This window comes from Williamsia sp. 1135, assembly GCF_002095395.1.
GTDB lineage: Bacteria > Actinomycetota > Actinomycetes > Mycobacteriales > Mycobacteriaceae > Williamsia.
Window position 1 is genome coordinate 1 of record NZ_MJEI01000073.1, and the last position, 56,459, is coordinate 56,459.

Consider the following 56,459-nt stretch of genomic DNA (forward strand, 5'->3'; position numbering starts at 1 on the left):
GGGCGCGATCAACTGCCTGGCCACCCGCGGATTCCCGACCACCGGTGACTCGGGCTTCCCGGGTGAGCAGAACATCAACGACTCGCTCGCGACGTTTATCGCCGAAGGCGGCACCGTCTACTGCTGCCGATTCGGACTCGCCCTGCACGGCGGCCGCGAAGAAGACCTCATCGAAGGCGTCATCCCCGCCCACCCGCTCGATGTGCAGGACGCGCTCATCCACTACGCCCGCAAGGGCGCCATCATCAACTCCACCTACATGGTCTGAGGATCACGACATGACAACTCTGGCAGCGGTTTCAGCCAACTTCACCCGAGATCTCGATCAGAACTACGCACTCATCGAAACACTTGTAGACGAAGCCGGGGAGCGCGGCGTCGACTTCCTGGCACTGCCTGAAGCCGCCATCGGCGGGTACCTCTCGTCGCTCGGCAACCACGGGGACACCGTCAAGACCACCAACCGCTCACTACCGCCGGCGATCTCGGTCGACGGCCCCGAACTCAAACGGGTGCAGAGCATCGTCGGTGACATGGTCACCGCCATCGGTTTTTGCGAACTTGCCGAGGACGGCGAGACCCGTTACAACGCAGCAGCATTGCTCGACGGCAACCAGATCTACGGAACATACCGGAAGGTGCACCAACCGCTCGGCGAGCACATGTCGTATTCAGCCGGGTCGGCCTACCCGGTCTTCGAGACGCCGGTGGGCCGCATCGGTCTGCAGATCTGCTACGACAAGGCGTTTCCCGAGGCTGCACGCCTGATGGCACTCGATGGCGCCGAGATCATCGCGAGCCTGTCGGCGTGGCCCGCCGCCCGCACCGCGACCGCCGAGAACCTGCAGGAAGACCGCTGGACGTACCGGTTCAACCAGTTCGACATCGCACGGGCTCTCGACAACCAGGTGTTCTGGGTGGCCGCCAACCAGTCCGGCACCTTCGGGTCGCTGAAATACGTTGGTAACGCCAAGGTTGTCGATCCCGGTGGCAACATCCTGGCCACCACATTGCTCGGCAGCGGTATGGCCGTCGCCGAGGTCGACATCGCCGCAAAGTTCTCCGAGATGCGCGGCGGCATGTTCCATCTGCGTGATCGGCGCCCCGACGTCTACGGGAAGGTGACCGAACTCGACGAGGCCGGCACTGCGACCTGGCGGGGGTTGGCCCATGCCTGAGCGCACACACGTCCCCGTCGCGATCATCGGGGGAGGGCAGGCCGGTCTCTCGGTCAGCTGGTACCTCGGTCGTCAGGACATCGAGCACCTCGTCATCGAAGCCAAGACGGCCGTCCACGCCTGGACCGATACCCGCTGGGACAACTTCACACTCGTCACCCCGAACTGGCACTGCCGTCTTCCCGGATACAGCTACGCCGGTGACGATCCCGACGGCTTCATGAAGCGAGACGAAGTGGTCGCCTGGCTCGAGGGCTGGCTCGACACCTTCGAACCGCCATTGCGGGAGCACACCCGCGTGACCAGGCTGCGCCAAGGCGCCGGTGGCGGCTTCGAGTTGACCCTGCAGTCGGGCGGCAATGAAGAGATTCTCACCGCCGACGACGTGGTGATCGCGACCGGCGGGTACCCGCTGCCTGTGATCCCGGTCTTTGCGCGCACCCTCGATCCGGCTGCGACACAGATACATTCCGAGGAATACAAGAACGCCGACCAACTGCCGGACGGCGCCGTCATGGTGGTCGGCACCGGGCAATCCGGTGCACAGATCGCCGAAGACCTCCACCTCGCGGGCCGCACGGTCCACCTGGCGATGGGCAAGGCCCCTCGGGTCGGTCGCTTCTACCGTGGCCGCGACTGCATGACCTGGCTCGCCGATATGGGGCTCTACGACGTCGGGGTACAGGAGTACCCCGGCGGACAGGCCGCGCGGGAGAAGACCAACCACTATGTGACCGGCCGTGATGGTGGCCGCGACATCGATCTGCGCGAGTTCGCGACGCAGGGCATGCACCTCTACGGTCTGCTCGAGGACGGCCGCGACAGCCGGCTCGAGTTCGCCCCGACGCTGCGTGAGTCGCTCGACTCGGCGGATGCGACGTACAACTCGATCTGCGGTGACATCGATCGTCACATCGAGCGCGAGGGTATCGACGCGCCGCCGGCCACTCGCTATAGGCCGGTGTGGGAGCCGTCCGAGGAGCCGACCTCGCTGGACCTGGCGGCAGCCGGGGTCACCAGCATCGTCTGGGCAATCGGATATCGCCCCGACTACCGGTGGATCGAGGCAAGTGTCTTCGACGGCGGTGGGCGCCCCATGCAGACCAGGGGAGTCACCTCGGTGCCGGGCCTGGCGTTCATCGGGTTGCCGTGGATGTACACCTGGGGGTCGGGTCGGTTCCACGGAATCGACCGTGACGCAGCCCATATCGCTGCATCGATCATCGATCGGGTGGCTCCGGGTTCGGCCGGCCGCGAGGCCACCGATGGTGCCACGCTCGCGACCACTCCCTGACCGTGGCCGAGTATTCGTTCTCTCGGCTGATCACCGCGCGGGCCCGGGCCGACCCGGATGCCGTGGTCGTCGTCGCCGACGATGAGGTGTTGACCGCGGCCGATCTCGACCGGCAGAGCAACCGCCTCGCGAGGAGCTATCTCGAACTGGGGGTCCGCCGGGACGACCTGGTGGCGGTGGCTCTGCCCAATTCTGCGGAGTTCGTCATCGTGTGCGCTGCGATCTGGAAGGCGGGCGCCACTCCGATGCCGACATCGCCCACGCTGGACGACTCCGAGCGCGGCAAGATCGAAGAGCTCGCCCGTCCGGCACTGAGTGTCGGTGTACGACCGGTTCATCCGCAGATCTACTGGGTCGAGACAGGTTTCGCCCCGGACCCCGGATTGTCGGACGCCGAACTCCCCGACAGTTGGGCGTCCTGCTGGAAGGCGCCGACGTCGTCGGGCAGTACGGGTGTTCCCGCGGTGATCCGGGCGGCCGCGCCCGCGCTGCTCGACCCCGAACGGCCGGTGGCAGCGTTCCTGCCGCCGGAGGCGGTGCAGCTGGTGAGTGGGCCGATCTGGCACTCCGCATCGTTCACCTACGCATTTCGTGGGTTGCTCACCGGACACCGGCTGATCATCCTGCCGGGATTCGACGAACGACGGGTTCTGGCCTCGATAGCGAGCCACCGGGTGAGCTGGACGCTGCTCTCACCCACGATGATTCATCGGCTACTCCGCGTTCCGGCGCCCGAACGTCTGGCCGCGGATGTCAGTTCGCTCGAGACGGTCCTGCACCTGGGATCGCCGTGTCCGCCCGCGGACAAGCGAGGTCTGATCGACTGGCTCGGCCCGCACCGCGTGGTCGAGGTGTACGCAGGCGGTGAATCCAACGGGCTCACCATGATTCGCGGAGACGAGTGGCTGGAACGTCCGGGTAGCGTCGGACGGCCGATCGGCGGCACCGAACTACGCGTCGTGCGCGGTGATGGATCTGTAGCGGACGCGGGCGAGGTGGGAGAGGTCTGGCTGCGGCGAGGGCCGCGCCCCACGTATTCGTACCTGGGCCGCCCGTCGCGCCGGACGACCGATGGCTGGGATTCGCTCGGTGACGCGGGCTTTCTCGATGCGCAGGGCCATCTCACGATCATCGACCGCGTCGCCGACCGGATCGTCAGCGCGGGCGTCCACATTTATCCGGCCGAGGTGGAGCGGGTGCTCGAAGAACATCCCCTGGTTCGTGGGGCAATCGCTTTCGGCGTCCCTGACGAGCAGCTCGGATGTGTGGTCGAAGCGGTCGTGGACGTCGCAGGCGTCGCGGTCGAGGCCGACTCGCTCCGCGCCTTCGCCGCGCGACGCCTGGACGAACTGCGTGTACCCAGACGCATCCGGCTGCAGGACAAGCCGGTGCGCTCCGACGCCGGGAAGGTCCGTCGACCTCGTAACCTTGCTGGATGAGCATGAAAGTACGCATCGGGGTCGGGCTGATACCGACCGAGGGGCCACCGCAGGGTGCCGGGCTCGCTGAGCTGGTCGACGACCTCGAATCACTCGGCATCGACTCGGTGTGGCTCTCCGATCAGGTGTCGTCACCGGATCACGCCGACCCGCTGATCGGTCTCGCATACGCGGCGGGCCGGACCGAGAAACTCAAGCTGGGCACCGGCGTCCTGGTGTTGCCCGGGCGCAACCCCGCACTGGTCGCAGCGCAACTCGCCGGCCTGGCCGCGCTGGCACCCGGCCGGGTGTTGCCCGCGTTCGGGGTGCAGCCCGCGACGCGCGGAGATCGCACGATGTACCCGGCGCCGGCAGGGCGGCGAGGTGAGCTGTTCGAAGAGGCGATCAAAGTGGTCCGGGCGTTGCTGACCGAACCGGTTGTCACCCATCACGGTGAGTTCTTCCACTTACAGGAGGCCTCGGTTGGACCCCTTCCCGCCAAGCCTCTCGACCTGTGGCTAGGGGGCAGGCTGCCGGTGAGCACGGACCGGATCGGGCGCCTCGGTGACGGCTGGCTCGGCAGCTTCATCACCCCCGCCGAAGCTCAGCGGTGCCGCGAGCAGATCGAGGCGACCGCCGCCGGGGCGGGGCGCGAGGTCGAGGCCGATCACTACGGCACCAACATCATCGTTGCGCCGGACGGCACGGATGAGGCGGTCATCGACGATCTCGTGGCCAGGGCGGCCGGCCGACGCAAGGACATCCTCGACCCGAACGTGCTCATCTGTCGCGGGTGGGAGCAGGCCCGCACCCAGGTCCGCGCCTTCGTCGACGTCGGGCTCACCAAGTTCGTGGTCCGCCCGATTGCGCCGGTACCTTCTCGTCGCGCGTTTCTCGAGCAATTCGCCCAGGAATTGCTTCCGCTGGAAGATCGTCGATGATTCGAATTGATTCGCATTAGACTTCGGTCAAATATTCAGATGTGACGTCGGCGCACGCGAGAGGCTGCGACACGATGCTGGTGCTACCCGTTGTGGTTCTCGGCTATGGGGCGGTCGCGCGCGCCTATATCGGCCAGATCATTTCTCATCGCGCTGAATATCGTTCCCGATTCGGCGTCGATCTCACGGTGGCCGGGGTGCGAACTCATCGCGCGCAGACGGAGATCACCGAAGACACGATCCCGCCGCGGTCGGAGTGGAGCGCACCGACTGCGCTGGACGAGTTGATCGCCAGGGTCGAGGCGCGGGTTGTGGTGCAGGCGGTGCCGTCGGACGATGCCGGTGCGGCCGAAGCGGTCGCGGATGGTGTCTGTGCTCTCCGGAGCGGCGCGCACCTCGTGACGGCCACCAAGACGACGTTGCTGCACGGCTGGCGCGCCCTGGATGCGGCGTCTCGGGAGACCGGTCGCGCGGTGAAACTCTCCGGGACCACCGGTGCGATGCTGCCCGCCGCCGATGTGGCCCGGTCGCTGAGCAACGGTATCCACGTGACGTCGGTGAGCGGATGTGTCAACGGAACCGCCACTTTCGTCCTCGATCGACTTTCAGACGGTGACTCTCTGGGCGATGCGGTGGAGGCGGCCCGGCGCGCCGGCATCGCTGAAGGTGACCCTGCCGCCGATCTCTCGGGACGAGACGTGGCGACGAAGATCCAGATTTTGACCGGCCTGCTCTGGTCGCGGGATCCGGGTGCCGCCGAGACGATTCTCGAGCCGATCACCCCCGCCATCAGATCGGCCGCTGTGCGGGCGAAAGGACGTGGTCAGCGGCTACGCCAGGTGGCGGTCGCCGACCTCGACATCCCGGATCTGGTGACGGTGTCGATCCGGGCGGTGACCCGAGAGAGCCCGCTCGGAGCGCTCAACGGACCCGAGAAAGCCGTGATCTTCGATTGCGGCGAGTTCGGTCCGGTGACCGTCACCGGTGGTCAGAGCAGTCCGACCGGTGCCGCGATGGCGATGATCAAGGACACTCTGTCCCTCGCTCTCGAGGTGGCTCCGGGTCTGCGCTGAGCGGAGCGCGGCCCGGTTCACGGCCGCCATCGAGAACGGTGTGTAGTCCGATTTGTCCGTAATGTGGAATCCGTGTCGAAGTCCAGGTCTCTGTCGATGTTGCTCGGGTGCTGCTTACTGGCCGGCATTCTCGTAGCCGGTTTGCTGTTCCCTCTGGTCGGAGGAGTGGGCTTTGTGTCGAGCCGAGCCGCGAGCGCCGTCGACAACGTCGAATCGGAATTGGTGGGCGGACAAGTCCCCGAGGTCACCACGATGACCGATGTCAACGGAGACCCGATCGCATTTCTGTACGACCAGAGGCGATTCCAGGTCGGATACAACGACATCTCTCCGGAGATGATCCGCGCGATCATCTCCGTCGAAGATCGACGATTCCTCGAACACGACGGGGTGGACTGGCGGGGAACGATTCGCGCGCTGGTGACCAATCAGGCGTCGGGAGAAGTACAGCAGGGCGCCTCGACCCTGGATCAGCAGTACGTGAAGAACTACCAACTGCTCGTCCTCGCGCGCACCGACGCCGAACGTCGATCCGCGACGGAGACGACCGCGGCCCGCAAACTGCGAGAGATCCGGATGGCCCGGACGTTGGAGCAGTCGCTGACCGCCCAGGCGATGAATGAGAAGAACCTCGATGCGGAGTCGGCAAAGCAAGAGGCCAAGAAGGCCATCGTCACCCGCTACCTGAACCTGGTGCCGTTCGGCAACGGTGCCTACGGCATCGAAGCCGCTGCCGGTACCTACTTCGGCAAGCCCGCCAAGGACCTCACGGTCCCCGAAGCGGCAATGCTCGCCGGCATGGTGCAGTCCAGCTCGGCGCTGAACCCCTACACGAACCCCGAGGGAGTGCTGGAGCGGCGAAATATAGTGCTCGACACCATGATTGCGAACTTTCCCGAGCGCGCCGACGAGTACGTTGCCGCCAAGGACACCCCGCTCGGCGTGCTGCCGTCACCACGTTCGCTGGACCAGGGCTGTATCTCCGCCGGCGATGCTGGTTTCTTCTGTGACTACGCCCTGCAGTTCCTGGCGGAGAACGGGATCAGTCGAGATCAGATCGCGCGCGGCGGCTACTTGATCCGCACCACCCTCGATCCGCAGGTGCAGGAAGCCACCCACAACGCGGTCCGTACGTACGCATCGCCCGACCTGACCGGTGTCGCCAACGTGATGAACGTGATTCGGCCAGGCACCGAATCGCACGACATCCTCGCGATGACGTCGAGCCGCGACTACGGACTCAACCGCGACATCGGGCAGACGATGCAGCCCCAGCCCTATTCGATGGTCGGCAACGGCGCCGGGTCGGTGTTCAAGATCTTCACCGTCGCGGCCGCGATGGAGCGCGGCCTCGGGGCGGGGTCGTCGCTGCAGGTGCCGTCGACGTTCCAGGCCAGGGGGATGGGCAGCAGCGGTGGCGTCAACGGTTGCCCGGCGAACACGTACTGCGTGCGTAACGACGGCAATTATCCGGGCAGCATGTCCGTCACGAATGCCCTGGCCCAGTCGCCCAACACGGCGTTCGTGAAGTTGTTGCAGGATGTCGGGGTCGGGCCGACGGTCGACATGGCGGTCCGGTTGGGACTGCGGTCGTACACCAACCCCGGGACGTCGGGATTTGGTGAGCAGAGCCTCGCCGACTACATCAAAGAGAACAATCTCGGGTCGTTCACGCTCGGCCCGACGGCGGTCGATGCCCTGGAGTTGTCCAACGTTGCAGCAACATTGGCCTCAGGTGGGGTCTGGTGTCCACCGAATCCGATCGCGTCGATCACCCAGCCGAAGCGGGACAGCAACGGCAACCGGGTGCTCGAGGCCGACGGCAGGCCCGGCGTCGTGGAGGTGGCGCTGGAACGACCTGCCTGCGAGCGGGTGGTGGAGCCCGGCCTGGCCAACACCCTCGCGAATGCGATGAGTGAGGACGATCGCGGTGCAGGCACGGCTGCCGGTGCCGCCGGCTCGACGGGGTGGAGCCTGCCGATGTCGGGCAAGACCGGGACCACCGAGGCCAACCGCTCGTCGGCGTTCCTCGGGTTCACCAACAATCTTGCCGGTGCGACCTATGTCTACAACGATTCGTCGACGATCTCCGAACTGTGTTCGGGGCCGCTGCGTCAGTGCGGGTACGGAAACCTCTACGGCGGCAACGAACCGGCTCGGACATGGTTCAGTGCCATGCTGCCGGTCGCCGACAAGTTCGGACCGACGGCACTCCCGCCGCGGGATCCCGCATACGTGGCCGGGGTCGGCGGCAAGGCGGTCCCGTCGGTGGTCGGGCTGTCCGCAGGTGAGGCGACGGCGCGGCTCGAAGCCGAGGGTTTCAGGGTGAATCAGGTCAGTGTCGGCAGCGGCCAGGCATCGGGCACGGTCGTCTCGTCCACACCGAACGGTTCGGCGATACCGGGCAGTACGGTCACGATCTCCGTCAGCAACGGACAGGCACCGCTACCGCCACGACGTGCCGCGCCGCCGCCCGCGACGATCACCGTTCCGGGCCTCGGGCCGATCGTGATCCCGCTACCGGGGTGATTCTCGTCCGGCTGGCATAGGCTCAGGCGATCGGGCATCGACCACTTGCCGTCAGGAGGAGCTCGTGAAGTCTGCTGAGCCGGATCCGCAGTCGCTGCTCGAACGCGCGTTCACCGATGCTGTGGAACGCGCCGACGACAACGATCAGACCCGCACCCGGCTTCTCGATGCGGCGTACGAGCAGTTCTGCCGCATGGGTATCCAGCGATCGTCGATGGAGGACGTGGCGAAGCGTGCCGGGATGTCCCGGATCACGGTCTACCGGCGCTTCGCGACCAAGGACGCGCTGGTCGAACAGGTGATCCTGAGGGAGTTCCGTCGCTACTTCGACCGGTTCCTGGCGGACATCCGGGACGCGAAGTCGGCGGCCGACCGGGTGGTGCTGGGTTTCGTGAGTTCCCTGCGCGCATTCCGTGGCAATCCGCTCATCGGCGGACTGATGTACGCGGAACCGACCCTGCTCGCGGGCTCCATGATCGGTGACGAAGGCCGAATGCTCGGTGCCGTCTCACAGTTCGTCGCCGGTCAGCTCAGGCGTGAGCAGCAGGCGGGCACCGTCGCAGCCACCCTCGACACCGACCTCGTCGGCGAGATGATGGTGCGGGTCGCGGCGTCGTTCCTGACGATCCCGAGCCGGGCTGTGGATCTCGACGACGACAGCGTGCTCGAATCGGTGGCCAGGCAATTCTTGGTTCCGATGCTCACGCCGACCTGATCAGATTCATGAGCAGGTGTCGAAGGACCCTCCGGACGCGAGGATGAGTCGACGATATGCCTGTACGCCGTAGCAGTCGCCGAGATCTGTCGCGGTCAACTGCGTCGGTCCGCCGCTCGTCGGATCACCTGGAGGTGCGCACACATTCCCTGTACCCGTGGCGGTCTCTCCTCCCCACGACGTCCACGTGATATCAGAAATCGTGTTGCCGCACAGAGAGTTCAACGACACCAGCTCCGGCCGCTCGGTGCCGTAGCCGATGGCGTACTGGTTGTCGGCACGGCCGAGCACGACCGGGCCGCTGACGGCGGGGTCGTTCTGGTGAACGTCGGGATGGCGGTGTTTGCATCCGTCGTCGCCGCGGCACTGCGTGACCAGTTGAACTCGCCTGGATCGCCGTTCCCACCACCGCACCCGGACAGCGAAGTCGCGACCACCGCAGCCACCGAGACCGACAAGACCGCTCGCCGCACGAATTGCATGAGGAACTCTATCCACGAAGCCAGTGGCCACGGCCTGCCCCAGCGGGAAGTTCACATCAACGAACTACACGAGGTCGGCCTGCGCACGAAGCCCCGCGATGAGGACCCCCACCAGACGGCGCGCGTCGTAGCCGGGGTTGTCGGCGCCGATGCAGAGGTTGCCGACGCCGCGCATCAGTTGGATGGCGTCGAGGTCGGAGTGGATCTCGCCCGCCGCGACGCACGCGTCGAGCAGGGCGGCGCACACGGGTACCAGTCGGTCGAGGAAGTAGGCGTGCAGTGTCTCGAAGCCGGCGTCCGGCGACTGCATGGCTTCGGCGAGGCCGTGCTTGGTGACCAGGAAGTCGACGAAGAGGTCGATCCACGCCCGTAGCGCGGCATGAGGGGTGGCACTGTTCGCGAGGAGGGCTGGTCCCGCCTCCGCGCAGGCTTCGACCTGGTGGCGATAGACGGCGACGATGAGATCGGCGCGGGTCGGGAAGTGTCGGTAGATCGTTCCGACACCCACGCGCGCCCTGGTGGCGATGTCTCGCACGGGGGCGTCGACCCCTGACTCGACGAAAGCCGCGGCCGCCGCGTCCAGCAGTGTCGCTTGATTGCGGCGCGCATCGGCTCGCTTGCGCGGCGCCGACGGCACCGACTCGTCGTCTGCCATTTCGAGCCCCTGATCCCTCTCACTTGGCAAGCGGAACATTGTTCCGTATGTTGGTTATCGGAACGCAGTTCCGCTTACCCAGGATGTCAGACCACGCACGCCAGGACCAGTGGGGCATCCGATCATCTGCCAGGAGGATCACCATGAAATTTCGAACTCTGGGACGTACGGGCGTTCAGGTCAGCACGCTCGCGCTCGGCGCCATGAACTTCGGCGCCATCGGTCGCACCACGCAGGACGACGCCACAGCGATTGTCGACGCCGCTCTCGATGCGGGCATCAATGTCATCGACACGGCTGACATGTACAGCCAGGGCGAGTCCGAGGAGATGGTCGGCAAGGCCATCGCCGGCCGCCGCGACGATGTGGTGCTCGCGACCAAGGTATTCAACCCGATGGGGGACGAGCGCAATCATCGGGGCAGTTCACGACGGTGGATCGTCGCGGAACTGGAGAACAGCCTGCGACGGCTCGCCGTCGACCACGTGGATCTCTACCAAATACATCGCTGGGATCCGAACACCAGTGACGAAGAGACCTTGTCGGCCCTCACCGATATGCAGCGAGCAGGAAAGATCCGGTACTTCGGTTCCTCGACCTACCCGGCTCATCGCATCGTCGAGGGCCAATGGGCGGCCCGTGGACACCACCTGGGCAGGTACGTGACCGAGCAACCGCCCTATTCGATCCTGCAGCGCGGCATCGAATCCCATGTCTTGCCGGTGACCGAACAGTATGGACTGGGCGTACTGGTGTGGAGTCCGTTGGCGTCGGGTTGGCTCTCGGGTGCAATCCGCGAAGGGCGGGAGATGACCACCAGCCGTTCAGGATTGATGCCGCAGCGCTTCGACACCGCCATTGCGTCCAACCGCGCGAAGATGGACGCCGTCGAGAAGCTGGTTGCCGTCGCCGAAGGCGCCGGGCTCACCTTGATCCAGCTCGCCCTAGGATTCGTCACCGCGCATCCTGGCGTCACCAGCGCCATCATCGGACCGCGAACCGTCGATCACCTGCACTCGCAACTCGCCGCCGCCGACACGGTGCTGTCGGCCGATGTGCTCGATGCGATCGACGAGATCGTCGCTCCAGGACTTGATCTCGCTCCGGATGAAAAGTTCGACACACCGCCGTCGCTTCTCGACTCGACGCTCCGTCGACGCTGACCCCCCGGCTGCGACTCGAGCGGGGCGATCGTCGAGGGACAGGAGCAGCGCGATCCTGCTGTGAGCGGTGGCCGCCCTTAGGATGGTCACCATGGTTATGGCTGATCGTCCCGAGGTGCAGACCGCATCCGCGCCGGTGACGGCGCTGACCGTGTTCGGTTTGGCGGAGAGCATGCTGAACGGACTCGCGAGGGTGCCGTTCCGTCGGCCGTGGGAGGGCCCGGCAGGTCTGCTGGACAACGTCGGGCAGTCGGTGACCCGTCAGACCATCCGTTCCTTCATGGGGTACTCGATGGGACTGCCGATCGAAGAGTTCCGGTCGATGGAGCGCATTCTCGACGATATCTGCCGGGTGGTGATGCCGCCGTTCATCGGATTGACCGACGATGTGGAGATCACCGACGACACGATCGGGGGTGTGGAGGGGATTTGGTGCCGGGCGAAGGCCAGCTCCGATGCCCACGTCGAGGACTGCGACGACAAGCAGACGATCGGCGCGACAATCCTCTATCTGCACGGCGGCGGATACATCGGAACGTCGCCGATCATGTACTCCGCATTCGCGGCGAAGCTGGTGAAGATCACCGGGTACGAGGTTTTCATCGCCGACTATCGGATGGCCCCCGAGTTCCCGTTTCCCGCGGGCGTCCACGACGCCGCGGACGTGTACCGGGGTCTGCTCGACCGCGACGTCGACGCGGACCACCTCGTGGTCGCCGGTGACTCGGGTGGCGGCGGTCTCGCGACCTCGCTGATCAAGTACCTGCACGATCACGACCTGCCCAAGCCCGCCGCGGTGGCGCTGTTCTCGCCCGAGGTCGACCTCGACTTCAACCACCCGTCGATCACCTTGAACGCACAGTCCGACATCCTGCCCTGGAGCCTGCCTGCCGCACCGTATCTGGCGGGGGTCCAGCCCAACGATGAGCGGGTGTCGGCGGTCCACTCGATGGCAGATCCGGAATGGTTCCCGCCCACCTTTGTGTGCTGGGGTGCCGATGAGATGTTCCGTGACGGGATCCGCGAGTTCGCGGAAAACCTCGGCAAGGCCGGGGTGCCCGTGCACGCCATGGAAGAGGCCGGGATGTTCCACGTCTTCCCGATCCTGATGCCGTGGGCCGAGTCGTCGAAGAGAGTCTTCCGCGAGCTACACGACCTGGCCGGGCGCCACGTCACCCCCGACCCGGACGCAGAACCGACTCACTGACGCATATGTCTGCACTCTGGTCGCCTTCTGTTCATGAAGGCGAATCCGAGTTGCTCCGCTCGACCCATTGCGAAATGCGCTCCACTTTCAGCGATCTGCTCCGCTTCCAGAGCGTTGGAAACGGAGCAGATCGACAGAACCGGAGCAGATTTCGCCGGCGCACCCGTTCGTGACCATAAGTTTGGTGATTGTTTTGGCCAGTAACTTTAATCCCGCTATTTATTGCGCTGCCAACCCTTCTCAAGGTTAAATATCGCTACTACTGGACAGAACTAGAGGACTCCATGAACGCCAAATCAATGTTGCTCGGTTTTGCCCCCTGGATCGTCTTCTCGGTGGTCGCCGAGCGCTTCGGTGCCGACCACGTTGCACTCGCAGCAATTCTCGCGTTCGTCATCGCTCTGGTTCTCACCGTGTACGAGACCATGCGTAGCGGCTGGAAAATCCTGGACGTCGCCGGCGTCGTGACATTCGGAATCATCGCTGCGATCGGCCTCGTCGGAGACCACGCGGTCGATGAGAACCTGGTCAACTTCGGCCGTGGTGGTTCGACATTCGTCCTCGCCGCGATCATGGCAATTTCGGCATTCACGATTCCGTTCACGGAGCAGTACGCCCGCGAGAGCGTCGACAAAAGCCTTTGGGACTCACCGATTTTCCGCGCGAAGAACAAGCAGATCAGCCTGATGTGGGCCGGTGTCATCTTCGCCATCGCCGTCTCCCACATCATTGCCGGCGCCATCACCTCCTCGCAGGATCTCGCCGGATCGCACCCGGCCAACATCGTGCTGAACTGGGTCGTCCCCATCGCATTGATCGTCTTCGCCATCAAGCGCACCCGCGCCATCGCCGACTCCCGGCCGGCCGGCGCCGGCACCCAGCCCGCGTAAAAGTCACCCCCGCTGTGAACAGGCGTAGGAGCATCCGTCATCTGATGGATGTTCCTACGCTTTTTCGGTCACAGACGCGAGTCATCGTCCACAACCCATTCGACGAAGGAACGTCCCGATGACCGTCACCACCGACCCCAATCGACCCGCCCCGATCGACCCCGGCAATGTTCATCTGACCGGGGTGTTCGCCCCGCAGCGCGATGAGACGGATGCGATAGATCTCCCGGTGACCGGCGAGATCCCCGCCGATCTGAGCGGCAGCTACCTGCGTAACGGCCCGAATCCGCGCTTCGACCCGATCGGGTCGTTCGTGTTCCCGCTCGACGGCGACGGCATGGTGCACAGGGTCACGCTGGAGGGCGGTCGTGCCTCCTACAGCAACCGATTCGTGCGGACTCCCATGGTGGAGTTGGAAGAAGAACGCGGCGAGGCGATCTGGTCGGGCATCACCGATGGCTACACCCCACCGGCGAGCGTTGTCGGAGAAGAACTCGCCGGAACCACCCGGGCACTGCCCGACATCAACATCGTCCGGCACGCCGGTCGCCTGATGGCAATGGCCGAGTCGGACAAGCCCTACCTGCTCGACCCCCGCACGCTGGCGACGCTGGGCGCCGAGGACTGCGACGGCGCGATGCGGGTGGGCAGCACCGCGCATCCGAAGATCGATCCACGCACCGGCGAGATGGTGTTGTTCAACTACATTTTCGAGGCGCCGTACCTCACCTGGTCGGTCGTCGCAGCGGACGGTTCGTCGCTGCGTCCGCCCACCGCCATCGACGGTCTCGACGCCCCCGTGATGATCCACGACATGGCGCTGACCGAGAAGTATGTCGTGCTGTTCGTGTGCCCACTGATCTTCGACATCGCGGCCGTCATGGCCGGGGGATCGCTGTTGTCGTGGCGGCCCGACGACGGCACCCGGATCGCCCTGATCCCGCGCGACGGTTCTGCTGTGCGATGGGTCCACACGGAACCGTTCTGGGTGTGGCACTTCGCCAATGCCTTCGACAATGCGGATGGAACGGTCACGGTCGACTACGTGGAGTGGACCTTCCCCGGCGGGTTCGCCGCGACATCGGTCCCGAACGAGTCGGGATTGATGCGCGCCGCCATCGACCCGACCGCGGGAACCATCACCCGCAACCGGGTCAGCGAGCGCAGGGACATCGACTTTCCTCGGGTCGACGACCGGTTGCTCACCCGTGATCACCAGCGGGTCGCCACGGTCGGCAAGTCCGACTCCGACACCGGTTTCCAAGAGAGCCTGTGGTTCCACGATGTCGCGAAGAGTGCTGAGGTGTCGTGGAGCCCGGGTGTTGCGATCGGTGAACCGATCTACATCCCCGGCGCCGACCATGATTATTGGGGTGCCATCGGAACCGACCCCGAAGACTTGCGGTCGCGGTTCTATCTCCTGACCGCAGACAGCCCAGAAGACGGACCCATCGCAACCATCGATCTGCCGATCCGGGTACCTGCGGGGTTGCATGGGGCCTGGATCGAGAAGTAGTGACAACCGGCTCTTTCGACGGCGTCGTCGCGGCAACGGTGGCTCACCACTAAGGTCGATGCAATGGCAGTGCGTGCGGGTGTGGTGGTCACGGGAACCGAAGTTCTCAGCGGTCGGGTCACCGATCAGAACGGTCCGTGGGTCGCTCGGCAACTCCTCGAGATGGGTGTCGACGTCGCGCACATCACCGTGTGCGGCGATCGGCCGGACGACCTGACCGCCCAGTTGCAGTTCCTGGCCGATCAGCGCGTGGATCTCATCGTCACGACGGGAGGCCTGGGCCCGACTGCCGACGACCTCACCGTGGCCACCGTCGCTGCCCTGTGCGGACGTGAACTGCAGCTCGACGTCGAACTCGAGCAACGCATCGACGCGATCGTGCAGCGATGGCGCAGCCGGATGAGTACCGCGGTCGATTCGGAGCCTTTGAACGCCGGCATCCGTAAACAGGCCCTGGTTCCAGACGGTGCCCAATCGATTGCGCCCACGGGCACCGCACCGGGCGTCGCGATACCGGCTACCGGCCCGCTGCCGGCGATCCTGATCCTGCCGGGGCCGCCTCGGGAGCTTCAGGAGATGTGGCCGGAGGCTCTCGAATCCGCCGCTGTAGCAAACGCATTGGCAGGTCGGTCCGCGGTTCGGCAGTCGACGATCCGCGCCTACGGTCTGTCCGAAGCCGATCTCGCCGCGACGTTGCGGACCGCAGAGGTCGAGGTTCCGGGATACGGCGAACTCGAGATCACGACCTGCCTGCGCCTCGGCGAACTCGAGATGGTGACCCGGTATCCCGATTCCGCGGACGCCGCATACGCGAAGCTGTCAGCGCAGGTCGCCGAATATCATGGCAGACAGATCTTTTCGACCGACGGATCGACCATCGACGACATCGTGGCAACGCGCCTGTCCGGTCTCCGGATCGCGACCGCCGAATCGTGCACCGGTGGAATGATCGCCGCCCGCCTCACCGACCGGGCCGGTTCGTCGGCGTACGTCATCGGCGGGGTGGTGTCGTACTCCAATGAGGTGAAATCCGACCTCCTCGGCGTCCCCGCGGGGATGATCTCCGAACACGGTGCAGTCAGCGAACAGGTCGCAGCTTCTATGGCCGAGGGGGTGCGCAGTCGCGTGGGCGTGGATATCGCGGTGTCCACCACCGGCGTCGCCGGACCCGGCGGTGGCACCGAGCTCAAACCGGTCGGTACCGTCTGCTTCGGGATCGCAATGAACGACCGGCCAACTCTCACGCGCACCTTGCGGCTACCTGGCGACCGCGCCAGTGTGCGGTCACTGTCGACCACGGCTGCGATGCACATGCTGGCGGCGGCGCTGGCCTAGCGGTCGTTCACCTAGCGATGCTGTTCAGCAACCAGGACTCGATGTCTTCGCGCGCTGTCGCGGCAATGGCAGTGGGGTGGAGGGTGAATCCATGCGGCGACGCCGGGTAGATGCGCAGGTCGACGTCCACTCCGGCCGCCGCGAGCCGCGACGCCATCGCCATGTTGTCCTCGAGCAGGACGTCCCTTACCCCCACCACCAGCAAGAGCGGCGGCAGATCTCGTAGGTCCCCGTAGATGGGGGAGACGTCGGGAAGCGTGCGGTCCGCCACGTGACCGGCGTACGCGTCCAGGAAGTACTCGTCGCTAATCAGGCGGCCTGCCGGCGTCTGGCCACTCAGGTCGTAGGTTCCGAACTGGAGAGCCGCGCCCGCAAAGCTGCGAATACCTTTGTCGCGAAGTCTCAGCAGGGTGGTCATCGCCAACGTCGCCCCTGCCGAGAACCCACCGATCGTCAGCCGTGAAGTGCCGAAGAAACGCGCGGCATTGTCGGTCAGCCACAGCGCCGCGGTCTCGCAATCATCCGGCGCCGCGGGCCAGGGGTCTTCGGGGGCGAGTCGGTAGTCGACACTGACCACCGCGACCCCGAGTGCGTCGGCCAGCTCCTGGTTTCGGATGTCGCTGCGTGCCGCGGAATCCATGTAGAAACCGCCGCCGTGGATGTCCAGGTGGACGCCTCGCGTCGCCGCAGCGATAGGTCGGATGATGCGCACCGGTACCTGTCGGCCATCCGCCTCGACGATCTCTTCGACAACCGCCGCATCGGTGGCGTGGACCACCCGCCGAGCGCGAGCCTCGCGGAGCTCATCGAGATTGCCCGGACCGCGCCCGGAAGGTCTCGCTGCGTAGAACGCCACGGCCTCGTCGATGTGTTCGGTAGGAACTGTTCGCAAGAGGTTGGTCGATCCGAACTGCATGAAACCCCTGTTCTCGAGTGAGTGTGCACCCCAATCGGCCCCGAGAGGGACGCCCGAGGGCAGTGAGTGTGCCCTCAACTGCTCGCTACGGGGACGAATGTGGTGGATTGAACACGATAGCGGCCTACCGATGACTTCTGGGCAGCGCCGCGGTCTGAATCTGCAGGTACCAGCCGACCGGGAGGAAACAGATGATCGACTTCAGAGCGGCATCCGACGCATTGGCCGATCTCATCGAGCAGGTGGACGACAACGACCTGGCGCGCGCCACGCCCTGCGAGAGCTACACCGTGTCCGACCTGTTGATGCACATCGACGAAGGCGCCACCGGGTTCACCGCTGCCGCGGGCGGTGAGACCTCGAGCCCTGCGGCGATGGCGGTCGATGACGACGCGTCGCGCAGCAAGGTCGCCGAGCACGTCCGTGACCTGGCAAACGCGTGGGCGGAGCCCCGGGTCTGGGACGGCGATTCGGACTTGGCCGGCCTGGAGTGCCGAACGAGACGTGGGGGAAGATCGCGATGACAGAGGTGATCGTGCACGGCTGGGACCTCGCAGTCGCGACCAATCGAGGGTTCGTCCCGCCGGAATCAGTGGTGCTCGCCTGCCACGACCATGTGGAGGGGTTCCTGGCCGAGGCACCACTGCCGGAACTCTGGGGCGAACCGGTCGCCGCCGATGAAACGCTGTCGCTGCTGGACCGGACAGTGGCCATCGCCGGACGTGACCCGGATCGGTGGCGCGTGATGCCGCCCTCGTAAGACAACTGAGGGCGGCGGCGAACAAGTTGGCGACTGGCCATCCGTCAGGCCGGCTGCACCGATCCGACGTTCTCGCTGCGCTCGACCAGGAACGGCTTGCTCATCACCAGCGCGATCGTGACCACAGTCAGCACGATGAAAACGGCGACCAGTACAACGACGGACCCGGGGACGCCGGAGACGAAGAACGCGGGCACGGCTGACAACGCCGAGAGGAATCGGGTGATCACCACTCCGCGGACTGCATTGCGATTTCGCTTCCTCAACGCGATGACGGCCAGGACGATCGTCGCGACTCCCATCACTCCGGAGAACACCAGAACGGCAAACGGTGGCCCCGCGGCAGCGCCCTCGGGAGTGGGCATTGCAAGTCCGGCGATGTCGAGCACGCCGATGATGAGCGCAAGTACCAGTCCGATCTTGACCTTCTTGTTCAACGTGCCCGACTCTGTTGCAGCGTCCATCGTGGTCGTCCGTTCCGTGTGAAGTGAAGTGATGAGAACAGAATGGGCCGCCGGCGCCGTGCGGTCATGGGGGTAGGCACCCAGGTGGCCGGGCAATCGCCTTGGTCGAAGGGGGACGAACACCTGGTGGAAGGGGTCCGATGGGGTCAGACTCGTCCCATGGTCTCGGTTCTGGTGGTTGATGACCATCCGGTGGTCCGCAGCGGGATTCGAGCCCTGCTGTCGTCCCTGGATGGCATCGAGGTGTGCGGTGAGGCCGATTCCGGCGAGTCCGCCTTGCGCGAAGCCCATCTGTTGAAGCCCGATGTGGTGATCATGGATGTTCACATGCCCGGTGGCGACGGCATCGAGGCGACGCGCAGAATATGTTCCGCGCTGCCGAACACCGCGGTTCTCGTGCTGACGATGTTCGAGGATCAGGCGACCGTATTGGCGGCTCTCGAGGCCGGTGCCCGAGGTTATCTGCTCAAGGGTGCAGGGCAGGACGAGATCGAACACGCGCTACACGCCGCTGCCGTGGGTGAAACCGTGTTCGGCCCATCGATCGCCAAACAACTACTCGATGCCGCCGTGGGAACCAAACGCGTTCCTGCCGCAGCGTTTCCGCAATTGACTCCGCGCGAGTTGCAGATACTCGACCGCATCGCGCGCGGTGACGGTAACGCGGCGATCGCCCGGTCGTTCGAGGTTGCGAACAAGACCGTCAGCAACCACATTTCAGCGATCTTCGCCAAACTGCGAGTCGCCACCCGAGCCGAAGCCATCGTGTTGGCGCGTGACAACGGGCTCGGACGGACTGCATCCGGGGAACCGTGATAGTCGAGGTCGGTGGGTTCGCCGTTGCGGTCACGGCTGTTGTCAGCGGGATCTGCATGCTCGTGTGGATCCGGCGGCACGGCGATGACGACCCGGGTTCTCCGCTTGTCGCCCTCGGGTTCGTCGTATTTGGTGGTGTGCTCGGTGTCGGCGTGCTGTTGACCGGTGGGTCGGCAACGGAAGAAGCGGGGCGGCTGTTGATCGCCGCTGCACTGGCAGGAGTGGCTCCTCTGACGCTGGCGAATTATCCACGTCCCGACACGTCGCTGGCATCGAAAACCGCGATGGTGCTTGTGGGGGTTGCGACCGTCGTGACTCTGCTCGGAACCCGATGGGTGCCGCTGCTGTGGAGCGGTGCATTGCTCACTACGACGGTGCTGATCGCCCTGGTGTGGTGGCGAACAGAAAGGTCTGTCGGCCGGGACCGACGCTGCATGCTCTGGCTGGTGACCGTGTCGGCCACTGCGGTGCTGCTGCTCGGACACATGTTGTTCTTCGCGGATTCCCCTGATGGGCAGGTGTTCCTGGTACTCGCGGCGGTCATCGCACCGACAGTTCCTCCATTGCTGGCACTCGGGATGACGGTGCCCGACGTGGTCGATATCCGGCTCGTCATCAGCTGGATAGTGCTGTATCTGGCCATGTTCGAACTCACCGTCGCAGTCTTCTCGGCAGCTACCGTACTCATCGAGAACTCATCCGGGACCCCCACGTCCCGCGCCACCGGGGCGCTGATCGCCTTCGTTGTGGCGGCTGCGTTCGGGCCGGTGGCGTCCCGCCTGCGAGGTGTCGTGGACGAAGTCCTGTTCGGAAGTCGGGGTGATGCCGTCCACACCCTTTCCGGACTCGGGGAACAGCTTTCGGCCGCGGGCGGACCGGCAAACTGGGTGCTCAACCTTCGAGATGCGATCGGAGTCCCACGAATCGAATTGTGGGACAACGAACACCGCATCGCCATCGCTGGGTCCGGTGGCACAGATGATCTCGTGGTGATGCTGGCAGCGGACGGTGAGGAGGTCGGCAAGCTGGTTGTCGGCATACCGGCCGATTCGAGACGCCTGCACCCACAAGTTCGTTCGGTGCTGCAACTGGTGGCGGCGCCACTCGCTAGGGCGCTGCAAGGTGTGAATCTCACCGCCGACCTACGCGAGTCGCGCGGGCAGGTACTGACGGCGCTGGAGGAGGAACGCCGCCGCCTCCGCCGCGATCTTCACGACAGTCTGGGCCCGATCCTCACCGGTGTCGCATTCAACACCGATGCCGCTCGTAACCATGCCGCCACCGACCCCGCGGAAACCATTCGCCTGCTCGACACCGTGCGCTCCGAGACCGCCGGCGCCATCGTCGAGATCCGGCGGTTGGTCGAAGGGTTACGGCCACCGGCCCTCGACGAGATGGGGCTGGTGGGTGCGATGAAGCAGCGCCTGACGCAGCTGAGAACCGCCGATGGTGAAACCCTGACGGTGATGGTGACTGCGCCGGAACAACTTCCACCACTGCCAGCCGCAGTCGAGGTCGCTGCCTTCCGGATCGTCGTGGAAGCCGTCACGAATGTTGCCCGCCACTCCGGATCTGCCTCTGCCACGGTCACGCTCGACGTGGTCGACCGCAATTTCGTCATCGTCGTGAGAGATGAGGGACGATCAACCGGTACCTGGAGACCGGGGACCGGTCTGCAATCGATCCGAGAGCGCAGCGAACAGCTGGGCGGCACAGTTTCCTTCACGTCGGGACACGAGGGTGCTCGGGTGGACGTGAGCATTCCGTTCGCCTGAACGAACTGCGACCGCCTCCGCCAGCCGGGCGAACACCGAGTCTTCCAACCTGCGTGCTCCATTCGGCGGAGACTGCGGCTCATGCCCATGGCTCCCGCCGGTGCCACCACTGCAGAGTTCGCGGCGCGTCAGTCGGAACCGTCACATCACGAAAGCGGTCGTCGAGCCTGGTGACCGCCATGCGAAGTCTGTGGGCATTGCGGCCCTTGCGATGTATGTATTTCTCGAGTTGGGCGCGTGGTTCGCTTCCCAACGAAGAGATGACACAGTCCGGATGGTCGCAATATTGCGGCTGCGGAGTGCCTGCGAGCAGGAGACTTCGGATATCGACACGGACGTAGTTCCCGGTTCGCTCTCTACGTTCCAGGAACTCGACTTGGTCTCGCCACCGGTTCAAGTAGGTGATTGTGGTGCTCTGCCGACGCCGCCTGCGCCTGCGTCGCCGAGCATACGACGCCCCGGTGGGGTCGATCGGGTCAGACATTCGCTTTCAGAAGCGCGTCCGGCTGCATCGTGCGTGGGCGGCTCATGCGCCTTTCAGTGGTGTCATGTCACCGACGCTAACACATCGTGTTCTGGCTCACTTCTGCGTGCAACTTCCGTGCTCTGACCCGTCTCAACTCATGTAAGGCGCGACCGGGCAATGGGGTTCGGCGCGAGTAATAGGAGGAGAGAACAATGGCTGACTTCATCGACAAGGCAAAGCACAAGGCCGAAGAGGTTGCGGGCAAGGCGAAGGAGAAGATCGGCGAGGCGACCGGCAATGACGACCTCCGGGCCGAGGGCGCAGCCGACCAGGGCAAGGGCAAGACCAAGCAGGTCGGCGACAACATCTCCGATGCGGCGTCGAACGTGAAGAGCAAGCTCACCGACTGAGTTCGGCTGCCACTCAAGTTGCGAGGGGTGGGGTGGTGGCCGGTATCGGCCACCACCTCCTCTCTCCTTACCCGTGAGACGAGAACAAGGAGAACCATGATCCCGCTGTTGGCACGAAAATACCTGTACCGCTACCTGATTCTCGCAATCGTTCTGCCGCTGGTCGCAAAGATTCTACTGACGGCAGGGCATCGGATAGAGCGGCGAAACGACAATCCGACGGCCGTATCAAGACTGCTGATAAGAATTGGCTCGTACAGTCGGCGTAAGGCGCGTACTGCTGACGCCGATGACGAACAGAAGAAGCCGCCTCGGTCGATCATCGGGCGCCGCGGGAAGTAACCCGCAGTCTACGGCTGTCGCAGGATTGCGCTGATGCGATCGACGATTTCACCGGCCACGTCAAGGGTGGCCGAATCATCTGCAGGACAATATCTGTCGGCGTCCGCGTCGTAGATGGCGCCGGCGATCGAGCCATGGTCGGCATCGAAGGTGATGAGCTCGCGCGGCCAATCGTCGAGCGCAGCGGCGAAATCTTCACTCGCAGTGAGCGGAACCACGTCATCGGACATGCCGTGTAACAGCGTGATCGGTATCCGAGCTCCGGTCGGCAGATCGCCAGTGGGGAGGCTTTCGCCCGTCAGCGGATTGGTTGCGCCGAACGCACCGGCCAAGGTGATGACCCGTGACACGGGACTGCCGTAGTGGTCGGCGTGTAGAGCCACTCCGGCGGCCGCCGTCCCGCCCAGCGACCAGCCGATCAGCGCGAATGTACCGGCGGCTGCGGCGTAACGCAGGGACCCCAACAGGTCGTCGCGACCACGGTCGGCGGCATGCGAATCCCAGTCGGGAACGATCACGTAGAACCCATGATCGGCGAGCAGCGTCGCGAATGGTCGCAACACTGCCCGTGCATCGGTCTGGGTGCCGTGCCACAACAGGACAACAGGGTCCGTCGCGTCGCCGAATACATCGACTAGCCGGCCCGAGGCGTATTCATTGGTCTCCACCACTCCAGTGTGCCCAGCGACGGAACCCGAGACACATCGCGGGGACTGCGGCAGAATGACCGGCGTGATGAAATCCTGCGGTACCGGCAGCACAGTCGTCGACTCGGCGGCCACGGCGGATTCAACCGCGGTGGCGGGGTCGATGGCCACCTCGTCGAGCGCCGCCGTGGCGGGATCGATCGGGACTGTGGCGAGTGCAGGTGTCGCGGGTTCGGCAGGGACTGTGGCGAGCGCTGGGGTCGGTACCTCCGTTGCGACGGTGGCCAGTGCTGTGGTCGCGGGCTCTGCGGTCACCGCGACGAGCGCGGTGGTCGCCGGAAGTGCCGGCACCGCATTCTCTTTCGGCATCGCAGGGTGTCTCGGCGTCGTGGCGAGCGCGCTGTGCCAGCGGTGCATCGCCTGTGTGGGGTGCGTCGGATGCACGGACTGCATCGGGTGTGTGGGGTGCTACAACTGCTCCGGCCTGCGCGGTGCGGTCGGTTTGCGCGACGTGCATGTCTGAGCGCGGTTGTGCCGCGATATCAGATCACAGCCGCTGACCGCCGGGCTCTGCCCGAAGCGTTGCGAGGTCGGTCGAGCGGCCACCTCGGCTACGACGAAGCCGAACGCAGGCGGCCTTTCGCGCACTACTTTCGCTCGCACACCGAGCCGATCCAATCGCACGTCCATCAGGGACTACTGCGTGGCCGCGTCCCGGCCGAGTTCGGCTACGAGGTCGACGATGCTCCCGCGCAACTGAGGGCGCCCGGCTACGGCCCGATGGAAACCGGCTGCACGCGGACGGTGAACGGTACTGTGCTCGTCGCGTGTCTGACTGATATGCCCGGTGTCACCGCGGACATGTGGGACTGGTGGTTCGGGTGGCACCTGGCGGACTCCGCACGCTACAAACTATGGCATCCGGTGGCGCACCAGCAAGCGTGTGTCGCCGAGGATCGCAGCGGCGACCCAGGCCTGACGGACCGAGAGAAGTACATCGACAACGTCTCCTTTGTCGATGAGTACATCGGTGCCAAGAAGCTGCGTCTGGCAATCCGTTTCGTCGATCCCACAACGCTCGGATTTGCCGATCGCCCCAGCGTGACGCACATCTGCGCCCGGATCGGCGTGACCTACCTGCCGGTGGCAGCCGGATGGCTCGTCCATCAGGTGCGGCCCACCGACCGCGGCTGCGAGATGCGGTCCCGGTTCTTCATGGGTCCAGGCGAGATCCTCTCGCTCCCGGGCAAGGCGGTTTCCGTACCCGGTGCCGCACCGTTCCTCACGTCTCGCGTGGGCAGGATGATCGCGCACCCGGTTGTCGACGTCGCGGTACGAACGAACTTCAACGATCGTCTCGCTCACGACCTGCTTCACCACTGCGCGAGCGAGATGAACCACCTTGCAGGCTTTTTGCCGGCGTTGTACGACGAGTTCAAGTCGGTGCCCTGACTCATCCGGGGTCGGATGCGAGAAGTGAGTCGCGGCACGACGTGAGCAGCGCGAGAAGTCTCGACATGTCGGGCGCCGCGAGTTGGCTGGTCATCGTGTTCGCGACCGCAGCGACTTCGATGTGCGCACGTTCGAGTAGGGACGCTGCTGCAGGGGTGAGAACGGTGGCACGTTCGCGTCGTGGTCCGGGCTCCTCGGAACGCTCGATGAGTCCGCGTTTCTCCAGCCCCTGCAACAGGACATTCATGGATTGGCGCGACACAAAGGCGTGCCGGGCGAGTTCGGAACTCGTACTGGCGGGTGTGTGATCCAGAGCCTGCAGGCATGCGTACTGCGGCACGCTCAGTTCCAGGTGGCGCAGTCGCTCGGCCATACGCTGATGGAGGATCGCCTGGGTCTCCTTGACCAGAAGCCCCAACGCCTCGGCAGCTGTGTCGTCACGCAATTGTGTCATGTCAACATTTTGACACGGCCAGAAATGAGTGTCAGTATATTGACATCAACACAAGCCCGACGACAGCAGGAGTTCGATATGACGAACAGCATCAGCACGACCACCAGCGGACCTGACTTCGTCTCGTTCCAGGTGCGCGACCTGGCGGCGTCCGCAACGTTCTACGCGGACGCGATCGGCCTCAACCGGCTACCGGCGGCCAACCCCGCTGCAGTGGTGTTCTCCTCGGGCGGAACCGCTTTCGCGGTACGTGAACCGTTTCCCGGAGTGGATCTCGATGCCATCGGCCAACTTGGTGGCGGCATCGGCGTGTGGTTCGGCAGCGAGGATCCGGCCGGGTTGCACGCACGCCTCGTCGAGCGGGGAGTGCCGATCGTCCAAGAACCGTTCGACGGCCCGTTCGGGCTGCAGTTCTCGCTCCGTGACCCAGACGGCTACCTCATCACCATTCACACCGCGGGTTGAGAGCCTGTCGACGCGACGAGCTGGTCGGTCAGCTCGGAGTAATCGAGCCGTCGACGTACACCCAGTGTCCATCGTACCGTTCGAATCGACTGTGCTCGCTGAGGGTTCCGGCCTGACCGGCTCTGACACGGTAGAACGCGGTGAACGCGACCTCGCCTGTCGAGTCGAATGGAGAACCGCCGCGAGTCGATTCGATGTCCAGGCGGTACCAACGCATCGCGTCGTCGAGGTCGAGTTCGGCCGGCCTCGTGCGCGGGTGCCAGCTGTGGAGCAGGTAGTTGCGGTCGCCGGTCGCGAAGGCGGTGAAGCGCGACCGCATCAGTGCTTCGGCGGTCGGCGCCGGGCGGTCGCCGGCCAATACTGGTCCGCAGCAGTCGTCGAAGGGGAGTCCGCTGGTGCATGGGCAGCGTCGATCGGAGATGGCCACCGACACAGCCTAGGTGGGTGCGGTCATATCGCCAGGCCGACCTTCGTGCGGTGGGTGCTGGGATTGACCCCTTTCGTGCGTTTGAACGCCGTGCTGAAGGTGAACGGATCGGCGTACCCCACGGACTGTGCGACGTCCGCGATGCTCAGGTCCGGGCGGTCGGTGAGCCGATCTGCGGCGATGGTCATCCGCCACTGGGTCAGGTAGGTCAGCGGAGGTTCGCCGACGAGGTCGGTGAACCGTTTGGCGAGGGTGGCACGGGACACCCCTGCCCGGCGAGCCAGCGCGGCCACGGTCCACGGAGCGTCGACCTCGGCGTGCATCAGTTGGAGCACCGGTCCGACAACCGGGTCGTGCAAGGCTGAATACCATTGCGGCGCAGCCTGTTCTTGGTCGTCGAACCAGGTGCGCAGTGAGCAGACGAGCAACCAGTCGAGAAGTCGGTCGAGAACGATCTGTTGCCCGGGCCGGTCGGCGGCGACCTCCGTCGCGAGATAGCGTGCGACCGGATCGGCGTCGGTGTCGGGTGGGATGCGGATGATCGGTGGCAGCACCTGCAGCAGCCGGTCGCCGATCTCGCCGTGCACCGGATAGGCGCCGACAACGATGGAGGTCGAAGCGTCGGGGTCCCCGCAATCGGCCCACCCCAGGCGATGCCGAGCGCCACCGTTCTCGGGAATGGAGCAATGGTCGCCGCAGGCCACAGGTTCGGCAAGGGTGTCCACCTCATCTCGAAAGGAGAACGGCTCCGGTCCGCGGAGGACGACAGTGTCCCCGCCGGACACTCGCAGCGGCTCATGATCGTCACGGACGATCCACCCCGCACCGTCGACCACCACGCACAACGTCAGTGGGGCGCCGTCGATGAAGTCGAGGGCCCATGGGGCGGAGAGTGTCGAATAGCCGAAGACCGAGCCGTGCGACCGCACGCCACGGAGAAGGTCACCAAACGCGTCCATGAACGCCACCTTAGACGAATCAACAGGCAAACCAGTGCCTGAACTATGGAATGCTCTGCGAATGGTGGCTTGACTGGTCTCATGAACCACAACACAATCCTTGTTCTCGGTGCCACAGGCAAGACCGGACGCCGGGTGACAGCCCGTCTCCGGCTACTCGGCGCACCGGTCCGACCGGTATCTCGATCCACCGCCATCCCGTTCGACTGGTCACGCCCGGACACCTGGGACGCCGCGCTCGACGGTGCGTCGTCGGCTTACCTTGTTCCACCGGCCGAGGTCGGGCCGGTCGACCACTTCATCGACCGGGCGCAGGCGGCGGGCCTACGTCGTGTGACCTTGCTGTCCGGCCGGGCGGCCGACAGCTGGGGCGACTCCATCTTCGGACTCGACATGCGCGCGGCAGAACGGGCCGTGCGCGCCTCGGCTCTCGACTGGACCATCGTCCGTTCGTCGAACTTCAACCAGAACTTCTCCGAAGAGGTGTTCCTCGAGCCCCTGCTGCAGGGAGAACTCGCCGCTCCACCGGGGGACGTGCCCGAACCCTTCGTCGACATCGAAGACGTGGCCTCGGTCGCGGCCGAGGTGCTGACGAATCCGGGACACGAGGGAAAGACGTACGAGCTGACCGGACCACGCGGCATCACGTTCGATGAGGTGGTGGGTTTGATCGCCGCCGCCTCGGGCCGAACGATCACCTACCGGCAGATCACCCCTGGGCAGTACGCCGACACGCTCACCGAGCAAGGGTTGTCCCGCGCCGAAGCTGACACCATCGCCGCGATGTACGAGCTCATGGAGCGGGGGCTGATCTCGGAGACCACTGATGACATCCGACGCGTACTTGGCAGGGCGCCGGCGACATTCGAAGACTACGTCGTTCGCACGGCTGCCGACGGGAGGTGGCAGGCATGAGAGTTTTGGTGCTGGGAGCGACAGGAAAGACAGGTCGGCAGGTGGTGCGCGCGCTCAACTCGGTGGACGGAGTCGACGTCCGGGCGGTGTCGAGGTCTGGCGGCCCCATCGAGGACGGCTGATCGGTGTGGTTCGACTGGGACGACCGGACCAGCTGGGCGCCCGTGGTCGACGGCGTCGATGCGGTATATCTGGTCGACTCGCAGCAATCGGATGCGGCGCAGTCGATGTCAGACTTCACAGTCATGGCGAAGCGAGCCGGGGTGACCCACGCGGTGCTGCCGTCGTCGCGTGACGCCGTGGTCTCGCACCGGCCGGGTGACGCAGCGGTGGTGTCTGCAGTGCAGTCATCCGGGATGACGTGGACGGTGCTCCGGCCGACGTGGTTCATGCAGGTATTCAGTGAATGGGATCTGTTCCGCGACAGTATTGTCGAAGGACGTCTCGCCGGCACGTCAGGTGACGGTCGCGAGCCGTTCATCGATACCCGCGACATCGGTGATGTCGCAGCTGCGTCGCTGCTGGACCCAGAACGCCACGCAGGAAAGGATTATCAGCTCTCCGGACCTGACCTCATGACGTTCGCAGACGCGGCCGGGTCGATAGGGCAGGCGGCCGGCACCGACGTCGACTACGAGCAGATGGCCGACCAGGACTTCGTCGCGTACCTGGCCGAGCGGCGAGGGGTGGCCGGTCCGTTGGCAGCTGACCTGGCGCAGGTCTTCGGCTGGATCCGCGAAGGTCGCAACGCACATGTCTCTGGCGGTGTCCGCGAGGTGCTCGGACGGGCTCCGCGCAGCTTCGCCGATTTCATCGAAGAGGCTGCGGCGCAGGGGGTTTGGGCTGGGTGACTGTTGGGGGTTTCAGGCCGACAGACTCAGTGCTGTCGGTGTCCAGGCAGGCCACGAGATCGCGCCGACAGGCGAACCCCCGGCGAACCGGGCCACGATTCTTGGGGTGCCACCTGCGGAGTCGTACACCGTGGCCTGCTCTGACCTGCCGATGGCTGTGGCGACCAGTGGCCACAATCGGGCATAGCGTTCGCGGATCTTCGCTTCCGGAACCGAATGCCCGCCCGCCGCAACGCGATGCGAGACACGCAAGACCGCAAGAGATTCGGGAACCAGCAGCACGTGGACGACGACCACGAAACCCTCGGATTGCGCCCGGGAGATCAGGTCGAGCTTCGACGGGTGCGAGAACACGGTTTCGGCTATGAAGGATCGGCCCGCGGCGATGAGGGCATCACGGGTCGCCGCGGCCGACTGCGCTGCCTCGTACGACTTTGCCTCGGCATCGTCGGGCCACTTCTGGCGCGCGATCACGTCAGCGTTGACGAAGACACTGTTCGGCAAAATGGGGGCGAGTCCGCGTTCGACGAAGGTGGATTTGCCCGAACCGTTCGGTCCGATCACCAGGTCGAGGCGCTTCACTCGCTGTCGAGCACGCGGATGGTGCCGTCAGGGCTCTGCTCGACAAGCCGTCCCTGGTCGTCGAGAACGACGGTCGTGATTCCGCTCGCGGCGAGTTCGGCCCGGTAGTCGGTGCGGTCCAGGCCTTCGGCAATCTTGACGTCGACCTCTGCGTTGAAGAGCCGACCCTCTGCGTCGGTGAGATCGGCAGTCGGCACCGTGCCCGTCAAGGCTTGCTGCACTCGACTCAGGGCCGAGGTCTCATGGGCTGTCATGGCCTGCCCGATCCGGGCCCAGTACTCGAGTTGTTGGCGGCCGGTCCGGTTCTGTCGTTGCCCTTCAGCGATGGCTGAATCGACCAGAGTTGAATCGAATCTGGTCACCTTGTCTGCGGACTGGGTCATGACAGCTCCTCGCGTAGCACTGTGCTACCAACTGTAGCTCTCTGCTACGCGCCGCGGCGTGGCTCAGCGATAAGGGTCTGCTGCAGCCACGAACTCGTCGAGTGTGGCCAGCGTTTCTGCTTCTGGGCGCGTCGGCAGCAGGAAGGTGACGCGCTCGACGTTCGCTGCGGCGTATCCGTCGAGTTCTTCGGCTTTGCGCCCTGCGCCGAAGATGGTGAAGGGGATGTCGGATCTGCCGCGCTCGGCCAACTCCGTCCGTACGCGGATCAGGTCGTCGGCGCTCGTATGCGCCCGGGGAAGCCACGCGTCGGCGTAGTTCACCAGGCGATCGATGGCCGCGGGACTCTCGCCGCCGATGTAGATCGGGGGATGCGGTTTCTGGACCGGTTTCGGCCAGGCGAAGATCGGATCGAAGTTGATGTGCTCGCCGTGGAACTCGGCCTCGTCTTCGGTCCAGATCTGCTTCAGTGCGGCCAACTGCTCGTTGATGAGCGCGCCCCGGGTCTTGGGGTTGGTGCCGTGATTGCTCATCTCTTCGCGGTTTTAGCCGACCCCGACCCCGAAGGCCACCCGTCCACCGGAGAGCAGGTCGAGGGTCGCAACCTCCTTCGCGGTGTGGATGAGGTCTCGCTGGGGCAGCAAGGCGATCCCGGTGCCGAGGAGCAATCGCTCGGTGGCTGCTGCGGCAGCGGTGAGTGCGAGGAACGGGTCGAGAGTGCGGTAGTACACCCGTGGCAGGTCGCCGCCCCCTGGGTACGGAGAGTCGCGGCTGACCGGGATATGCGAGTGTTCGGCCAGAAACAACGAATCGAAACCACGCTCCTCCAGCGCTCTGGCGAGCGCATCGGGGCGAATGCCTTCATCGGTCACGAATGTAGAGACTCCGAAATCCATACTTCCCATGGAAGCACAGTGGATTGGAGCGACCTGTCGATCAGTTCTGACCAGCACTTTCTGTGGAGACGGCATGCGCTTCGCGGCACGCGTCCTCGGCGACTTCCAGGGCGACCACGACGCGCCCGAGGGCGACCCGGGCGTCCAGGACTCCGTGGAGAGCGGCCGAGCGTTGGGCGTGTATCGCACGTAAGCGCGCCTCGTGCAGGGACTCGAACAGCTCGCTGGTCTCCTGGAATGCGTTCATGACTGCATCCCGCTCGACGTCTTGCTTGTTGCCCCAGCACTTGGATGCGCAGTGCATGCTGACATATGACCCCCGACTGTCTCACCGCGTCTCGGTTGGTCGAAACTAGACACCTCGACCTGACAGTGTCAACTTTAGGGCAACCCACGGGCTTCGCCGGCTATCAGATCGGTGAGTGCGCAGACATGGGAGCGGGCCCGCGCATCTCGAGGTAGTGCTGTGCGATGTCGTCGCTGGTGGTCAGCCAGACATCGGGCTGCGCGGCGAGATAGGCGAGAGCCTGATCGAGATACTTGTGACGGAATGGTTGGCCGATGACAAACGGGTGCAGAGCGAGGGCCATCACGCGCCCACTGGTCGCGGATCGGAGTGCAACTGTTCATAGGTGTCGGTGACCATCTGGAGGAGATCGGGCCCGGTGAGGGAGTGGGCCGTCGATCGGGTGATCCACATCCAAGAACTCTTCGCTGCCGGCCTGGCCAGCAAGAAGATCTCAGAGTTGCTTCCCTGTATGCGGGACGTCGATGGCGGGCCGTCCGAGACCGCCACGCCGAAGCTGATCGAACTGCTCGAAGCCGAACGCGCGCGTATCGACGAGGCGATACGCGACCTCGCGAATTCACGCGCGGTGCTGGACGATGTCATCGACGTGGCATCGGGGACGAACCACACTGAGTTATCGTCGTCTTGAAGGGTTCAGTTATGCGGAATTGACTCGTTCTGTACCTGTCGCCTGCGCCAATCGTTTGCGCTGCCGCGCATCTCGCGCAGCCACCGATGCGTGCACGAGGGTCTTGCCGGTCCCGCTACCTACGGACTTGGACAGACCCGCGCTCATTCGATCCCAGATGTCCACCCCGCCGACGTCGAGAACGTAGTCATCCGCCTGACGTTCGTGCCACCGCCAGACAGGCACGCGCACCGCAAGCCACAGGGCTGCCAGGACGAGTTGGGCGGTCCACAGGTACCAACCGGGATAGTCGTCGCCGCTGAGCCAACTCAACAGCACGAAGACGACGATCGGCAGGGTCATGAGCGCCAGCAGCACCTCGGGGGTGATGAAGACCCGCAGGCTGATGCGCCGGCGCCGGTGGCCGAGTTCGTGCAACAGGATGCCGTCGATCACCCCGTGCGTCTTTGGATCAGTCAAGAGGGTTTCGGCAATCTGCGGTGATTCGAACATCTTTGGCAGATTCACGCCGATGCGGTCGGTGCCCATCCAGCCGTAGCCGGCAACAGTATATTTTCCCGGTCCGCGCCGCGTGTATCGCGGCTCGAATCCAACTGGCCGCAGAGGTGGCTGTCCGGACAGCTGGACCATTGCGTTCGCGCGTTGTTGGATCAGGTCTCGCGCCGGCGCCCACGCCGGATCGTCATGGGCAAGCGGCCGCTGCTTCTCAGAACTCATCATGTCCCCCCGTACAGATGTGAGAGGTTGAATATAGAGCGTTGTGCCGAGCGGCTGTGTATCGGGTGGTGCAGGGGTGCTCGGCGAAAACAAGAGCTGCGGGACGCAGCTAGCGACGGGTATCAGGTTCGTCGAACTGTGCGCGCTTCCAGTCGCCGTTGATCTCGTCACGTTCCCGGACGGCTTCACGGAATCCCACAGTCGCCGAACGATTCTGGAATTCGTAGCCTTCGCGAGTGTGGTGGGAGATGCCGTCGAACACCGTGCTGATCGTGCCTGAGTTCGCGACACCCTGCGCCAGCAGCGCACTGTTGAGCGCCAGCTTGCTCATGATCAGCTGGTTGATGGGTGTGCGTGAAATACGCTGCAGGAGATCCTCTGTGCGTTCGTCGAGCTCGTCGGCAGGAGGAGCATCCACCGCGAGACCCCAGTCGTATGCTTGCTTGCCGGACAAGCAATCTCCGGTGAAGAGCAGTCGCTTGGCTCGCTGGTCGCCGAGTCGATGTGCCCACATGCCGGCTGCGGGGATGCCCCACACTCGGGTCGGTGGGTACCCGATCTTGGTGTCGTCGGCGCAGATGATCTGATCGGCGTACAGCGCGATGTCGGTTCCGCCCGCGACCGCGAATCCGTGCAACTTGGCCACCGTCGGTTTGTTGGCATGAAGCAGGCTGGCGAAACCGCGGTTGAAGCGGCTCATCATCGCGTAGTCGATCATGGGATCCCATGTGCGCGAGGGATCGTGATTGCGCGCCTGCACCACCGGGTCGACGGCGGTGCCTTCGCTGGGGTCCGGTCCGGCAGCCGGATTGTCCCCGTTCTCGGCGAAGATCGACAGGTCGTAACCACCGCAGAAGCCCTTGCCTCGACCCGACACCACCATGACATGAACGCGTGGATCGAGATCAGCTCGCTCCACGACACGGGCGAGTTCGACGGGGGTGTCGGCGGTGATTGCGTTGCCCTGCTTGGGTCGATTGAACGTGATCCGCGCGATGCGACCGGTCACTTCATACGTCAGCGTTCGGTAGGTCTCTGCGTTGTCCGCATAAGTGCGGCCGGCGAAAAGAGAATCCTCGCCCGCGGTGAGGTCGTCGCGCCACCCGGCAGGCTGTGACCCAGATCGAGTGCTGTGCTCGGACACCTTGTCCCCTAGTGAGTTTCGAGTTTTGGAGTTGCTCGCTCGACGATCGCGGCGGTGTCGACGCCGGTGGGAAGCGTGCCGAAAACGTCGCCGTGGTCGTGGCCGAGCCGGCTGACGGTGAACGCGTCCGCGACCGCCGGGTGGCCGTGGCGGACGAGCAATGAACCCTGCAGCACTTGCGCCATCTGGCCGACGACCCGTCGAGCCCGGTGCTGCAGGTTGTCGACGTCGTTGAACTGGTTCTCCAGATCGGTGATCGCGCGATCGAGGTGAGCGTCGGCTCCCGCGGCGAGTTTCACCTCGTCCAGGAACGCGGTGAGCGTCGCGGGCTGTTTCGCCATCGCCCGCAGCGCGTCGAGGGCGGCCACGTTGCCCGATCCCTCCCAGATCGACATCAGTGGGGCCTCGCGGTACAACCGAGGCATGCGCGACTCCTCGACATACCCGTTGCCGCCCAGGCACTCCAGTGCCTCAGCGGCATGGATAGGCGCGCGTTTGCAGACGTAGTACTTGCTCACTGCCAACGAGATGCGGCGTAGCGCGTCCGCTTCTGAGTCGCCGGCAGCGGACTTGTCGGTGAGGTCGGCGAGCCACAGGCCGACCGAGGTGGCGGCTTCTGCCTCGATCGCGAGATCCGCGATCACGTTGCGCATCAACGGTTGATCGATGAGGGTGGCGCCGAATGCTCTGCGGTGGTTGGCGTGGTGCGCGGCTTGTGCCACACCGTTGCGCATACTCGATGCCGAGCCGAGCGTGCAGTCGAGACGGGTCATGTTCACCATCTCGATGATGGTTCGCACGCCGCGCCCCTCGTCGCCGACCAACCAGGCCACCGTGTTGTCGTACTCGACCTCACTGCTGGCGTTGGATCGATTGCCCAGCTTGTCTTTCAGGCGCTGCAGCGCGAAGGTGTTGCGGGTTCCGTCCGGGAGGATTCGCGGAACCAGGAAGCACGACAAGCCGCCGGGTGCTTGCGCCAAGACGAGGAACACATCGCACATCGGCGCCGACGTGAACCACTTGTGACCCGTGATCCGGTAGGTGCCATCGGAGGTGATGGTTGCAGTCGTCGTGTTGGCGCGGACGTCGGAGCCGCCTTGCTTCTCCGTCATGGACATGCCCGCCAACAACCCCGCCTTCGATTGCGGGGTACGCAGGCCCGGGTCGTAGACGGTCGATGTCAGCCCGGGTTCGTACAGCGCCGCCAGGTCGGGGTTGGCGCGCAGCGCAGGGACCGCGCCGTAGGTCATCGATATCGGGCAGCTGTGGCCGGCGTCGACCTGACTCCACACGGCCATCTTCACGGCTCGGACAAAATGCGGGTTGGGTGTCGACTGCGTCCACGGTGTGCCGCCGAGTCCGAGCGTGACGGCTTCGGTCATCAGGCGGTGATAGGCGGGGTCGTAGTCGACCTCGTCGATCCGATTGCCGTAACGATCGTGGGTCCTGAGCGTCGGGGGATTCGCCTCGGCGCGGTCTCCCCATTCGATGGCCTCGGCGTTGCCGGCCAGCCGCCCGACTCGATGAAGTTCGTCGAGGACGTGATCAGCGTCGGCGCGGTGTACCGCATCGAGGATCGACGGCGTGTTCGCCGCGTCGTAGCCGACCAGTTCAGGAACCTGATTTGTGACGAGATGAGTGGACATGCGTCGACTGTATTACAAGTACAGATAACCGCGCCACGAGAATGTAATGTTCGGTAATGCGGGTTAGCATCGCACGATGACTACGGGCGCTTCAGGGGTTCGGAAGCTGACTGCGCGCTCGGTGATCCTCAGTACGCTGCTCGGGTTCCATTCGGCGCAGGCCCAGGTGCGCGGTGTCTTATCGCTGGCGACCGAACTGGGCTTGCAGGAGTCCGCTGTCCGCGTGGCCCTGACCCGGATGGTTGCGGCCGGCGACCTCGAACGTCACGACGGGATGTACCGGCTGTCTGCTCGGTTGATCGAACGACAGCGCCGGCAGGACGAGGCCCTGCACCCTGTGGCGGGGCCGTGGGACGGCCGGTGGTGCATGGCTGTTGTCACCACGGGCGCGACGGGATCCTCGGATCGGGCCGCGGTGAGGGACTCTCTGCGCGCCGCCCGATGTGGCGAGTTGCGCGAGGGGGTGTGGGCCAGGCCTGCCAATATCGAGGTCGTGGTGAGTGCGGAGGTGCGCGCTCGGCTCACCTTGTTCTCCGCCGTGCCCGAGGGGTCGCAGACCGCATTGGTGGCGCGCTTGTTCACGCTGGACCTATGGGCCGACAAGGCCGAGGGGCTATTGGCGGCCATGGACAACGCAACGGCGATGTCCGAGCGCTTCGAGGTCGCAGCCGCGATGGTGCGGCACACGCTCGACGATCCGCTGTTGCCGGCCGAGCTGTTGCCCGACAACTGGCCGGGGGAGCGCTTGCGCGAAGGCTACGAAAACTTCCGGAAGGAACTGACCGCCCTCGCGGAGAGGCTTTTTGCTGCGGGCTGATGCCGACACGGGTGCCAAATAGTAGTCGAGGCTGTGCCTCGCTCGATGAACACCGGAGCTTCTGTGCACAACTCATTCGGTTATCCACAGGTGGCTGCTCCGACGGTTTGGTACGCCTCGCACGTGACACGCTCGGGCACATGGGAATTCGATACTACGCATACGCACTTCAACCCAACGACGTCGCCGCTGCCCGCCGCGATCCGTATCCGTTCATGTCCGATGATCCGTTCATGGACGCCTGGGGCCAACCAGAGTGCCCGGACTCGCTGTACCTCGACAAGGCATGGCGCGAACTCCAGCACGTGTTCGCCGGCAAAGACGGCAATAACTGTCCTCGTGTGGCGTTGGAATTGGTGAAGGGCAAAGTCACTCTGGTGGGTGATGGACAACACCGTGGCTTTGTCCAGGTCTTACCACCTGAGGTGGTGAAATCAATCGCCAAAGACATCGCGCTGGTCGAGCCCGTCGATGACGCAACGATCAAGGAGGCGTTTCCCAATTCGAACGCCGACTACGTCAACGAATTCCTAGGCCGCGCGCAGAGGTTCACGACGGGATTGGCTCGCCAGGGACTGGGTCTGGTGTACGCGATCCAGTGAGACGCCACAGATGCACACACATGAGTCATATGCACACGTTGCAACGTGTGCATATGACTCAAGTGTGTGCATTTGTCGAAGACCTCAAAGTTTATTTAGTTGAGCGGAACAGACTCAACTCTTTGTGCGTTACACCTTCTGAACGGGCACAATGAGGCCCGTACCTACTTGTTAGAAGACCAGAAGGAAGGTGCACGAGTGGACAGTTTCAACCCCACCACCAAGTCGCAGGCGGCTTTGTCGTCGGCGATCCAAGCGGCGGCCGCGGCCGGTAACCCGGACGTTCGGCCTGCTCACGTACTCGTCGCGCTGCTCGATCAATCTGACGGGATCGCTTCGCCGCTGCTCAAGGCGGTAGGTGTTGATCCTGCTCAGACCCGTGCAGCAGCGCAACAGCTCGTCGATCGGATGCCCAAGGCCTCCGGTGCGAGCTCGACCCCGCAGCTCAGTCGGGAGTCGATCACCGCGATCTCCGCAGCACAGCAACTGGCCGGTGAACTCGACGACGAGTTCGTCTCGACCGAGCATCTCGTTGTCGGTCTGGCAACCGGCGACTCCGACGTCGCGAAGTTGCTGGCTGATGTCGGTGCCACTCCGCAGGCCCTGCGGGAGGCGTTCGTCGCCGTCCGCGGCAGTGCTCGAGTGACCTCCGCCGACCCGGAGAACACCTATCAGGCGTTGGAGAAGTACTCCACCGACCTGACCGCTGCCGCCCGCGAAGGCAAGCTCGACCCGGTCATCGGCCGCGACACCGAGATCCGTCGCGTCGTCCAGGTGCTCAGTCGTCGTACCAAGAACAACCCGGTGCTCATCGGTGAGCCCGGCGTCGGCAAGACCGCCATCGTCGAAGGGCTGGCCCAGCGAATCATCGCCGGCGACGTTCCCGAGAGCCTGCGCGGCAAGACCGTCGTCTCCCTAGATATGGGATCGATGGTCGCCGGTGCTAAGTATCGCGGCGAGTTCGAAGAGCGACTCAAGGCCGTCCTCGAAGAGATCAAGGGCTCGGCCGGTCAGGTCATCACCTTCATCGACGAACTGCACACCATCGTCGGTGCCGGCGCGACCGGTGACTCGGCGATGGACGCCGGCAACATGATCAAGCCGATGCTCGCCCGCGGTGAACTACGGCTGGTCGGCGCCACGACCCTCAGCGAGTATCGCCAGTACATCGAGAAGGATGCGGCGCTCGAACGTCGGTTCCAGCAGGTGTATGTCGGTGAACCGTCGGTCGAAGATGCCATCGGCATCCTGCGTGGCCTCAAAGATCGTTACGAGGTCCATCACGGTGTCCGCATCACGGACTCCGCGCTGGTGGCAGCCGCGACCCTGAGCGACCGTTACATCACGTCTCGGTTCCTCCCGGACAAGGCCATCGACCTGGTCGACGAGGCCGCGTCGCGGCTCCGCATGGAGATCGACTCGCGCCCAGTCGAAGTCGACGAGGTCGAACGTATCGTTCGTCGACTCGAGGTCGAAGAGGTCGCCTTGGAGAAGGAGACCGACGAGGCATCGAAGGTCCGCCTCGACAAGCTCCGCTCGGAGCTCGCCGACCAACGTGAGAAGCTGAACGAGCTCTCGGCCCGCTGGCAGTCCGAGAAGAACGCCATCAATTCGGTGCGCGATCTCAAGGAACGTCTGGAACACCTCCGTGGTGAGTCCGAACGCGCAGAACGCGATGGTGATCTCGGTCGTGCCGCCGAGTTGCGTTACGGCCAGATCCCCACTCTGGAAAAGGAACTCGAGGTCGCTGCGGCGAAGTCGGGTGCCACCGGTGGCGGCGATGTGATGCTGCAGGAAGAGGTCGGACCCGACGATGTGGCCCAGGTGGTCTCGTCGTGGACCGGTATCCCGTCGGGACGCATGCTCGAGGGTGAAACCGCGAAGCTCCTCCGGATGGAAGACGAACTCGGCTCCCGTGTCATCGGTCAGAAGCTGGCCGTCGAAGCGGTGTCGGATGCGGTGCGCCGTGCCCGGGCCGGTGTCGCCGACCCGAATCGGCCACTGGGATCGTTCCTGTTCCTCGGCCCGACCGGTGTCGGTAAGACGGAGCTGGCGAAGGCTCTTGCGGAGTTCTTGTTCGACGACGAGCACGCGATGGTTCGCATCGACATGAGCGAGTACGGCGAAAAGCACAGCGTCGCACGACTCGTGGGTGCGCCTCCGGGCTACGTCGGATACGAATCCGGGGGCCAGTTGACCGAGGCCGTACGGCGTCGCCCCTACACGGTGGTGCTGTTCGACGAGGTCGAAAAGGCTCACCCCGACGTGTTCGACATCCTGCTGCAGGTCCTCGACGAAGGTCGGCTGACCGACGGGCAGGGCCGGACGGTGGACTTCCGTAACACCATCCTGATCCTCACCTCCAACCTCGGTGCCGGCGGTGACAAGGACCAGGTCATGAACGCGGTCCGGATGGCCTTCAAGCCGGAGTTCATCAACCGCCTCGACGACGTCGTGGTGTTCGATGCGCTCACCCCGGACGAGCTGGTGTCGATCGTCGACATCCAGATCGGTCAGCTCGGCAAGCGGCTCGCGCAGCGTCGGCTCACGCTCGAGGTCTCGGACGATGCCAAGAAGTGGCTAGCCACTCGCGGTTTCGACGCGCTGTACGGCGCCCGGCCGCTGCGGCGCCTCGTCCAGCAGGCCATCGGTGATCAGCTCGCCCGCGCTCTGCTGGCGGGCAAGATCACCGACGGCGACACGGTGTCGGTGACCACGAGCGATGACGGTGAGACCCTCATCGTCGGATAACTGACACGTGAGAACCCCGGCACCACATCGGTGCCGGGGTTCTTGCTGCGTGGGTAAAGTCGCTCAACCTTTGATGAGTCCGACAGCGACCATCGAGTTGACGACGCTCGCCGCGACAGTCCGAGCGACCGCGGCACCGACAGCATCGGCGCCCCATTCGCCACGCTCGAGTTCCTTGCCGCGCGTGTACACATCACCCGACCACGGGATGTCGCGATAGAAGGTGGGGAGCGTGCCGCTCGCCGACAGCAATGCCCCGAGCGCTGCGATCCGGGGCTGCGGGCTCACTCCATCGACAAAGACCGCCCGAACCTGCGCCAGCAAGTGACTGCGTCGTCTCCCGTCGCCCTCGCGCAACGACGTTGTGGTGAACAGCCGCAGCCTCTTCTTGCGTTCGGCAACGATGTACCCGCGTTCGACCAACCGGTCGAGGACGATCGGTCGCAGCGTCGGACCGATGGACGCCAGGAGAGTCTGTGGGTCCCGCGGCTTCTCCGCGATTCGGTCCCACGCCGACCTCAGCAGCGGGTCCGGCGGAGGGGTGTCCTCGACAGCGCTGACGAGACTTCCACGCAGGCCACCCCGGTTCTCGATGGCGATCTGATTGGTGAAGGCGAGTTCGGTCAGAACCGCACCACCAAGAACATAGAACAGGGTGCCTTCGCCGGCGATCGTCCCGGATCGGGGGTCGAACAGCAGCAACAGGAGGTCTTCGGCGATCAGCGGATCTTTGGACAAATTCGGTGTGCTCATCAAGCGTTCGGCGCCTGGTTGTACTCCGCATCGGTGACCGGGGACAGCCACTCGGCGGCGGCGTTGTCGTCGTCGGCTTCGTTGATGGCCAAGTGCACCATCAACCGAGTCGGTGCGGCGCCATGCCAGTGCTCCTCGTTTGCTTCGAACAGCACCCGGTCGCCGGGCCTGATGACTTCGACGGGTCCACCCCGACGCTGGCACAGCCCGACTCCTTCTGTCACGAACACGGATTGACCGAGCGCGTGGCGATGCCAGTGCGTACGAGCGCCGGGCATGAAGTGAACGAGATTGGCTGACACCCGTGACGGCGCCGGAGCGGCTGCCACCGCGTCGATGTACACGTCCCCGGTGAACCAGTCCTTCGGGCCTTTGGCGGTGTCGATCGAGCTGCGAACAATGTGCATGCTCTCCATTGTCCTCGCGTTCGAGGGTGCTCAGCGCACGAAGTCGACCTGCACCTCGGTGACCCAGTCCGCCTGATCGTCGGACATCTCCAGATAGATCTCCCGGGCCTGGCCGTTCAAGGCGAAACCTTGCTCGGACACCCAGCGGTTGAGCTCCTGATACGTCGAGTCGATGGAGTCCATCGAACCCCGATGGATCATCGATGCGACCTCACCGCCGGGGATGTCGAAGGTGTCGAGCCCGGTCACGGGTCCGGACGCCACGGGGAAGGTGGCATGCACCCAGACCGCGTCCTCGGATTGCTCGGGTGCGGGGGAGTAGAAGGCCACGCTGGGGCCGACCGGGGTGACTGCGGTGGCCCCGAAGGCGGCCATGATCTGCGGGTAGAGCGACTGGATGACGGGTCCGATGTCTTCGCTGGTCTGGCTGGAAGCCAGGGCTCGTAGCCCGACGTTCTTGATCGGGTCGACGGTTTTGGTCAGAACGGTGGGTGCGGACATGTCTGTCTCCATTTCGATGAGTCGGAGTCTCGCTTCCACCTGGGCGAGCCGATATCTGTCCTGGCGGATCTGCGATTCGATCTCGGCGTGGCGCAACCGCAACATCGCTCGCAGGTCGCTTCCCGTGAGTTCGTCGTCGACGATCGCTCGCACCTGATCGAGGCGCAGCCCCAGGTCTTTCAAAGCAACGACGCGGTTGAGCCGTTGGAGCTGCGATACCTCGTAGTACCGGTATCCGGTGTGCGGATCGGTACGTAGCGGTGTCAGCAACCCGATCGAGTCATAGTGCCGCAGCATCCGAACCGACACTCGGCCCAGCCTGGCGAAATCTCCGATGGTGATCATTGCGCTCTCTACGTTGCGGTCTCACACGGTGTCAGGGTCAAGGGTGCCGCATCCGAATGTGGTCGACAAGGGCACGCTCGATCGAAACAAGGGCCCGGTCAACGGCTTTAAAGGCCCGCTCGGCGTCCGGAAGGGCACGGTCGGCGGGGTAGGGCCGGGAACGGCAAAAACCGGGCCGCACCTTCAAGGTGCGACCCGGTTGTCCGGCCGAAATGATCAGGCAGCTACATGAGCTGCGTTCTGGGTTTCGTCACCGAGTGCGTGACGATTCATCCGGATCATGAACACGGTGACCGCCAGGGCCAGGGCCATGAAGCCGGCGCCCCAGTAGAACGCCACGTCGTAGCTGTGGATACTGGCCGCCATGAACGCCGCGGGATCAGCCGGTACCGGCTTGCCGTCGGCTCCTGCGGTCATCGCACTGCCCGAGCTGTTCGAGAAGACCTGCGCGACAATCGTGCTCAGCAGCGCAACACCTACCGAGCCGCCGACTTGCTGCGCGGTGTTGACCAGCGCGCTGGCGACTCCGGAGTCCTTCTCGTCGATCTGGTGCAGAGCGACCGCCTGCATGGAGACGAACACCAGACCCATGCCGAGGGCGATCAGGAGTTCACTGGGCAGGACATGAGCGAGCCACGTCGAATCCGAATCCAATTGCGCGAGGTACAGATATCCGAGGACGCCGGAAATGGTGCCGGCAATCATCAGGGGTCGCGGGCCGAAGCGCGGCAGGAGTGAACTGGCCGACGCGGCTGAGACGATCAGCGCGATGGGGAACGGCAGGAACAGGATTCCGGCCCGGAGCGGCGTCTCTCCCAGGGTGTTCTGGAAGTAGTAGCTCAGGAACAGGAACATCGCGAACATGGCGGTCGGGATGATGAAGGCCACCAGGTAGGCGCCACCGCGGTTCAGCTCACCGGGTATACGCAGTGGCAGCAGTGGGTGCGTGGTTCGCAGCTCGATCGCGACGAATGCTGCCAGTAGTGCTGCGCCGGCAACGAACAGCATGATGGTCGATGCCGCGCCCCAACCTGATTCGGCGGCTTTGGTGAAGGCGTAGACGATGCTGATCAGGCCCAGCGTGACGGTGACGGCGCCGGGGATGTCGTAACCGCCGGTCCGCTTGGTCGGTATGTCCTTGATCACCAGCCACAGGCCACCGATGGCCGCGATGATCGCGATCGGGGTGTTGACCAGCAAGGTCCAGCGCCAGGACATGTACTCGGTGAGTGCACCGCCGGCGATCAGTCCGATTGCCGCGCCGCCACCCGAAACGGCTGCGTACACGGCAAAGGCGCGCGCCCGTTCACGATGCTCGGTGAACGTGACGGTGATCAGAGAGAGCGCGGCAGGTGCGAGCATTGCTGCGAACACGCCCTGAAGAGCGCGACCTGCGAAGAACGACATCTGATCCCAGGCAAACCCGGCCATGGCCGAGGACGCCGCGAAGCCGGCGAGGCCGATCAGGAACATGCGGCGCCGGCCCAGGTAGTCGGCCATGCGTCCACCGAGAAGCAGTAGCCCGCCGAACAACAGCGTGTAGGCGGTGAGCGCCCACTGCCTGTTGGCGTCTGAGATGTCCAGGTCGACCTGGGCGTAAGGAAGAGCGATGGTGATGATGCTGGCGTCGAGAACCACCATGAGCTGGGCGAGGGCGATGATCCCCAGTGCCCACCAACGGCGTGAGTCGCCGGTCGATTTCGGTGCGGTGTCGCGATCAGGTAGATCCTGCGCGATGACGGTTTCGGGTGAAGCCACGAGATCCTCAAATCTGGAAGAGGGTGGATAACGAATCGATCTGTCACCAATAGTGGCAGAGTCAGACAGAAGTCGTCAATCGACAAAATACTGATTCGGACATTTGGCGCACAGAGCAGCAATTTTGTCGAAGCGGAGTTATCATGTGGACGTGAGCATCGCGGAAATCGGAACAGGCCAGGTCAAGGCAGGTCTCCGTGAACGGAAGAAGCTTCAGACGCGAGACCGGCTGATCGCCGCCGCGCTGGAGCTTTGTGACCAGCAAGGCTTCGACGCGACGACCGTCGAGCAGATCTCGGACGCCGCCGACATCTCTCCGCGGACGTTCAACCGCTACTTCGCCACCAAAGAGGACGTTGTTCTTGCTCCGATCGAGGACATGATCGCCTCGATGGCGAACTCCCTCGAGGCGCAGCCGCGCACCGACAACCACATCGAAGCTCTGGTCAATGCCCAAGTCCAGATCTTGGGTGGCCGGTGTCCGACCGGAAGTGTCGATCTCACCCGATTCGAGACGATGAACCGGATCATCCAGAATGCGCCGTCGGTGAATGCCCGCAGTATCGAGTTGGGCGACAGGAAGATGCGGAGCATCACCGACCTGGTCGCCAAGCGGATGGGCGAGCCGGCAGATGACCCGGCGGTGCGTGTGACGGTCTCGGTCTTCATGGCCCTGATGCACATCTCGATGGATACGTGGCGATGTGGCCAGGCCGGGTCTGCCCCCGCCGACACCGCGGTTGCCGCAGCCACTCTCACATCGACCTACGAGACATTCCGCCAGATCGCCAAGACCGTCTGAGGTCGCAGTTCAGTTGTTGTCGTCGTACTTGTTCTTCGAGTTCGTTCGCCAGTCGGAAAACTTGCGGTTGACGCTCTCCGCCACATCCGAGGCGGCCTGACCGACGCCGTCGACCACCCCTCCGAGCCCGTCGCGAATCCCCTTGATCAGCGGATCCTCGGACTCATCGAAGTTGTCGCGGTACGCCTTTCGGGCAGCGCCGACATCGTCGGCCACCTTGGCGTTGTCGTCGTCCTCACGCCGCGGGTAGAGGCCGGCCACGATTTTCCCGTAACCACCGCGATCGACCCAGCGGTTGAGCTCGGCAGCTCGCAGCACCGAGAACGGGTGCGATTGCATCTCCAGATTGAGCAGCTTGAGGACGCCGTCGCGGAGGTCGCCGGTCCGCTCGTACTCCTTCGCCTGGGCGATGAATGCCTGGGTGTCCATCTGATCGAGATGCTTGCCGCCTGCCAGTTTCAATTCCACGCGCAGCGCCACATCGAGATCTTGGCTGCAGAGCAGACCGGCGCGGTCGCCCGACAGCTCTGATTTGCGTTGCCATTCCATCAGTGCGGCGACGATCGCCCGCAGCGCCCAACCACCGAGCGGGATGAACCCGATCGACGCGGCGATCCGGGTCAGGTGCATCAGCATCGTTCGGTACACCGCGTGTCCGGACAGCGCGGCCCGAGCTCATGGCCGATGACAAATCGGAGCTCGTCGTGGTCCATCAGCTCGTACATACCGGAGGTGACGACGATGAAGGGCTTGTCCATCCCGATGCAGACGGCGTTCACCAGTGGTGATTGGGAGATGTAGAGCTCAGGCTTGACCGGCGCGTCAAGCGTTTTCACGCAGTCGTCGAGCAGCGCGTCGAGATCGGCGAACTGCCGAGGTCCGACCCGGGCCGAACTCGCGAGGTACAGCAGGCGATGTTGCCGTTCCCGGAGCAGACCCGACAACGTCTTGAGGACCTGGTCGAAACCCTTGAGCCTGCGCAGGGCGGTCAGCGCGGTGCGATCGGCGGGGTGTTCCCAGGCTCGCGAGCTGATGCCCGGAAATGTGGTGCGCACGGGTACGGGTACCTGGGTCATCGTCGCTGGTCCTCCCTGTGCCGGATGAGATGGTGCCCGGCAACCCGATCAACCGTAGCGAAACATGCGTTCACAGACTGCGAATGTAGTTCTTTCAGACGACTGGGCCGACGCCACTGACAGGCGTCACCCGGGCCGGTGGGAGGTGTCGGTTGCCTGGGTTAGTTTAGGACCGTGGGGACACAGCGATGGCGGGCCGATCAGGTGCTGGCGCTGGCCCCTGATGCGGGGTCCCAGGCAGCTGGTCGCAAGCTGGCCATCCCGACGCCGTGGTCGTCGACGGGCGCCGCTGACGACGTGGTGTGGGGACTGTGTACGGGCAGCGGCAGGAACCCGTATCAAACGATTGTCGACCTCAGCGGCCCCGCGTACAGATGCTCGTGTCCGTCCCGGAAGTTCCCGTGCAAGCACGCACTCGGTCTGCTTCTGCTCTGGGCCGCCGGTGGCGTACCGGACGCACCGGCAATCGCCGACTTCGCGAGGCCATGGATCGATGAGCGCGCCACGAAGGCTGCAGCTGCCCCGGTCCGCACCGAACGCGCCGAACCCAAGGATCCCGAGCGCGCGGCCCGAACCGCGGAGCAACGGGCGGTTCGCGTCGCGGGCGGTCTCGACGAGTTCGAGATGTGGCTCTCCGACCAGGTACGCGGTGGACTCGCAGGCGCGGAGGCCGACCCTTATCGCCGGTTCGATCCGGTGGCCGCACGACTCGTCGACGCCCAGGTGCCGGGGCTGGCCCGCCGGGTTCGAGAGCTCCCCGCGCTGGTCACCGGAGCCCGGTGGCCGCAGCGGCTCCTCCGCGAACTGGCGATGCTCAGGCTGCTCGCGCGCGCACATCGGCGCATCGACGAACTCGACCCGGCGATGGCCGCCAATGTCCGCAGGCATCTGGGGTATCCGGTGGCGAAGGCCGATGTGCTGGCAACCGAGCCGGTGCTCGACACCTGGCAGATCGTCGCGGTCCGCGACCGCGACGACGAACAACTGATCACCCGCCGGGTCTGGCTGTGGGGGCACACCACGGGCAGGTGCGCCGTGGTGCTGTCGTTCTCGCCCAATGCTGCCGGCCTCGACGGTCGATTCATCGCCGGGATGTCGTTTGCCGGGCCACTGCACTTCTACCCGGGAACACCCCCGCTGCGAGCACTCGTACCCGACGGCGATCTGGGATTGAGAACCGCGTCACCGGGAACCGTGGTCGGGACAACGGTGCAGACTGCTCTGGGCCGGCGTGCTGACGCGATAGCCGAAGATCCTTGGCTGCAGAGCTTCCCGGTCGTCATCGTCGGCAGGCCGGCACTGGCGGATGGGCGCCGCCTGCTCGTCGACGACGACGGTGTGTCGATCGACCTCGACACCACCGACGACCGCTGGTTCGCATTGCTGGCCGTATCGGGCGGACATCCGGTGCGGGTCTTCGGCGAGCTCGGTACCGAGGGGCTGGACCCGGTTGCCACCGAGGCTCCCCAGGCACAACGGACCGACGCAGCATGAGCGGCTGGGACGAGCTGGTCTCCGCGGCGACCGTCGGTGTCGGGGGCAAGGCCCTTGATGTGCATGACCTCGATCCTGCGATCGCCGCTGCGGCCTCCCTGGTCGACCGCAAAGACCCGGTGGCAGCGGTTCTTTCGATCGCTGCGCTGGACACCATTGCCACGCGCGCGGGCGTGTTGGCCGGTCCGCCGGCCCAGGTTCTGCCTCCCGCACCGGACGACCATGGCCGGGTCATGAACGACCGCCTCGCCGGGCTACTGGGCCAGGCGCTCGACTCGGGCGACGAGATGGCCACGTGGGCGATCGAGGCGATGGCGGGCCGAGACCTACGAGTTCCGTCGGAGCTGATTCCGATGCTGTTGCAGCGCACCAAGCGTCAGGTCAGGATCCGTCCCGCGGTCACGGTTCTGGTGGGTACCCGGGGGCGATGGCTCGTCGAGGTCAGCGACATCGCAGCAGTGTTGCCGCCCAAGGATCTCAGCTTGCAACCCGAGGACGTCGATGCCGAAGAGATCTGGTCGTACGGCAGCACACCCGCCCGGGTACAGGTGCTTCGTCGACGGCGATCCGAGGATCCCGCCGGAGCTCTGCAACGCCTGCAAGCGGTCTGGGCGACCGAATCCGGTGACGTACGGGCCGCGTTGCTCGGGGCACTGGAGGTCGGACTGTCCCTCGCGGACGAGGTGTTCCTCGACCAGGCCCTCGACGATCGCAAGGGGTCGGTACGCGCCGCGGCAGCGCGACTGCTGAGCGACATCCCTGACTCCGGACTGCAGCAACGGATGATCGAACGGGCGCGGCATGTCCTGGTCGCGTCCGGTCGCGGGCGGCGGCTTCGCCTGTCGCTGGTGTTGCCGGAGCGGGCTGACGAATCCGCTCGACGCGACGGCATCGATCCGAAACCGCCGCGGGGCACCGGGTTGGGTGCGTGGCTCGCCCGCCAGATCCTGCAGAACACGCCTTTGACGTTGTGGGAGAGCATGTTCGGTAAGCCGGCGCAGCTGCTGGTCGAGGCGGTGTCCGAGGATGATGCGGACACCGTGCTGGGTGCCTGGGGCGATGCCGCCGTCGCGCAGCGCAACGCGACGTGGGCAGGCGTCCTGTATCGGGCGCCGGGCGCCGATCCCGCGCTGATCGGAATCTTGGCTGAACCGAAGAGGAGCGAGGCGACGGTGTGGTGGCTCCGCAACCGTCGACCGCCCGGGAACGTGCTGGCCCATGTTCCGGCGCCCTGGACCGATGAGGTGGCCGCGACAGCACTGAATGCGGCGTTGCGCGAGTCGATCTCACCGTCATCGACCCCGCTGTGGCACTGGCGTGGCCTCGTCGATCAGCTGCGCCTCGGGCTGCCCGTCGGGCCCGCGTATCGCTGGATCGAACAGATCGATGCGGTGCGTGACCGGATGAAAGGTGGCTGGCCGCAGTTGCTCGAACCACTCAAGTGGGCGCTGATCCTGCGCACCGCGATCACCGAGGAGATGCATGACGAATCCTGAACCGGACATCCTGCGTCCGCATGCCGAGCAGCTCTACGCAGGTGAACTGGCGGCGCTTGCCGCAGCAGACGACCTGTCCCGGCCGCAGCAATGGAACCTCTCTCCGTCGGCGGTGGTGACGTACCTCCTTGGTGGAACGCTGAGCGATGGAACAGTCATCTCTCCCAAATACATAGGTCCGCGGCGTCTGATGGAGGTCGCGGTCGCAACTCTCGCCACGGACCGTGCGCTGCTGCTTCTCGGTGTCCCGGGTACCGCGAAGACCTGGGTGTCCGAACACCTCAGTGCGGCGATCAGCGGCCGCTCGACCCTGCTGATCCAGGGCACCGCGGGTACTCCTGAAGAGGCGATTCGCTATGGCTGGAACTACGCCCGGCTCCTCGCCGAGGGGCCGAGCGAGCAGGCGCTGGTGCCCTCGCCGGTGATGACCGCGATGCGCGAGGGCAAGATCGCCCGAATCGAAGAACTCACCCGCATCCCCTCCGACGTCCAGGACGCGCTGATCACGGTGCTGTCGGAGAAATCGCTGCCGATCCCCGAACTCGGTACCGAAGTGCAGGCCACCAAAGGCTTTTCGGTGATAGCTACGGCGAACAACCGCGACCGCGGTGTCAACGAACTGTCGTCGGCACTGCGCCTCCGGTTCAACACCGTGGTGCTGCCGTTGCCGGCGACCGCCGACGAGGAAGTCTCGATCGTGACCCAGCGGGTGCAGGCACTCGGCCAGACGTTGGATCTGCCCGAGATCCCGAGCGCGTCCGAGGAGATCCGCCGCGTGGTCACGGTGTTCCGCGAGTTGCGGTCGGGACTCACCGCCGACGGCCGTACCCGCGTCAAACAACCCTCGGGCACCTTGTCGACCGCCGAGGCGATCTCGGTGGTCACGCACGGGGTGGTGATGTCGGCGCACTTCGGCGACGGAGTCCTTCGGCCGTCCGACACCGCGGCGGGCATTCTCGGTGCGGTGATCAAGGATCCGGTCGCGGACGCCGTGGTGTGGACCGAATACCTGGAAGCCGTTGTGCGCGAGCGTAAGGACTGGGCCGACTTCTACCGGGCGTGCCGCGAGGTCGAACATTGACGGCGGTGTCCGACGACACCATCTCGGCCCCCGATCCCGATGCGACCGAGCCCGTCGCCCCCGGCACGTACGTCTTGGGGGTACGGCATCACGGTCCGGGCTCGGCTCGCGGCGTCCTCGCCGAACTGGACCGGATCGACCCCGACATCATCCTGATCGAGGGCCCGGCGGACGCCGACCCGCTCGTCGGATTCGTGGGGGCTTCGGACATGACGCCGCCGGTCGCGATCCTCGCGTACGCCGTCGATCGTCCCGCTGTCGCAGCATTCTGGCCGTTCGCGGCCTTCTCTCCGGAATGGCAAGCCATGCGATGGGCAAACGAATCGGACGTACCGGTGAGGTTCTGTGATCTGCCCGCCGCCATGGTGCTCGCCCATGGTCGTTCCGGCGATCAGGACGCAACGGAGACTTCGGAGGAGGATCCGACCCTCGACCTCGCCGAGCCTGATGGTCTCGACGCGAGCGCACCTGTGCGGACCGATCCCATCGGCGTGCTCGCCGATGCCGCCGGATACGACGATCCCGAACGCTGGTGGGATGACGTCATCGAAACCCGTTCCGATGGTGGCGGTTTTGAGGCCGTCGCGGAGGCCATGGCCGCCCTGCGGGACGAGTTGCCACCGGTGGGTGATCTGGGCGATCGGCTCCACGAGCAGCGCCGTGAAGCCCAGATGCGACAGGTACTCCGCAAGGCGTTGAAAGAACCCGGTGTGGAGCGGGTCGTGGTGGTCTGCGGGGCCTGGCATGCGCCGGCGCTGATGGGCAAGCTGCCGCCCGCGACCGGTGATGCCAAGCTACTGCGCGGCACACCCAGGGTGCGGGTGAAGCTCGCCTGGGTGCCGTGGACCCATTCGCGGCTGGCGTTCGCATCCGGATACGGCGCGGGGGTGGTCTCGCCCGGCTGGTATCACCACCTGTTCACCCAGCCGCAGGAGGTGATCACCCGTTGGCTCATCAAGGTCGCGCGCCTGTTGCGGGACAAAGACATTGCGATCTCCTCGGCGCACGTCATCGAGAGCGCGCGGTTGGCCGAAGCGCTCGCGACGCTGCGGCGTCGTCCACTGCCCGGGCTCGCCGAGGTCACCGAGGCCACCGAGGCGGTGATGTGCGACGGCGACGACTCCGTCATGGCGCTCATCAACGACGAGCTGGTGATCGGCGAACTACTCGGGTCCACCCCCGCCGATGCCCCGACCGTTCCACTCGAGGCAGATCTGCGGGCAGGTGCCCGTTCAGCGCGGCTGAAGATCGACCCCATGGTCCGGCAACTCGTCCTGGATCTCCGCAAGCCGTCGGATCTGTCGAAATCGGTGCTGCTGCACCGCCTCGCGTCCCTCGACATCGACTGGGGCGTGCCGGAGGAGGTCACCGGGTCGGGCACCTTCAAGGAGGGCTGGCGTCTCGCGTGGAAGCCGGACTTCGCGATAGACATCGTCGTCGCGGCGGTGTGGGGCACCACCGTCGAGGCCGCAGCGACCAGCAGACTGATCGACCGCGCGACGACGGCAACGCGGCTGGCCCAGGTGACTGCGGTCCTCGAACAGGCACTGCTGGCCGACCTTCCGGACGCCGTCAGTCGGGTGCTCGGCGCTTTGCGCGATCGCGCGGCCATCGACCGCGACGTCGAGCACCTGATGAACGCGTTGCCTGCACTGTCGCGGGCGTTGCGCTACGGCGATGTTCGCGGCACCGATACCCGGGCGCTGGCCGAGGTCACCACGTCCCTGCTCGTCCGGGTGTGCGCCGGACTGCCCGCTGCCGTGACCGGGCTGGGCGCTGAGGCTGCCGCGGAGTTCCGGAAGCTGATCGATCAGGTGCAGGAGGTGACCGACCTCCTCGAGCAGGTCGGGATCGCCGGGGAGGAAGCAGCGACCTGGCGCGAAGTGCTGCGCGCACTGGCCGACCGGCGGGATCTGCACGGCGCCCTGGTCGGCCGAATCGTCCGCATCCTGTTGGACTCGCGCGAGATCGACGCCGATGAGGCCGCCACCAGGTTGCACCGGGCGCTGTCGGTCGGCGCGGTCCCCGCCGACAAGGCGGCGTGGATCGACGGCTTCATCGGCGGGGGTGGGCTGCTGCTGGTCCACGACCGATCACTGCTCGCCGTCATCGACCACTGGCTCGCAGGACTACCCGACGAGCAGTTCACCGAGTTGGTCCCGCTGTTGCGCCGCACCTTCAGCTTGTTCGAGGCGGGCATCCGCCGCAATATCGCGGAGTCGGTGAAGGGGATCGGAGGCGGGGTGATCGCGGTGGCAGCGCCTTCGCAGATCGATGCAGAACGCGCCGCGCCGGCCGTCGCCGTGGTCGCGAGTCTGCTCGGACTGCTGCCCGCAGCGGAGGAGAGTGCTGATGCCTGAACAATCCGAACCGGACCCGGCCGAGGAGGCCCGACTGCGACGGTGGCGGATGGTCGTCGGGACACAGGCCGACGATGCGCTCGGCAGACCCGGCGGTGGGCAGATGCAGGAGATGGACCGCTCACTCGCCGCGCTGTACGAGGCGCCCAGTGGTCGCCGGGGCGGGCTGGGTGGCTCGGCGCCATCGGTGGCCCGGTGGCTCGGCGACATCCGAAAGTATTTCCCGTCCAACGTCGTCCAGGTGATGCAACGCGACGCCGTGGACCGCCTGGGGATCGCCGCACTGCTCGCCGAACCCGAGCTGATGGACACCGTCGAGGCGAACATCGACATGGTCAGCACCCTGATCAGTCTGGGCAAGGCGATCCCCGAGACCTCACGAGCATCGGCCCGGACTCTCGTTCGCAAGGTCGTCGACGACGTGGAACGCCGGATCGCCGATCAGACCAGGGCGGCAATCACCGGCGCCCTCAATCGTGCCGCGACAACCCATCGGCCCAGACCTGCCGACATCGACTGGAATCGGACGATAGCCAAGAATCTCAAACACTATCTGCCCGAATACCGGACGATCATCCCGCAGCAGCTGGTGGGGCACGGTCGTCGCTCGCAGCAGCTGGGTCGCGACGTCGTGGTGGCGATCGACCAGTCCGGGTCGATGGCGGCGTCGATCGTCTACGCCTCCATCTTCGGTTCTGTACTGGCCTCGATGCGATCCATGCGCACGTCCCTGGTGCTCTTCGACACCGAAGTCGTCGATCTCACACACGAATTGGACGATCCGGTGGACGTCCTGTTCGGCGCCACGCTCGGTGGTGGCACAGATATCAACCAGGCGATCGCCTATTGTCAGGGCCTGATCACCCGGCCGACCGAGTCGATCTTCGTCCTGATCTCCGATCTCTACGAGGGGGGTCTCCGCGACAAGATGCTGGCGCGGGTCGCCGCGATGACCGCCGCCGGTATCACCGTCGTGGTGCTGCTGGCGCTGTCCGACGAGGGAGCGCCCGCCTTCGACCGTGATATCGCACTGGCGTTGGCCGACATGGGTATACCGGCGTTCGCCTGTACGCCCGACGCCTTTCCGGAACTGCTGGCGGTGGCGATCGGGCGCGGCGACATCACGGCCTGGGCGGCCTCGAAAGAACTGCAGCAGCGCGGGATGTGAACGTCAGGCGGGGATCTTCTCGGCCGCCGGCGCGATGAGGTCCAGCGCGAAAGGCACCGACAGAACCGTCGGGTTACTCAGCGCCGAGGCGTTGTTGTTGTTCACGAACACTGTGGCGCCACTCTTGACGGCAGTACGGTTCGCCCAGCCCGGCAGGGCGTCGAAAGCCGCCGGATCGCCGCCGAGTGGCCACAGCACCAACAGATCCGAGTCCAGCAGATCGGTACGCTCAGCTGAGACCAGAACTCGACTCTGTCCTTCCGCCACCTCCTTGATCCTGGGATCGAGCACAAACCCCATGGAAGTCATCAGCTTGGTGGTCGGGTCGTTCTCGTCCGCGATCAGACCGATCTGTCCTTCCGCGTTCAACTGGCCGAACGAGAAGGTCTTTCCCTGCGCGTTCGGGTGAGCAGTCTTGAAGTCGGTGACCTGCTGCTCTGCGTCGTCGACGAGGGACTGTGCCTGGTCCTGCTTTCCGAAGATCTTTCCTGCTGTCAGCGTCACGTCCTGCCACGAATCCATAACCGCGTCCTTCTGCATCACCGGGATCACCGGCGCAACCTGGCGCAGGCGCTTGTATTCGTCTTCACTGCCCAGATATCCGGCCAGGATGATGTCCGGCTCGATGGCCGCGAGCTGAGGAACACTGATCGATTCGGCGCCGAGGTACGGGATGACCTCGGACTCGTGAGCCGGTGTCCACTCGAACTTGTTGTTCTCGCCGGCGTAACCCTCCGTGACATATTCGGCCCTGATCGGCACATCCAGCGCAACCAACGCATCGGTCCAGCTGCCCAGCATGGTGACAACCACCTGTGGCTCGGAGTCGATGGTGGTGGAACCGAACTCGTGCTCGATGGTGATCGATTCGAGGCCACTGCTGTCGGACTTGTCGTCGTCCGGGGAGCTGCAGCCCGCGACCACGAGCGCCATCGCCACCAACGCGGTTCCCGCCGCACCGACCCGGCGTGAAAACTTTCCCAATGCCCTACCCCTTCGTGCGTACCGCGTCGTTGCGGTTAGCGGAGCCTAACCAATGACGTGGACGGGGTAAAGCCGGGTCGTCACCCTCTAGTTGGTGGCGCTACTCTTCGACGCGGCCGGTGAGGCGTCGGTGTTCCCGTACTTCTTCTGGCGCCAGACGCCGATGCCGACGATGACCACGGCGGAGATCGTCGACAGCAGAATTGCGTCTTGCTGATTCGAGTCGAAGGCCATCAGGACCAGTACCGCGATGATGAAGACGATCACCGCAACTGTGAGGAAAGGGAACAGCCACATCGTGACCGCAGGCGTCTCCTTTCGCGCTCGCATCGACCGGCCGAGGACGAACTGGCTCACAGCGATCGAGAGATAGACGAACAGTGCCACGGCGCCGCTGGTCGCGAGCAGGTAGCCAAAGATCTTGTCCGGCAGGACGTAGTTCCCGATGACCGCGAGGAAGCCGAGCGCCATCGACGCGATGACCGACACCCACGGCACGCCGTTCGCGGTCAGCTTCTTGACTGCAGCCGGAGCCTCACGGCGGTCACCGAGCGAGAACAGCATCCGCGAGGCGGTGTAGAGCGCGGAGTTCAGGCACGACGCCACCGCGGTGAGCACCACGATGTCCATGATCTGTGCCGAAGCCGGAATGCCGATGGCTTCCAACACCGTTTGATACGAGCCATCGTCGAGCTGGTTGTACGGAACCAGGGCCACGATGACGAAGATCGAACCGATGTAGAAGATGCTGATGCGCCAGATCACCGAGTTGACCGCCTTGCGAATCCCTTTCTCGGGATCGGGTGACTCCGCTGCGGCGATGGTGACGATCTCGGTGCCCATGAACGAGAACATCGTCACCAGCATGGCGGAGATGATCGCGGCGTACCCGTTGGCGAAGAATCCGTCGGGTTCCCACAGGTGACTGACACCGCTGGTCTCCGAGCCTGGGAACAAACCGAGGATGGCGAGCACGCCGATCGCGATGAAGGCAACGATGGCAACGACTTTGATGAGGGCGAACCAGAATTCGAACTCGCCGTAGTTCCCGACGCTGATGAGATTGGTGGCGGTCAGGAGCAGGGTCACCGCGAGGGCCCAGATCCATTGGTCGCCGCCGATCAGTTTGCTGAAGATCTCTGCGGCCGCCGTGGCCTCCACCGGGATGACGAGGACCCAGAACCACCAGTAGAGCCAGCCGACCGAGAATCCGGCCCAGCGTCCGAGCGCGCGGTGCGAGTAGACGGAGAACGATCCGGTGTCCGGATTGGCGGTCGCCATCTCGCCGAGCATGCGCATCACCAGGATCACCAGGGTGCCCGCGAGCGCGTACGAGATGAGGACGGCGGGGCCGGCTTCCTCGATGGCGTTGGCGGAACCGACGAACAGCCCGGCGCCGATCACCCCGGCGATGGAGATCATGGTGATGTGCCGCGGTTTGAGTGAGGTCCCGAGCTGTCCCGGTGCCCCGCTCGTGCTGCCGGCTTGCTGATCTTCGGTTGTCATGTTCCGACCTCCGGTTTGTTCCCTGCAAGGTTGTCCCCGCAGAGGCGGGGAATCAAACAACGGACACTAGCTCATCTAGAACAATTTGTTGCGCTATGCGAACATCAACGCATGGACAGCAACATCCTGTCTCTGGTTCCGGAGCCCGAGACTCCTGGCGCGACGACCGGCATAGGTATGGTCTGCCCCTTCGACATGGCTCTGGACAGGGAGCTCTGGCGCTGGATGCCGTGGTCGGTGTCGCTGTACTTCACCCGCACCCCGATGCCGTCGTCGTCGGTGGTGGATGTCGACATGGTCAGTGCTCTCGGGGAACACTCGCAGATTCGGGAGGCCGTCCGCAGCGTCCTCGGGGTACGGCCTGCAGCCGTGGGGTACGCCTGCGCCTCGGGAAGCTTCGTACACGGTCTCGCGGGTGCGACGGCGCTGTCGGACTGCATGCGCGAGGCGGGCGCCCCGGCGGCGATCACGACGTCCGAGGCGCTGCTGCGGGCCCTCGACGTGCTCGATCTCGGGCGCATCGCGGTCGCGACCCCGTATGTGGCGTCACTGACGGACCTGCTCTGCGACTTCCTCGCCGAAGCGGGCCGCACCGTGGTCTCGCAGGCAGGCCTGGGCTACGACCACGACATCTGGACGATCCCCTACAGCGCCACCGCGGACCTGATCCGCGCCTCCGACAGCCCGGACGCCGACGCCATCTTCGTCTCCTGCACCAACCTGCCGACCTACGACATCCTCTCCACGCTCGAGGCCGAACTCGGCAAGCCGGTGCTGTCGGCGAACCAGGTGACCGCGTGGGCGACGTTGCAGGAGGCCGGCGTCGTCGACCACGCCGCCGAACCCTGCGCGGTGCAGTCGCTGTTCGGTCGCGTCGCGTGAGTAGTGTTCAGCCCATGACCTCACCGTTTGGGCAGGCCGGAACTGCGAAGTACGTGCAACTCACCACGTTCCGAAAGGACGGCACCCCGGTCGCGACACCGCTGTGGGCCGCGTCGGACGGTGACAAGCTGCTGATGTGGACGGTGACCGACTCATGGAAGGTCAAGCGGATTCGCCGCAATCCGGTGGTGCTGGTGCAAGCCTGTGATGCGCGTGGCAAGAAAGTGTTCGGGGACGTCGTGAAGGGCACTGCCGAGATTCAGGACGCGGTTGGTACCGCGCACACGCGAAAGGCGATTGCGAAGAAGTACGGGATCCTGGGGTGGATCACCGTCAAGGGCAGTCAACTGCGACGCGGCGATGGCGGCACCGTCGGGCTCGCGATCACCGCAACCGGGTAGTCAACCTCGGAAGAGTGTGCCCAGGATGTCGCTCCGGATGGTCGTACCCGCGAGCTTCAATCCGTACCAGGCCGTCACCTGATTGGCGGTCAGCACCGGCTTGCCCAGAGCTTCCTCGAGCTCGGGGATCCAGGCAATGGTGTGCAGTGCCGTGTCGGGGATCAGGACGGCCTGCGCGTCGGGAGAGTCGTTGCTCTTGGCCAGCTCCAGCACGGCATCACGGTCGAGCCGGGCGGCCATCGCCGCTGTAGGGATGTCGTGGGACACCAGTTCGGTGACCGTGATCCCGGCATCTCCGAGGAAGGCCACGAAGTGCGACGAGACGTCTTCGGGATACGTCGCGGCGATCGCCACCCGATCCAGGCCCAGCTCGCGGCAGGCGGCGGCGAACGCGATCGACGTCGAAGCGGCCGGTAGACCCACTTCTTCGCTGATCTCGGCGACCTGCTGGTGGGC

56 protein-coding genes and 3 pseudogenes (1 of these 59 running past the window's edge) are annotated in these 56,459 nt (G+C 65.0%); 35 read left to right on the top strand and 24 right to left on the bottom strand.

From position 1 onward, the window contains the following. The 8 genes from BFL43_RS06325 to BFL43_RS06360 form a co-directional block, all read left to right on the top strand. Positions 1–268, top strand: a 268-nt coding sequence (locus tag BFL43_RS06325) for an MSMEG_0572/Sll0783 family nitrogen starvation response protein (protein ID WP_143695140.1), incomplete at its 5' end; no start/stop codon positions are given. Positions 269–278: 10 nt separating this feature from the next. Then, positions 279–1,178: a carbon-nitrogen hydrolase family protein gene (locus BFL43_RS06330; protein WP_084891741.1), complete on the top strand. Its 900-nt coding sequence runs from the start codon at positions 279–281 to the stop codon at positions 1,176–1,178. Continuing rightward, positions 1,171–2,472 (top strand): MSMEG_0569 family flavin-dependent oxidoreductase, encoded by a 1,302-nt coding sequence (locus BFL43_RS06335; RefSeq protein WP_084891742.1) that lies wholly within the window; start codon positions 1,171–1,173, stop codon positions 2,470–2,472. The genes BFL43_RS06330 and BFL43_RS06335 overlap by 8 nt, the downstream gene beginning before the upstream one ends. A gap of 2 nt (positions 2,473–2,474) precedes the next feature. After that, positions 2,475–3,911: an AMP-binding protein gene (locus BFL43_RS06340; RefSeq protein ID WP_084891743.1), complete on the top strand. Its 1,437-nt coding sequence runs from the start codon at positions 2,475–2,477 to the stop codon at positions 3,909–3,911. Beyond that, a complete protein-coding gene (locus tag BFL43_RS06345) occupies positions 3,908–4,831 on the top strand; it encodes a TIGR03854 family LLM class F420-dependent oxidoreductase (RefSeq protein ID WP_240498102.1) in 924 nt (307 codons plus the stop codon). The genes BFL43_RS06340 and BFL43_RS06345 overlap by 4 nt, the downstream gene beginning before the upstream one ends. 74 nt (positions 4,832–4,905) lie before the next feature. Then, complete coding sequence (locus BFL43_RS06350) at positions 4,906–5,904, top strand: hypothetical protein (RefSeq protein WP_084891745.1); 999 nt, start codon at positions 4,906–4,908, stop codon at positions 5,902–5,904. A gap of 96 nt (positions 5,905–6,000) precedes the next feature. Further along, complete coding sequence (locus tag BFL43_RS06355) at positions 6,001–8,433, top strand: penicillin-binding protein (RefSeq protein WP_084891789.1); 2,433 nt, start codon at positions 6,001–6,003, stop codon at positions 8,431–8,433. Positions 8,434–8,497: 64 nt separating this feature from the next. Further along, the gene (locus BFL43_RS06360) at positions 8,498–9,148 is read left to right on the top strand and encodes a TetR/AcrR family transcriptional regulator (RefSeq protein ID WP_240498103.1); all 651 of its coding nucleotides are present in this window, start codon (positions 8,498–8,500) and stop codon (positions 9,146–9,148) included. 6 nt (positions 9,149–9,154) lie between these two features. Here BFL43_RS06360 and BFL43_RS06365 read toward each other — a convergent pair whose 3' ends face one another. Further along, positions 9,155–9,646 (bottom strand): hypothetical protein, encoded by a 492-nt coding sequence (locus BFL43_RS06365; protein WP_143695141.1) that lies wholly within the window; start codon positions 9,644–9,646, stop codon positions 9,155–9,157. A 48-nt stretch (positions 9,647–9,694) separates the two neighbouring features. Next, positions 9,695–10,285 (bottom strand): TetR/AcrR family transcriptional regulator, encoded by a 591-nt coding sequence (locus BFL43_RS06370; RefSeq protein ID WP_084891747.1) that lies wholly within the window; start codon positions 10,283–10,285, stop codon positions 9,695–9,697. Positions 10,286–10,428: 143 nt separating this feature from the next. On the opposite strand from BFL43_RS06370, the gene BFL43_RS06375 reads away from it, so the two are divergent. The 5 genes from BFL43_RS06375 to BFL43_RS06395 all read left to right on the top strand — a co-directional run bounded on the left by BFL43_RS06375 (position 10,429) and on the right by BFL43_RS06395 (position 16,396). Further along, the gene (locus tag BFL43_RS06375; RefSeq protein WP_084891748.1) at positions 10,429–11,448 is read left to right on the top strand and encodes an aldo/keto reductase; all 1,020 of its coding nucleotides are present in this window, start codon (positions 10,429–10,431) and stop codon (positions 11,446–11,448) included. Between the two features lie 91 nt (positions 11,449–11,539). Beyond that, on the top strand, positions 11,540–12,655 hold the full coding sequence (locus BFL43_RS06380) for an alpha/beta hydrolase (protein ID WP_084891791.1): 1,116 nt from the start codon (positions 11,540–11,542) through the stop codon (positions 12,653–12,655). Positions 12,656–12,939: 284 nt separating this feature from the next. Continuing rightward, positions 12,940–13,545, top strand: a complete 606-nt coding sequence (locus BFL43_RS06385) for a hypothetical protein (protein ID WP_084891749.1) — start codon at positions 12,940–12,942, stop codon at positions 13,543–13,545. Between the two features lie 118 nt (positions 13,546–13,663). Next, the gene (locus BFL43_RS06390) at positions 13,664–15,061 is read left to right on the top strand and encodes a carotenoid oxygenase family protein (protein ID WP_084891750.1); all 1,398 of its coding nucleotides are present in this window, start codon (positions 13,664–13,666) and stop codon (positions 15,059–15,061) included. Between the two features lie 63 nt (positions 15,062–15,124). Further along, positions 15,125–16,396 (top strand): competence/damage-inducible protein A, encoded by a 1,272-nt coding sequence (locus BFL43_RS06395; protein ID WP_084891751.1) that lies wholly within the window; start codon positions 15,125–15,127, stop codon positions 16,394–16,396. Positions 16,397–16,403: 7 nt separating this feature from the next. On the opposite strand, the gene BFL43_RS06400 is transcribed toward BFL43_RS06395, so the two are convergent. Continuing rightward, the gene (locus tag BFL43_RS06400; RefSeq protein WP_084891752.1) at positions 16,404–17,312 is read right to left on the bottom strand and encodes an alpha/beta hydrolase; all 909 of its coding nucleotides are present in this window, start codon (positions 17,310–17,312) and stop codon (positions 16,404–16,406) included. A gap of 191 nt (positions 17,313–17,503) precedes the next feature. On the opposite strand from BFL43_RS06400, the gene BFL43_RS06405 reads away from it, so the two are divergent. Together BFL43_RS06405 and BFL43_RS06410 are read left to right on the top strand one after the other, a co-directional pair. Continuing rightward, positions 17,504–17,836 (top strand): maleylpyruvate isomerase N-terminal domain-containing protein, encoded by a 333-nt coding sequence (locus tag BFL43_RS06405; RefSeq protein ID WP_084891753.1) that lies wholly within the window; start codon positions 17,504–17,506, stop codon positions 17,834–17,836. Beyond that, a complete protein-coding gene (locus BFL43_RS06410) occupies positions 17,833–18,072 on the top strand; it encodes a hypothetical protein (protein WP_143695142.1) in 240 nt (79 codons plus the stop codon). The genes BFL43_RS06405 and BFL43_RS06410 overlap by 4 nt, the downstream gene beginning before the upstream one ends. Before the next feature lie 44 nt (positions 18,073–18,116). Here BFL43_RS06410 and BFL43_RS06415 read toward each other — a convergent pair whose 3' ends face one another. Then, positions 18,117–18,536, bottom strand: a complete 420-nt coding sequence (locus tag BFL43_RS06415; protein WP_084891755.1) for a hypothetical protein — start codon at positions 18,534–18,536, stop codon at positions 18,117–18,119. 159 nt (positions 18,537–18,695) lie between these two features. Between BFL43_RS06415 and BFL43_RS06420 the strand changes: the two genes are divergently transcribed. From BFL43_RS06420 to BFL43_RS06430, 3 genes are all read left to right on the top strand, one after another. Then, positions 18,696–19,352, top strand: coding sequence for a response regulator transcription factor (locus tag BFL43_RS06420; RefSeq protein WP_084891756.1), 657 nt, complete (start codon positions 18,696–18,698; stop codon positions 19,350–19,352). Then, on the top strand, positions 19,349–21,127 hold the full coding sequence (locus BFL43_RS06425) for a histidine kinase (protein ID WP_084891757.1): 1,779 nt from the start codon (positions 19,349–19,351) through the stop codon (positions 21,125–21,127). The genes BFL43_RS06420 and BFL43_RS06425 overlap by 4 nt, the downstream gene beginning before the upstream one ends. Before the next feature lie 678 nt (positions 21,128–21,805). Then, positions 21,806–22,003: a CsbD family protein gene (locus tag BFL43_RS06430; RefSeq protein ID WP_084834410.1), complete on the top strand. Its 198-nt coding sequence runs from the start codon at positions 21,806–21,808 to the stop codon at positions 22,001–22,003. A gap of 350 nt (positions 22,004–22,353) precedes the next feature. Here the strand turns inward: BFL43_RS06430 and BFL43_RS06440 are convergent, their stop codons facing one another. Further along, complete coding sequence (locus tag BFL43_RS06440) at positions 22,354–23,013, bottom strand: alpha/beta fold hydrolase (protein WP_084891792.1); 660 nt, start codon at positions 23,011–23,013, stop codon at positions 22,354–22,356. Positions 23,014–23,523: 510 nt separating this feature from the next. Between BFL43_RS06440 and BFL43_RS06450 the strand changes: the two genes are divergently transcribed. Beyond that, complete coding sequence (locus tag BFL43_RS06450; RefSeq protein WP_084891760.1) at positions 23,524–24,444, top strand: hypothetical protein; 921 nt, start codon at positions 23,524–23,526, stop codon at positions 24,442–24,444. 1 nt (position 24,445) lies between these two features. Here the strand turns inward: BFL43_RS06450 and BFL43_RS06455 are convergent, their stop codons facing one another. After that, on the bottom strand, positions 24,446–24,898 hold the full coding sequence (locus BFL43_RS06455; RefSeq protein ID WP_084891761.1) for a MarR family transcriptional regulator: 453 nt from the start codon (positions 24,896–24,898) through the stop codon (positions 24,446–24,448). A gap of 78 nt (positions 24,899–24,976) precedes the next feature. On the opposite strand from BFL43_RS06455, the gene BFL43_RS06460 reads away from it, so the two are divergent. Beyond that, the gene (locus BFL43_RS06460) at positions 24,977–25,363 is read left to right on the top strand and encodes a VOC family protein (protein WP_206186624.1); all 387 of its coding nucleotides are present in this window, start codon (positions 24,977–24,979) and stop codon (positions 25,361–25,363) included. A gap of 28 nt (positions 25,364–25,391) precedes the next feature. On the opposite strand, the gene BFL43_RS06465 is transcribed toward BFL43_RS06460, so the two are convergent. Together BFL43_RS06465 and BFL43_RS06470 are read right to left on the bottom strand one after the other, a co-directional pair. Beyond that, positions 25,392–25,796: a YchJ family metal-binding protein gene (locus BFL43_RS06465; protein ID WP_084891762.1), complete on the bottom strand. Its 405-nt coding sequence runs from the start codon at positions 25,794–25,796 to the stop codon at positions 25,392–25,394. Positions 25,797–25,813: 17 nt separating this feature from the next. Then, a complete protein-coding gene (locus tag BFL43_RS06470; protein WP_084891763.1) occupies positions 25,814–26,749 on the bottom strand; it encodes an AraC family transcriptional regulator in 936 nt (311 codons plus the stop codon). An 81-nt stretch (positions 26,750–26,830) separates the two neighbouring features. Between BFL43_RS06470 and BFL43_RS06475 the strand changes: the two genes are divergently transcribed. Genes BFL43_RS06475 through BFL43_RS06480 form a run of 3 tightly spaced genes read left to right on the top strand, consistent with a single transcriptional unit; the run spans position 26,831 to position 28,515 of the window. Continuing rightward, entirely contained in the window at positions 26,831–27,664 is an 834-nt protein-coding gene (locus BFL43_RS06475) for an NAD(P)H-binding protein (protein WP_084891794.1), read from the top strand. Next, the gene (locus BFL43_RS28840) at positions 27,661–27,786 is read left to right on the top strand and encodes an NmrA family NAD(P)-binding protein (protein WP_168176546.1); all 126 of its coding nucleotides are present in this window, start codon (positions 27,661–27,663) and stop codon (positions 27,784–27,786) included. Before BFL43_RS06475 ends, BFL43_RS28840 begins: the two co-directional genes overlap by 4 nt. A 3-nt stretch (positions 27,787–27,789) precedes the next feature. Further along, positions 27,790–28,515: an NmrA family NAD(P)-binding protein gene (locus BFL43_RS06480; RefSeq protein ID WP_084891764.1), complete on the top strand. Its 726-nt coding sequence runs from the start codon at positions 27,790–27,792 to the stop codon at positions 28,513–28,515. 12 nt (positions 28,516–28,527) lie between these two features. Here BFL43_RS06480 and BFL43_RS06485 read toward each other — a convergent pair whose 3' ends face one another. The 5 genes and pseudogenes from BFL43_RS06485 to BFL43_RS06505 all read right to left on the bottom strand — a co-directional run. Beyond that, the gene (locus BFL43_RS06485; RefSeq protein ID WP_084891765.1) at positions 28,528–29,097 is read right to left on the bottom strand and encodes an AAA family ATPase; all 570 of its coding nucleotides are present in this window, start codon (positions 29,095–29,097) and stop codon (positions 28,528–28,530) included. After that, positions 29,094–29,480, bottom strand: coding sequence for a hypothetical protein (locus tag BFL43_RS06490; protein ID WP_084891766.1), 387 nt, complete (start codon positions 29,478–29,480; stop codon positions 29,094–29,096). The genes BFL43_RS06485 and BFL43_RS06490 overlap by 4 nt, the downstream gene beginning before the upstream one ends. Before the next feature lie 63 nt (positions 29,481–29,543). Further along, positions 29,544–30,374: pseudogene (locus BFL43_RS06495) on the bottom strand (LLM class F420-dependent oxidoreductase). Between the two features lie 40 nt (positions 30,375–30,414). After that, complete coding sequence (locus BFL43_RS06500) at positions 30,415–30,621, bottom strand: hypothetical protein (RefSeq protein WP_143695144.1); 207 nt, start codon at positions 30,619–30,621, stop codon at positions 30,415–30,417. 163 nt (positions 30,622–30,784) lie between these two features. Continuing rightward, positions 30,785–31,044: pseudogene (locus tag BFL43_RS06505) on the bottom strand (hypothetical protein); the annotation flags it as partial. Between BFL43_RS06505 and BFL43_RS06510 the strand changes: the two are divergent. Then, positions 31,040–31,312 carry a hypothetical protein gene (locus BFL43_RS06510; protein ID WP_346425948.1) on the top strand — a complete coding sequence of 91 codons (273 nt, stop codon included), beginning with the start codon at positions 31,040–31,042 and terminating at the stop codon, positions 31,310–31,312. The pseudogene BFL43_RS06505 and the gene BFL43_RS06510 overlap by 5 nt on opposite strands. 9 nt (positions 31,313–31,321) lie before the next feature. Here BFL43_RS06510 and BFL43_RS06515 read toward each other — a convergent pair whose 3' ends face one another. The 3 genes from BFL43_RS06515 to BFL43_RS06525 all read right to left on the bottom strand — a co-directional run bounded on the left by BFL43_RS06515 (position 31,322) and on the right by BFL43_RS06525 (position 34,819). Then, entirely contained in the window at positions 31,322–32,029 is a 708-nt protein-coding gene (locus BFL43_RS06515) for a hypothetical protein (RefSeq protein WP_143695145.1), read from the bottom strand. 109 nt (positions 32,030–32,138) lie between these two features. Further along, complete coding sequence (locus BFL43_RS06520; RefSeq protein ID WP_084891769.1) at positions 32,139–33,173, bottom strand: crotonase/enoyl-CoA hydratase family protein; 1,035 nt, start codon at positions 33,171–33,173, stop codon at positions 32,139–32,141. A gap of 8 nt (positions 33,174–33,181) precedes the next feature. Then, the gene (locus BFL43_RS06525) at positions 33,182–34,819 is read right to left on the bottom strand and encodes an acyl-CoA dehydrogenase family protein (RefSeq protein ID WP_084891770.1); all 1,638 of its coding nucleotides are present in this window, start codon (positions 34,817–34,819) and stop codon (positions 33,182–33,184) included. A 76-nt stretch (positions 34,820–34,895) separates the two neighbouring features. Between BFL43_RS06525 and BFL43_RS06530 the strand changes: the two genes are divergently transcribed. From BFL43_RS06530 to clpB, 3 genes are all read left to right on the top strand, one after another. After that, the gene (locus BFL43_RS06530) at positions 34,896–35,636 is read left to right on the top strand and encodes a PaaX family transcriptional regulator C-terminal domain-containing protein (protein ID WP_084834427.1); all 741 of its coding nucleotides are present in this window, start codon (positions 34,896–34,898) and stop codon (positions 35,634–35,636) included. Positions 35,637–35,776: 140 nt separating this feature from the next. Then, positions 35,777–36,238, top strand: coding sequence for a DUF1877 family protein (locus BFL43_RS06535; RefSeq protein WP_084891795.1), 462 nt, complete (start codon positions 35,777–35,779; stop codon positions 36,236–36,238). Between the two features lie 198 nt (positions 36,239–36,436). Continuing rightward, positions 36,437–38,989: an ATP-dependent chaperone ClpB gene (gene clpB, locus BFL43_RS06540; RefSeq protein ID WP_084891771.1), complete on the top strand. Its 2,553-nt coding sequence runs from the start codon at positions 36,437–36,439 to the stop codon at positions 38,987–38,989. A 63-nt stretch (positions 38,990–39,052) separates the two neighbouring features. Here clpB and BFL43_RS06545 read toward each other — a convergent pair whose 3' ends face one another. From BFL43_RS06545 to BFL43_RS06560, 4 genes are all read right to left on the bottom strand, one after another. Next, positions 39,053–39,742, bottom strand: a complete 690-nt coding sequence (locus tag BFL43_RS06545; protein ID WP_084891772.1) for a GPP34 family phosphoprotein — start codon at positions 39,740–39,742, stop codon at positions 39,053–39,055. Next, positions 39,742–40,149, bottom strand: a complete 408-nt coding sequence (locus BFL43_RS06550; protein ID WP_084891796.1) for a cupin domain-containing protein — start codon at positions 40,147–40,149, stop codon at positions 39,742–39,744. The genes BFL43_RS06545 and BFL43_RS06550 overlap by 1 nt, the downstream gene beginning before the upstream one ends. A 30-nt stretch (positions 40,150–40,179) precedes the next feature. Next, the gene (locus tag BFL43_RS06555) at positions 40,180–40,995 is read right to left on the bottom strand and encodes a MerR family transcriptional regulator (RefSeq protein WP_084891773.1); all 816 of its coding nucleotides are present in this window, start codon (positions 40,993–40,995) and stop codon (positions 40,180–40,182) included. Positions 40,996–41,211: 216 nt separating this feature from the next. Next, on the bottom strand, positions 41,212–42,753 hold the full coding sequence (locus tag BFL43_RS06560) for an MFS transporter (RefSeq protein WP_240498104.1): 1,542 nt from the start codon (positions 42,751–42,753) through the stop codon (positions 41,212–41,214). A 151-nt stretch (positions 42,754–42,904) separates the two neighbouring features. On the opposite strand from BFL43_RS06560, the gene BFL43_RS06565 reads away from it, so the two are divergent. Further along, entirely contained in the window at positions 42,905–43,555 is a 651-nt protein-coding gene (locus BFL43_RS06565; RefSeq protein WP_346425947.1) for a TetR family transcriptional regulator, read from the top strand. Positions 43,556–43,564: 9 nt separating this feature from the next. On the opposite strand, the pseudogene BFL43_RS06570 reads toward BFL43_RS06565, so the two are convergent. Next, positions 43,565–44,631, bottom strand: a pseudogene (locus BFL43_RS06570) (M48 family metallopeptidase). A gap of 174 nt (positions 44,632–44,805) precedes the next feature. On the opposite strand from BFL43_RS06570, the gene BFL43_RS06575 reads away from it, so the two are divergent. From BFL43_RS06575 to BFL43_RS06595, 5 genes are read left to right on the top strand one after another with little or no spacing between them, the layout of a single operon-like run. Further along, positions 44,806–46,125 carry an SWIM zinc finger family protein gene (locus tag BFL43_RS06575; protein WP_084891775.1) on the top strand — a complete coding sequence of 440 codons (1,320 nt, stop codon included), beginning with the start codon at positions 44,806–44,808 and terminating at the stop codon, positions 46,123–46,125. Further along, positions 46,122–47,621 carry a DUF5691 domain-containing protein gene (locus BFL43_RS06580; RefSeq protein WP_084891776.1) on the top strand — a complete coding sequence of 500 codons (1,500 nt, stop codon included), beginning with the start codon at positions 46,122–46,124 and terminating at the stop codon, positions 47,619–47,621. The genes BFL43_RS06575 and BFL43_RS06580 overlap by 4 nt, the downstream gene beginning before the upstream one ends. Continuing rightward, positions 47,608–48,702, top strand: coding sequence for an AAA family ATPase (locus BFL43_RS06585; protein ID WP_084891777.1), 1,095 nt, complete (start codon positions 47,608–47,610; stop codon positions 48,700–48,702). Before BFL43_RS06580 ends, BFL43_RS06585 begins: the two co-directional genes overlap by 14 nt. Before the next feature lie 20 nt (positions 48,703–48,722). Beyond that, positions 48,723–51,062, top strand: a complete 2,340-nt coding sequence (locus BFL43_RS06590; RefSeq protein ID WP_084891798.1) for a DUF5682 family protein — start codon at positions 48,723–48,725, stop codon at positions 51,060–51,062. After that, the gene (locus BFL43_RS06595; protein WP_084891778.1) at positions 51,055–52,230 is read left to right on the top strand and encodes a VWA domain-containing protein; all 1,176 of its coding nucleotides are present in this window, start codon (positions 51,055–51,057) and stop codon (positions 52,228–52,230) included. The genes BFL43_RS06590 and BFL43_RS06595 overlap by 8 nt, the downstream gene beginning before the upstream one ends. Positions 52,231–52,233: 3 nt before the next feature. Here BFL43_RS06595 and BFL43_RS06600 read toward each other — a convergent pair whose 3' ends face one another. Continuing rightward, on the bottom strand, positions 52,234–53,214 hold the full coding sequence (locus BFL43_RS06600; RefSeq protein ID WP_240498105.1) for an ABC transporter substrate-binding protein: 981 nt from the start codon (positions 53,212–53,214) through the stop codon (positions 52,234–52,236). A gap of 87 nt (positions 53,215–53,301) precedes the next feature. Next, the gene (locus tag BFL43_RS06605; RefSeq protein ID WP_084891780.1) at positions 53,302–54,720 is read right to left on the bottom strand and encodes an amino acid permease; all 1,419 of its coding nucleotides are present in this window, start codon (positions 54,718–54,720) and stop codon (positions 53,302–53,304) included. A 111-nt stretch (positions 54,721–54,831) separates the two neighbouring features. Between BFL43_RS06605 and BFL43_RS06610 the strand changes: the two genes are divergently transcribed. Together BFL43_RS06610 and BFL43_RS06615 are read left to right on the top strand one after the other, a co-directional pair. Further along, the gene (locus BFL43_RS06610; RefSeq protein ID WP_084891781.1) at positions 54,832–55,602 is read left to right on the top strand and encodes an Asp/Glu/hydantoin racemase; all 771 of its coding nucleotides are present in this window, start codon (positions 54,832–54,834) and stop codon (positions 55,600–55,602) included. A 14-nt stretch (positions 55,603–55,616) separates the two neighbouring features. Further along, on the top strand, positions 55,617–56,003 hold the full coding sequence (locus tag BFL43_RS06615; RefSeq protein WP_084891782.1) for a PPOX class F420-dependent oxidoreductase: 387 nt from the start codon (positions 55,617–55,619) through the stop codon (positions 56,001–56,003). Here the strand turns inward: BFL43_RS06615 and BFL43_RS06620 are convergent, their stop codons facing one another. Continuing rightward, a protein-coding gene (locus BFL43_RS06620; protein ID WP_084891783.1) for a maleate cis-trans isomerase crosses the window boundary here: on the bottom strand, positions 56,004–56,459 show its 3' portion. Its footprint extends 261 nt past the window's final position; only the last 456 of its 717 coding nucleotides appear in the window; the start codon falls outside the window, past its right edge; it ends in the stop codon at positions 56,004–56,006.

Coding starts and splice junctions, on each gene's coding strand:
- BFL43_RS06535 (WP_084891795.1), top strand. CDS start 35,777: ATGGGAATTCGATACTACGCATACGCACTTCAACCCAACGACGTCGCC.
- BFL43_RS06395 (WP_084891751.1), top strand. CDS start 15,125: ATGGCAGTGCGTGCGGGTGTGGTGGTCACGGGAACCGAAGTTCTCAGC.
- BFL43_RS06385 (WP_084891749.1), top strand. CDS start 12,940: ATGAACGCCAAATCAATGTTGCTCGGTTTTGCCCCCTGGATCGTCTTC.
- BFL43_RS06585 (WP_084891777.1), top strand. CDS start 47,608: ATGACGAATCCTGAACCGGACATCCTGCGTCCGCATGCCGAGCAGCTC.
- BFL43_RS06390 (WP_084891750.1), top strand. CDS start 13,664: ATGACCGTCACCACCGACCCCAATCGACCCGCCCCGATCGACCCCGGC.
- BFL43_RS06500 (WP_143695144.1), bottom strand. CDS start 30,621: ATGAACGCATTCCAGGAGACCAGCGAGCTGTTCGAGTCCCTGCACGAG.
- BFL43_RS06490 (WP_084891766.1), bottom strand. CDS start 29,480: ATGACCCAGTCCGCAGACAAGGTGACCAGATTCGATTCAACTCTGGTC.
- BFL43_RS06455 (WP_084891761.1), bottom strand. CDS start 24,898: ATGACACAATTGCGTGACGACACAGCTGCCGAGGCGTTGGGGCTTCTG.
- BFL43_RS06545 (WP_084891772.1), bottom strand. CDS start 39,742: ATGAGCACACCGAATTTGTCCAAAGATCCGCTGATCGCCGAAGACCTC.
- BFL43_RS06415 (WP_084891755.1), bottom strand. CDS start 18,536: ATGGACGCTGCAACAGAGTCGGGCACGTTGAACAAGAAGGTCAAGATC.
- BFL43_RS06610 (WP_084891781.1), top strand. CDS start 54,832: ATGGACAGCAACATCCTGTCTCTGGTTCCGGAGCCCGAGACTCCTGGC.
- BFL43_RS06530 (WP_084834427.1), top strand. CDS start 34,896: ATGACTACGGGCGCTTCAGGGGTTCGGAAGCTGACTGCGCGCTCGGTG.
- BFL43_RS28840 (WP_168176546.1), top strand. CDS start 27,661: ATGAGAGTTTTGGTGCTGGGAGCGACAGGAAAGACAGGTCGGCAGGTG.
- BFL43_RS06410 (WP_143695142.1), top strand. CDS start 17,833: ATGACAGAGGTGATCGTGCACGGCTGGGACCTCGCAGTCGCGACCAAT.
- BFL43_RS06525 (WP_084891770.1), bottom strand. CDS start 34,819: ATGTCCACTCATCTCGTCACAAATCAGGTTCCTGAACTGGTCGGCTAC.
- BFL43_RS06335 (WP_084891742.1), top strand. CDS start 1,171: ATGCCTGAGCGCACACACGTCCCCGTCGCGATCATCGGGGGAGGGCAG.
- BFL43_RS06430 (WP_084834410.1), top strand. CDS start 21,806: ATGGCTGACTTCATCGACAAGGCAAAGCACAAGGCCGAAGAGGTTGCG.
- BFL43_RS06555 (WP_084891773.1), bottom strand. CDS start 40,995: ATGATCACCATCGGAGATTTCGCCAGGCTGGGCCGAGTGTCGGTTCGG.
- BFL43_RS06515 (WP_143695145.1), bottom strand. CDS start 32,029: ATGAGTTCTGAGAAGCAGCGGCCGCTTGCCCATGACGATCCGGCGTGG.
- BFL43_RS06550 (WP_084891796.1), bottom strand. CDS start 40,149: ATGCACATTGTTCGCAGCTCGATCGACACCGCCAAAGGCCCGAAGGAC.
- BFL43_RS06580 (WP_084891776.1), top strand. CDS start 46,122: ATGAGCGGCTGGGACGAGCTGGTCTCCGCGGCGACCGTCGGTGTCGGG.
- BFL43_RS06355 (WP_084891789.1), top strand. CDS start 6,001: ATGTTGCTCGGGTGCTGCTTACTGGCCGGCATTCTCGTAGCCGGTTTG.
- BFL43_RS06420 (WP_084891756.1), top strand. CDS start 18,696: ATGGTCTCGGTTCTGGTGGTTGATGACCATCCGGTGGTCCGCAGCGGG.
- BFL43_RS06330 (WP_084891741.1), top strand. CDS start 279: ATGACAACTCTGGCAGCGGTTTCAGCCAACTTCACCCGAGATCTCGAT.
- BFL43_RS06405 (WP_084891753.1), top strand. CDS start 17,504: ATGATCGACTTCAGAGCGGCATCCGACGCATTGGCCGATCTCATCGAG.
- BFL43_RS06460 (WP_206186624.1), top strand. CDS start 24,977: ATGACGAACAGCATCAGCACGACCACCAGCGGACCTGACTTCGTCTCG.
- BFL43_RS06615 (WP_084891782.1), top strand. CDS start 55,617: ATGACCTCACCGTTTGGGCAGGCCGGAACTGCGAAGTACGTGCAACTC.
- BFL43_RS06375 (WP_084891748.1), top strand. CDS start 10,429: ATGAAATTTCGAACTCTGGGACGTACGGGCGTTCAGGTCAGCACGCTC.
- BFL43_RS06380 (WP_084891791.1), top strand. CDS start 11,540: ATGGTTATGGCTGATCGTCCCGAGGTGCAGACCGCATCCGCGCCGGTG.
- BFL43_RS06470 (WP_084891763.1), bottom strand. CDS start 26,749: ATGGACGCGTTTGGTGACCTTCTCCGTGGCGTGCGGTCGCACGGCTCG.
- BFL43_RS06370 (WP_084891747.1), bottom strand. CDS start 10,285: ATGGCAGACGACGAGTCGGTGCCGTCGGCGCCGCGCAAGCGAGCCGAT.
- BFL43_RS06475 (WP_084891794.1), top strand. CDS start 26,831: ATGAACCACAACACAATCCTTGTTCTCGGTGCCACAGGCAAGACCGGA.
- BFL43_RS06400 (WP_084891752.1), bottom strand. CDS start 17,312: ATGCAGTTCGGATCGACCAACCTCTTGCGAACAGTTCCTACCGAACAC.
- BFL43_RS06605 (WP_084891780.1), bottom strand. CDS start 54,720: ATGACAACCGAAGATCAGCAAGCCGGCAGCACGAGCGGGGCACCGGGA.
- BFL43_RS06345 (WP_240498102.1), top strand. CDS start 3,908: ATGAGCATGAAAGTACGCATCGGGGTCGGGCTGATACCGACCGAGGGG.
- BFL43_RS06350 (WP_084891745.1), top strand. CDS start 4,906: ATGCTGGTGCTACCCGTTGTGGTTCTCGGCTATGGGGCGGTCGCGCGC.
- BFL43_RS06595 (WP_084891778.1), top strand. CDS start 51,055: ATGCCTGAACAATCCGAACCGGACCCGGCCGAGGAGGCCCGACTGCGA.